The following is a 56,455-nucleotide window of genomic DNA, read 5'->3' as shown; positions in this document are numbered from 1 at the left end:
GACATCTGGCTGCGCAGCGGCTTGAGCAATTCAAACCGCGCATCGACCACCATCAGTGCTACCGAAAAGACGGCCACTGCCAACAGGCGCACGCCCAGGGACGGGCCTTTTGCGAAGAGCGGTTTAATAGGCTCCTCCCGGGCATGCATCCGATGGGTTGAGCTGTACGTGGCTGTGCTTATTCATGCGGCATTGGACCGGCCAGGACAGTAGAGAAGGTGAGCGCCAGATTTCGGCGCCAGCGCAAAGCATACAGGTAGCACAAAGCGCTACCTGTATTCAAAGGCTGCCATGAAGTGTTTTTCCGGCGATCACTCGCTGGAAAGCAGATCCATGGTGTGCTTGTCCATCATCTCCAGGGCACGACCACCACCACGAGCCACGCAGGTCAGCGGGTCTTCGGCGACGATCACCGGCAGGCCGGTTTCCTGAGCCAGCAGCTTGTCGAGGTCACGCAACAGGGCGCCACCACCGGTCAGCACCAGACCGCGCTCGGCGATGTCCGAAGCCAGTTCCGGAGGCGACTGCTCCAGCGCGCTTTTCACGGCCTGAACGATGGTTGCCAGGGATTCCTGCAACGCTTCCAGCACTTCGTTGGAGTTCAGGGTGAAGGCACGTGGTACGCCTTCGGCCAGGTTACGGCCGCGCACGTCCACTTCACGGACTTCGCCGCCCGGATAAGCGGTACCGATTTCCTGCTTGATGCGCTCGGCGGTGGATTCACCGATCAGGCTGCCGTAGTTGCGACGCACGTAAGTGATGATCGCTTCGTCGAAACGGTCGCCGCCCACACGTACGGATTCGGCATAGACCACACCATTGAGGGAGATCAGCGCGATTTCAGTGGTACCACCACCGATATCGACAACCATCGAACCGCGGGCTTCCTCGACCGGCAGGCCAGCGCCGATAGCAGCAGCCATTGGTTCTTCGATCAGGAATACTTCACGGGCGCCAGCACCCAGGGCCGACTCGCGAATGGCGCGGCGCTCAACCTGGGTGGATTTGCACGGTACGCAGATCAGCACCCGAGGGCTTGGCTGCAGGAAGCTGTTTTCGTGAACCTTGTTGATGAAGTATTGGAGCATCTTTTCACAGACGCTGAAGTCGGCGATGACGCCGTCTTTCATCGGGCGGATAGCAGCGATATTGCCCGGGGTACGGCCGAGCATGCGCTTGGCTTCCATCCCGACGGCGACGACACTCTTCTGGTTGCCATGGGTACGAATGGCTACAACCGAAGGTTCATTCAGAACAATACCGCGCTCACGCACGTAAATAAGGGTATTGGCAGTCCCCAGGTCGATAGACAAATCGCTGGAAAACATGCCACGCAGTTTCTTGAACATGGGAAATGGACCCTAGGGAGCGCGTGGGTAAAAAAGTGCGGCAAACTCTAACAACGACAGGGATTTTGGGCAAGGAGCCAATATGTTAAATTGGTGGTTTTCCGAGCACGACGCTAGACGTTCGCGGCCCTTTGACCGTAAAAACCCTGTCGTGTTCCGCAATCCGCCCCACGGACTGGATCCGTGCGCATTCCACAGGAGAACCCCATGGCGCTTGATCGCTCCGACGTGGAAAAAATCGCTCATCTGGCCCGACTTGGCCTGAATGACGCCGATATCCCGCGTACTACTGAAGCACTGAACAGCATTTTGGGCCTGATTGACCAGATGCAGGCCGTCGATACCAGCGGTATCGAACCCCTGGCCCACCCCCTGGAAGCCTCCCAGCGCCTGCGCGAGGACGCCGTAACCGAGCCCAATCGTCGCGATACGTATCAAGCCATCGCACCGGCGGTCGAAAGCGGCCTTTATCTGGTTCCGAAAGTCATCGAGTAAGGGATTGAGCCTTTTATGCATCAAATGACTCTGGCCGAGATCGCTCGCGGACTCGCCGAAAAAAAGTTTTCTTCTGAAGAACTGACCCGTGTTCTGCTGGCGCGCATTGCCCAGCTCGACCCTCAGCTCAACAGCTTTATCACCCGCACCGACGACCTGGCCATCGCCCAGGCCCAGGCTGCCGATGCCCGCCGCGCCAAGGGCGAGAACGGCGCCCTGCTGGGTGCCCCGCTGGCCCACAAAGACCTGTTCTGCACCCAGGGCGTACGCACCAGCTGCGGCTCGAAGATGCTCGACAACTTCACCTCGCCCTACGACGCCACCGTGGTCGCCAAACTGGCCGCTGCGGGCACCGTGACCCTGGGCAAGACCAACATGGACGAATTCGCCATGGGTTCGGCCAACGAATCCAGCCATTACGGCGCGGTTAAGAACCCGTGGAACCTGGAACACGTGCCAGGCGGCTCGTCCGGCGGCTCGGCGGCGGCTGTGGCTGCACGCCTGCTGCCTGCGGCCACCGGCACCGATACCGGCGGTTCGATTCGCCAGCCAGCGGCCCTGACCAACCTCACCGGCCTGAAACCGACCTACGGTCGTGTCTCGCGCTGGGGCATGATCGCCTACGCCTCCAGCCTCGATCAGGCCGGCCCCATGGCCCGCAGCGCTGAAGACTGCGCCTTGCTGCTGCAAGGCATGGCCGGTTTCGACCCACTGGACTCCACCAGCATCGACGAACCGGTACCGGATTACTCCGTCAACCTGAACGCCTCGCTGCAGGGCCTGCGCATCGGCATTCCAAAAGAGTACTTCAGTGCCGGTCTCGACCCGCGCATCGCTGACCTGGTCATGGCCAGTGTCGAAGAATTGAAGAAACTCGGTGCCGTAATCAAGGAAATCAGCCTGCCGAACCTGCAACACGCGATCCCGGCCTACTACGTCATCGCCCCGGCAGAAGCCTCGTCCAACCTGTCGCGCTTCGACGGCGTGCGTTTCGGCTATCGCTGCGAAGACCCGAAAGACCTGACCGACCTGTACAAGCGCTCGCGCGCCGAAGGCTTCGGCCCGGAAGTGCAGCGCCGCATTCTGGTGGGCGCCTACGCGCTGTCGGCCGGTTACTACGACGCCTACTACCTGCAGGCACAGAAGATCCGTCGCCTGATCAAGAACGACTTCATGAATGCCTTTACTGACGTCGACGTCATTCTCGGCCCGACCACGCCTAACCCGGCCTGGAAAATCGGCGCCAAGACCAACGACCCGATCGCCGAGTATCTGGAAGACTTCTACACCATCACCGCCAACCTCGCGGGTCTGCCGGGCTTGTCCATGCCAGCAGGCTTTGCCGGTGGACTGCCGGTCGGCGTGCAATTGCTCGCCCCGTATTTCCAGGAAGGCCGTCTGCTCAACGTCGCGCACCAGTATCAGCAAGTTACTGACTGGCACACCCGCGCACCTGAAGGCTTCTGAGGAGAAACACACATGCAATGGGAAGTCGTCATCGGGCTGGAGATTCACACCCAGCTCTCGACCCAATCGAAAATTTTCTCCGGCAGCGCCACCACGTTCGGCTCCGAGCCCAACACCCAGGCCAGCCTGGTTGACCTGGGCATGCCCGGTGTCCTGCCGGTGCTGAACAAGGAAGCCGTGCGCATGGCCGTCAAGTTCGGCCTGGCTATCGACGCCGAAATCGGCCAGCACAACGTCTTTGCGCGCAAGAACTACTTCTACCCGGACCTGCCCAAGGGCTACCAGATCAGTCAGATGGAGCTGCCGATCGTCGGCAAGGGCCACCTGGACATCACCCTGGAAGACGGCACCGTCAAGCGCGTCGGCATCACCCGTGCTCACCTGGAAGAAGATGCTGGCAAAAGCCTGCATGAAGACTTCAGCGGCATGACAGGTATCGACCTGAACCGCGCCGGCACACCACTGCTGGAAATCGTTTCCGAGCCGGACATGCGTTCGGCCAAGGAAGCCGTGGCCTATGTCAAAGCCATGCACGCGCTGGTCCGCTACCTGGACATCTGTGACGGCAACATGGCCGAAGGCTCGCTGCGTTGCGACTGCAACGTTTCGGTCAGGCCTAAAGGCCAGGTCGAGTTCGGCACCCGCTGCGAGATCAAGAACGTCAACTCGTTCCGCTTCATCGAGAAGGCGATCAACAGCGAGATCCAGCGCCAGATCGACCTGATCGAAGACGGCGGCAAGGTCATCCAGCAGACCCGCCTGTACGACCCGAACAAGGACGAAACCCGCGCCATGCGCAGCAAGGAGGAAGCCAACGACTACCGTTACTTCCCCGATCCGGACCTGTTGCCGGTGGTCATCGAGGATTCCTTCCTCGAAGAAACCCGCGCCACCTTGCCGGAACTGCCGCCGCAGAAACGCGAGCGCTTCCAGAGCCAGTTCGGTCTGTCGGCCTACGACGCCAGCGTGCTGGCCTCCAGTCGCGAGCAGGCGGACTACTTCGAACAGGTCGTGGCCATCAGCGGCGACGCCAAACTGGCCGCCAACTGGGTCATGGTCGAACTGGGCAGCCTGCTGAACAAACTAGGCGTAGATATCGAGCAGTCGCCGGTTAGCGCCGAGCAACTGGGCGGCATGCTCAAGCGCATCACCGACAACACCATCTCCGGCAAAATCGCCAAGATGGTCTTCGAGGCGATGGCCAATGGTGAAGGCAGTGCCGACGAAGTCATCGAGAAAAAGGGCCTGAAACAGGTCACCGACAGCGGTGCCATCGAAGCCATGCTCGACGAGATGCTCGCCGCCAACGCCGAACAGGTCGAACAATACCGCGCCGCAGACGAAGCCAAGCGCGGCAAGATGTTCGGCTTCTTCGTCGGCCAGGCGATGAAAGTCTCCAAAGGCAAGGCCAACCCGCAGCAGGTCAATGAACTGCTCAAGAGCAAGCTGGAAGGCTGATAGGGCAAGTAAAAGACTCAGGGTAGCAAAATGATTGTAGGAGCGAGGCTTGCCCGCGAAGAGGCCGGTACATCCGGTGGATTTACCAAATATGAACATCGCCTTCGCGGGCAATCCTCGCTCCAACGATCCCGGACTTTCCCGGGCTCAAGGAGCAACACACCATGCTACGGCTTCTCGGCGCCTCTTCCCTGCTTCTGCTGCTGGCCGGCTGTGCCAGTGATCGCGAGATCGATCCCCACGGTTACGATGAAACCGGCAGTGCCTCGTACTACGGTTCGCAACATCAAGGCAAACGCACCGCCAGCGGCGAGCGTTTCGACCAGAATTCCCTGACCGCCGCCCACCGCCAGTTGCCTTTCGGCACACGGGTGAAGGTCACCAACCTCGACAATGACCAAAGCGTCGTGGTGCGTATCAATGATCGCGGGCCCCATACCCGTGGCCGCCTGATCGACGTTTCAAGGTCGGCCGCCGAACAGTTGGGTATGCTGCGCAGCGGCACCGCCAAAGTGCGCGTGCAGGATCTGGAAGACTGACTCTTCTTACACACTTAGGGACCTCACCATTCTCCAATTATCGAACCTGCCCCTGCCCGTCGTCCTGCAATTCCTCAGCGGCCTGGTGCTGCTGGTCGCAGGCGCGGAGCTGTCGGTGCGTGGCGCGGTACGTCTGGCCGCCCTGCTGCGGGTGCGCCCGCTGATCATCGGCCTGACCGTGGTCGCCTTTGGCAGCAGCGCGCCGCAAATGGCCGTCAGCCTGCAATCGGCGTTTTCCGATAACACGGATATCGGCGTCGGCAGCGTCATCGGCGGCAACATTTTCAATGTGCTGGTGACCCTCGGCCTGTCCGCCCTGATCATCCCCCTGCGCGTTGCCCGGGAACTGGTGCGCATCGATATCCCGCTGATGATCGGCGCCAGCCTGCTGGTCTGCCTGCTGGCCTGGGATCATCAACTGGGGCCGTTTGAAGGGATGATTCTGCTGATCGGCCTGCTGGCCTACCTGCTGATCGTGCTGCGCCAGTCCGGCTACGGCGCCCGTCATGGCAAAGTGATCAATGATCCACGCCCCCGGCAGACCGCCCTGCTGCTGATGCGCCTGGCCGCCATGGCCGTTGGCCTGGCCTTGCTGATCAGCGGCAGTCATCTGCTGGTCAACAGCACCGTGGTCCTGGCCGCAGACCTGGGTCTGTCCGAGCGGATCATCGGCCTCACCGTGATTGCCGTCAGCACCTCCCTGCCCGCCCTCGTCACCTCGCTGATCGCCGCCATTCGCGGTGAGCGGCATATCGCCGTCGGCAACGTAGTCGGCAGTAACCTGTTCAACCTCTGCGGCGTACTCGGCCTGACCGCCCTGATCGCGCCACAGCCGCTGTCAGTGTCGCCCAATGCCCTGACCTTCGATCTGCCCATCATGCTCGGCGTCGCCGTGCTGTGCCTGCCGCTGATGCTCTCTGCCTACCGCATCACCCGCGCCGAAGGCCTGCTGCTGCTCGCCCTGTATGCAGCCTACGGCCTGCATCTGGTGGCCCTGAGTACCGGCATGGCCCTGGCCGAGCGCCTGGAGCAGGTGGTGATTTGGTATGTGTTGCCGGTGTTGGCGGTTTTCATCGTGTACACCGCACTTAAGGCTTGGCGACATTAATCAGACCAACCCCGTTGGAGCGAGGCTTGCCCGCGAATGATTCACTGTGGTGTACCTGAAACTGCGGGTCGCCTGGTTCGCGGGCAAGCCTCGCTCCAACGATCTGCACTCAGTTGTAGTTAATAGTGTTCTTCAGGAGCAAATAGCATGAGCGAAGCAAAATCGAACGGTGAACAACTGCGTCGTCAGGTCATGGGCGATGTCTTCGTCGACCGTGCCCTGGGCAATGCCACGGACTTCACCCAGCCGCTGCAGGACTTCGTCAACGAGCACGCCTGGGGCAGTGTCTGGGGCCGTGAGGGTCTGCCGTTGAAAACCCGCAGCCTGATCACCCTGGCCGCGCTGACCGCCTTGAAATGCCCGCAGGAACTCAAGGGCCACGTGCGTGGCGCGCTGAACAACGGCTGCACCGTCGACGAAATCCGCGAAGCGCTGCTGCACTGCGCGGTGTATGCCGGCGTGCCGGCGGCCATTGATGCGTTCCGCGCCGCCCAGGAAGTGATCGACAGCTACGAGAAGCCCGCTTAAATCCAGCCGCCCCATTGCAGGATGAAAATGCCGATATTGGTCGTCACCGCCGCTGCCAGGGTGGTGATGACAATGATCGCGGCCGCCAGCTCATGATTGCCATTGGCCGCACGCGCCATGACGAAGCTGACGGCGGCGGTCGGGCTGCCGAAGTACAGGAATAGAATCCCCAGCTCCGCATGGCGGAAGCCCACCAGCCAGGCGCCGAAGGTGCATATCACTGGCAGCCAGATCATCTTGACCATACTGGCACTGATCGCCAGCTTGCCGCTTTTGCGCAGCGAGGCCAGAGACAGGGTGCCGCCGATGCAGATCAACGCCAGGGGCAAGGTCATCTGCGCCAGATAGCTACCGGAGGTTTCCAGCCACTTGGGCAGGCCGATGCTGAAGTAGGCAAACGGCGCGGCAGCAAGCACGCTGATAATCAGCGGGTTGGCCAGGATGCTCTTGAAGATGCTCCACGGGTCAGACTTGATCACCGGGCTGTACACCGCCAGCACGATGGTCGACAGGGTGTTGTAAAACAGGATGATCAGCGCCGCGAGGATCGCCCCCAGGGAAATCCCGTAGTCGCCGTACATGCTCGCCGCCAGGGCCAGGCCGATCACGCCGTTATTGCCGCGAAACGCGCCCTGCACAAAAATCCCCCGATCGATCAGCGGCGCCCGCCAGATCGCATAGCCCCAGGCAAAGGCAAAACCGGCCAGGGTCGCCACGGTGAAATAGATCAGCAGTTTGGGCTGCAAGGCCGCGTGCAGGTCGGCGTGGATGATGCCGAGAAACAGCAGCGCCGGCATGGTCGCGTTGAACACCAGGGCCGAGGCGGTGATGATAAAACCGTCGTTGATCCAGCCAATGCGCTTGAGCAGCACGCCAAGAAACAGCATGGCGAATACCGGGGCCGTGATATTCACGGTTTCAAGAAAAATACCCAGCATGCCGCGATTCCCTGCCCAGTCGTTAGTTGCCTAATGATAAGTCACTAACGACCGGGTTGTTACAGAGAATTTCAGCGGTCAGGCCTTGGCAGGCTGCAATTTCTGCTCGAATACCGCCACACCATCCAGATCGCGCAGGGTCACGGTCAACTCCGCGCTCTGGCCGTCGATATTCACCTCACCGAAAAACTGAAAACCGGCAAAAGGCGACGTGTTCTGCGCCGGTGGCGCCTTCTGGAACACCAGTTCCGGGCCAAAGGTCTTGTCCAGGGGATTGGGCCCGAAGCTGCCCGCATTCAGCGGCCCGGCGACGAACTCCCAGAACGGGTCGAAGTCCTGGAAGGTCGCCAGCTCCGGCTGATAGTGGTGGGCGGCGCAGTAATGCACATCGGCGGTCAGCCACACACAATCGCGGATCTTCTGCGCGCGCAGGAAGGTCAGCAGCTCGGCGGTCTCCAGCTCGCGGCCCTTGGCCGGGCCGTTGTCACCGTTGGCAATCGCCTCCCAGCGCCCCACACCGGGGCTGACTTCGCCGTCAGGCACACCCAGGCCGATGGGCATATCGGCCGCAATCACCTTCCACTGCGCCGTCGAGCCTTGCAATTCGCGCTTGAGCCACTCCAATTGCTCGCGACCCAGGAACGCCGTTTGCGCGCTGGCCTGCTCGGACAGGTTGGCATCGTTGCCGCCGCGATAACTGCGCATGTCCAGTACAAACACATCCAGCAGCGGCCCGTAACCGAGCTTGCGGTAGATGCGCCCGCCCTTGTCCGCCTGTTGCAGGCGCATCGGCGCGTATTCGAGGTAGGCCTGGCGCGCGCGGGTCACCAGCAACTGGATATCGCGGGTCTTGTAACGCTCGTCCAGTTGCTTGCTCGGCGACCAGTTATTGATCACCTCATGGTCGTCCCACTGCCAGATCTGCGGCACCTCGGCATTGAAGCGACGCAGGTTGTCGTCCATCAGGTTGTAGCGGTAATTGCCGCGATACTCATCAAGGGTTTCGGCGACCTTGCTCTTGGCCTCGGTGGTGATATTGCGCCAGATCCGCCCACCCTCGGTGACCACCTCGGCCGGCACCGGGCCATCGGCGTAAATGGTGTCGCCGCTGTGGATAAAGAAATCCGGCAAGCGCAGGCGCATGGCTTCGTAGATGCGCATGCCGCCGATCTCCGGGTTGATGCCAAAGCCCTGGCCGACGGTGTCGCCGCTCCAGACAAAGCGGATATCGCGGCGCTGCTGCGGCGCACTGCGCAAGTGGCCGAACCAGGGTTCGCTGGGGGTGCCGGTCTGGGCATCTTCGAAATGCACGCGATAGAAAATCGCCTGATCGGTGGGCAGGCCGCTCAGCTCGACCCGCGCCGTGAAGTCGGTGCGTTGATCGGCCAGTAACGACACTGAGCGGCGCGGGTTAGTGAACATGCTGCGGGTGTCCCACTCCACCACCATGCGCGAGGGCCGGTCGCTGCGGCTCCAGACCATCGCCCGGTCACCGAGCAGGTCGCCGGACTGCACGCCATCGGTCATCTTCGGCCGGTCCTTGACCGACGCCAGCACCGCAGGCGCCAGGCCCGGCAGCAACAGGCCCGCGCCCACCGCCTGGATTACCCGACGACGCTTCAGATCGAATTCGCTCACGGCCATTCCCTCGCATAAAGGTCAAAGGCATACGCTAGCAGGGGTTTGTGGGGTGAATATGACAGCGGCGACCTTATCCAACCTGACAATCTGATTTCCTGTGGGAGCGAATTCATTCGCGAAGAGGCCAGTACATCCGACAAATTTCTATCGCCTTCAACCCCCTTTCGCGAATGAATTCGCTCCCACAGCTTTCAGCCAGTGGCGGCGTTACATTTGTGTGCTTGCCTCGGGAAAAACCGGGAACTAACCTCCCGGCCTGCTGAATTTTCAGCACTGGATTTGGCGATCCGGGTAGAGGTAGCGCAGATCATAACGGTGCTGGTGCATAATTATGTACCACCCGCTTTATGGCGGCTGTGCGTGGGAGACCTTCGGGTCTGCCGGATACCTCTACCGGTTCGCCAACCCGCGTACAGCTGCCACCCTTTTGTTTGGCGACGAATGAGTGGCAGATCTTCAAATTAGAGGACTTCACTCATGCCGATATATGAACAAACTTGCCACACCCCCACCCGCTTCACCCGCCATCACCTCCACCTTCACGCCCTGCTACTGGAAGGCCAGGTGTGGTTCTGCGCCCATAATCTGGGCCGGTTGATGGGTTATCGCCTGGAAGAGCGCAGCATCCGCAAGCTCGACCCGGATCAGCACCGCCTGCTCAACGTACGCGAACTGGGCGAGGTGCTGATGATCAGCGAGTCCGGCGCCTACGCCCTGCTGATCTACCATTCAGCGCCCCACACCCGGCAACTGCGCGAATGGCTGACCCTGCACGTCGCCCCGACCCTGCGCGACGCCAATGACCTGGGCCACAGCGAACGCCCGACCCAGGGCCTGCTGGACTGGGCCGGCGCCTCGCTGAACCTGCTGCACTGGCAAAACGAGCCGTGGATCCGCCTGCGGGATATGCCGAACGTGCTGCTCCACGAAACCCGTGAAAGCCTTGGCCAGACACAGCCATGGTGGAAGCGCGCGACGCAGTTTCTGGCGATGTAAACCCGATCGCTCCTTGCAGGCTCACTGATGGGGAGCGAATTCTATGGGAGCGAATTGTGGGAGCGAAGAGGCCGTTACATCCGATGCATCTTTACCGCCTGGAACAACGCTTTCGCGAATGAATTCGCTCCCACAGAAGCCCAGGCAACACGGAAAAAAGGCACAACCCAAAACCTGTGGGAGCGGATTCATCCGCGAAGGGGCCGGGACAGACAACACATGTTCAGCGCCTAAAACACTGCTTTCGCGAATGAATTCGCTCCCACAGAATTTACTCTCAAAACGATCAGGCGACCGCTGGCGCAATATCCATCTCCACCCCTTCCGGCCGTTTGAGCACGGCGTACAGCACGCCGGTGACGACGCTGCCGATCACGATCGCCAGCAGATACAGCAGCGCATGGTTGATGGCATTGGGGATAAGCAGCACAAACAGGCCGCCGTGGGGCGCCATGAGTTTGCAGCCGAACAGCATCGACAGGGCACCGGTGAGGGCGCCGCCGATGATGCTGGACGGGATCACCCGCAGCGGGTCTTTGGCGGCGAAGGGGATCGCGCCCTCGGAGATAAAGCACAGGCCCAGCACGAACGCAGCCTTGCCCGCTTCGCGCTCGCTCTGGGCGAACTTGCGTCGGGCGATAAGGGTGGCGATGCCCATGCCGATCGGTGGCACCATGCCCGCCGCCATCGCGGCGGCCATCGGCGCGTAGCTCTGGGACGCCAGCAGGCCCACGGAGAAGGCATAGGACGCCTTGTTGATCGGCCCGCCGAGGTCGACGCACATCATCGCGCCGAGGACGATACCCAGCAGAATGGCGTTGGTGGTGCCCATGCTGTCGAGGAACTGGGTCAGGCTTTCCAGCATGCTCGCCACCGGCTTGCCGACCACGTAGATCATCACCATCCCGGTGATCAGGCTGGCGAGCAGCGGGATGATCAGGATCGGCTTGAGCGCTTCGACGCTGGCTGGCAGACGCACATAGTGGTTGATCGCCTTGGCGCAGTAACCGGCGATGAACCCGGCGACGATACCGCCGATAAAACCGGCGCCCAGGGTACTGGCGAGCAAGCCGCCGATCATCCCCGGTGCCAGGCCCGGACGGTCAGCGATGGAGTAAGCGATATATCCCGCCAGCAATGGCACCATCAGCTTGAACGCCGCTTCGCCACCGATCTGCATCAAGGCCGCCGCCAGGGTGCCCGGCTCCTTGAACGCGGTAATGCCAAAGACAAAGGACAAGGCGATCAGCAAACCACCGGCCACCACCATCGGCAGCATGTACGACACCCCGGTCAGCAGGTGCTTGTAGACGCCGGTTTTCTCTTGCTTGGCCGGGCCGCTCGCGGCGGCATCGGTGCTTTCTACCTTAGCCTCGGCCAAGGCCTTTTTCAGGGTCGCTTCCGATTGTTTCAGGGCAATGCCGGTGCCGCAGCGGTAGATGCGCTTGCCGGCAAAACGCGCGGTATTGACCTCGATATCGGCGGCCAGCAGCACCACATCGGCCTGGGCAATGACTTCGGCGCTCAATGGATTGCGCGCGCCGACCGAGCCCTGGGTCTCGACCTGCAACTCGTAGTCCAGACGCTTGGCGGCCTGTTGAATGGCTTCGGCGGCCATAAAGGTATGAGCGACACCGGTCGGGCAGGCGGTAATGGCGACAATGCGCGGTTTGTGGCTCGGCGCGGCAACCGGGGCCACGGCTTCGGTGCTGGCTTCACGCAGCCGGGCCTGATCGGCGGCACGATGAAGGAAGCCGTCGACGTCTTGCAGGGCATGGGCCGGGGTGTCCTGAAACACGCGCTTGCCAACGAAACGCGACAGGTCCAGCACGCCGGTATTGACCACCAGCACCCAGTCCACTTCGGCGATGGTCTCAGCCGACAGTGCGCGCTCGGGGTGATGGGGGTCATGAATCTCGACAACGGTGCTCCAGCCCAGACGCTTGGCGGCAGCGTCCAGCAGGCGCGCGCTGAGTACGCTGCTGACCTGGCCGTTGGGGCAGGCGGTAATAATGGCTAGTTTCATCACAATCCCTCTGTTCTTATTCGGTAGGGGGCGAATTCTGTGGGAGTGAGTTGTCGCAGCGATTTTTGTGGGAGCGAATTCATTCGCGAATAGGCCGGTACATCCGACGCATCTTTACCGCCTGAAACAGCGCTTTCGCGAATGAATTCGCTCCCACAATTGCTCACACAACTATTCCCATAAACTTGATTCCCACAACCCCCAAAAGATTTGCCACCTCAACCTCGCGGCAAGCCGGGGCTACTTATTGTTCTGCCAGATTGCGCAGGCTGACGCCCTGTTCCAGCTTTTTGAGCTGCACGACGTCGCTGATGCCGAAGCCGATCTGGGTCACGGCCATGGCGGCGATGGCGGTGGCGGTGCGCAGGGTCTGTTGCGGTGTGTGACCACTGATCAGGCCGTGGACCATGCCCGCCAGCAGCGAATCCCCGGCGCCGACGGTACTGGCCACGGTGACGCTCGGCGGCAGGGACTGCCAGGCGAAGCCGTCCGCGAACCAGTGCACGCCTTCCGAGCCCTGAGAAATCACCACATGTTCGATACCCTGTTGCTGCAAGCGCGCGGCGGCGTCGGCCTGGGCCTCAATGGAAATGATCGGCGCGTCGAGGGCGTCGGCCAGTTCTTCGGTATTGGGTTTGATCAGCCACGGCCCGGCCTGCAGCCCGGCGCGCAGGGCTTCGCCACTGGTGTCCAGGGCGACTTTCAGGCCCAGCTCCTTGAGGCGCAGCAACAGGCTTTGCAGCCACTGAGCGCTGACGCCCTTGGGCAGGCTGCCGGCGACCACCACTACATCAAAACCGCTGGCGATCTGCTCGATACGGGTAAACAACGCCTGCTGCGCCTCAGCGCTGACCTGCGGCCCGCGACCGTTGATATCGGTGATGCGTCCGCTGCTTTCGGCCAACTTGATATTGCTGCGAGTCTCCCCCGGCACGCGGACGAACTCGTCGACAAAGCCGCGCTGGCCGAACAGGGTTTCAAACGGCAGTTGATTATCAACGCCCAGGAATCCGGCGACGGTCAGCTCATGGCCCAGATCGGCCAGCACTTGCGCAACGTTGAGGCCCTTGCCCGCCGCATGGCTGAGCATGGCGTCGCTGCGATTGACCTGGCCGACCTGCAACTGACCCAGTTGCACGGTCAGATCAAGGGCGGGGTTCATGGTCAGGGTCAGAATCCGGGACATTACACAGCCTCCACAAGGGCGCGGACATCCGGGGCGCTGCCCAGGGTCAACGCGGTCTGCGCCATGGCTTGCGCGGCACTCAGGTCCAGCTCGCGCACGCAGGCCTTGACCTCGCCAATGCTGCGCGGCGCGACGCTCAATTCATCCACGCCCAGGCCGACCAGAATCGGCACAGCCAAGGGGTCGGCGGCCAGTTCGCCGCACACGCCCACCCATTTGCCATGGGCATGGGCGGCGCGCACGGTGATATCGATCAGTTGCAGCACCGCCGGATGCAGGCCGTCTGCCTGGGCCGACAGGCTCGGGTGACCACGGTCGATGGCCAGGGTGTACTGGGTCAGGTCGTTGGTGCCGACGCTGAAGAAGTCCACCTCGCGGGCCAGTACCGGTGCCAGCAAAGCAGCTGACGGCACTTCGATCATGATGCCCAGTTGTAGATCAGCCACCGGAATCTCCACACGCAGGCGCTCGGTCATGTCCCGGGCCTGGCGCCACTCTTCAAGGGTGCCAACCATGGGGAACATGATCCGCAGCGGTCGCGAGCCCGCCGAGCGCAGCAAGGCGCGCAACTGGCTTTCCATCAGCTCGGGGCGTTGCAGGGTCAAACGAATGCCGCGCACGCCGAGGAAAGGGTTTTCTTCTTTGGCAATGGGCCAATACGGCAGCGGTTTGTCGCCGCCGACATCGAGGGTGCGTACGACCAACGGGCGACCGCCAAGATCATCAAGGACGCGACGGTATTCGGCTTCCTGGGTCGCTTCGTCCGGCGCCTGGGAGTGAGCCATGAACAGCAATTCAGTACGCAGCAGGCCGATGCCTTCGGCGCCCTGTTCGACGGCGGCTGGCGTGCCAGCGCTGTCGCCGATATTGGCGAAGACTTCCACGGCATGACCATCGCGGGTCACGGCGGGCTCCATGCGCAGGGCAGCAGCAGCGCGCAGACGTTGCTCGCGGTTGTCGCGATCTTCCAGGGCGCGCTGCAAAGTGGCGTCATCCGGTGCCACCACCAGACGACCGCGCTGGCCGTCGAGCAACAGGCGCGTGCCCGGCTTGATCAGCAGCACGCTTTCGCCTGCACCTACCAGTGCCGGAATACCCAGGGCCCGGGCGACAATGGCGCTGTGGGCCGTGGCGCCGCCGCGTGCGGTGAGAATCCCCGCCACTTGCATGGGGTCCAGGCGCGCCACATCAGACGGCCCGACTTCATCCATCACCAGAATGTAAGGCTCGTCCGGCGCGACCAGAGTTTCGATGCCGCAAATCTGCGCCAACACCCGGCGCCCGACATCGCGCAGATCGGCGGCGCGCTCGGCCAGCAGCGCGTCGTGCAGTTGCTCCTGCTGGCGTGCGGCGGCGTCGATCACGTTATTCCAGGCGGCAGCGGCGCTTTCGCCCAGTTGCAGACGCAGGGTGACTTCGCTGCTCAGCTCGGGGTCGTCGAGCATTTCCTGATGGGTGATGAAAATCTCGCGGATGGCCTTGGCCTTGCTGCGTTGCACCAGCCCTTCGATATCCTGGCGCACCTCGGCCAGGGCGCGGTTGAGGCGTTCGCGCTCGATCTCCACCGACTCACCCAAAAGCGGGTAGTCAAAGGCTTGCAGCACTTCAATATGCGCAGGGCCAATAGCAATGCCCGGCGACGCCGGCACGGCCTGAAGCTGGCTGCCGTCAACGGGCGCCGGGGTTTGCTTGACCACGACAACTTCGACCGGTGCGGGTGAGGTGGCGGTCGGCAGCGGCTCGACCTCTTCGCCCAACCCTTCCAGCACGGCGGCGAGCAGCGCGGGCAAGGCGTCGGCGGCGATGTTCGGTTCGGCGATAAATTCCAGCACTTGGCCGCGACGGGCACCGAGGCTCAGCAGTTTGCTCAGGCTTTTGGCCGACACCGCCGACTCGCCGGTATCCAACACGCGCACCCGCACTTCGCCTTCAAAACTTTTTGCCAGTTGCGCGAGGATTTTCGCCGGGCGCGCATGCAGGCCATGGGCATTAGCCAGCGCGATGCGTTGCGTCGGCCACTCATCCGGCACTTCACCGCCCAGAGCCTGCAAGACCGCGCGGCTGCTGGTGGCCTGGCCCAGTTCATGGCCGCGACCTTCAATCAACAGCGCACACAGGCGCTCAAGCAAAGCCTGATGGGCTTCACCGAGGCTGGCCAGGCAGAACAAGCCCTTGAGCGACTGGCCGAGATAGCGAATCGGTTTGTCCGGGGTAACAAACGCCAGGCCCGGGCGCTTGACCATCTGCTCGCTGTGCAGCCAATACAGGCCATCACCCAGGGGCAACGCTTCGACCTGTTGCAGCACGGCAGCAAAACCGTTGTTGACGCAATCGGCCTTGCGCAGCAGGCGGGCACCGCGCCAGACCAGTTCTTCGAAATCGTCCACCGACACGCCGAGACTGATCAGTTGCGCATCGAGGGCCAGTTCCTGGGGCGCGCCCTGCAACAGTTGCAGCAGCGCCTCGGGGCTTTCCGCCCGGCGCAGGGCTTCGCCCAAATCGGTCTCGCCCAGAGCGCGGGTCAACAGTTGCAGCAGGCGCAGGTGTTCGTCGGATTTGGCGGCAATGCCAATGGCCAGGTAGACCATTTGCCCGTCGCCCCAGTCCACCCCTTCAGGAAACTGCATCAGGCGCACGCCGGTGGTGAACACCAGTTCGCGGGTGTCGGGGGTGCCGTGGGGGATGGCGATGCCCTGGCCGAGAAAGGTCGAGCCTTGTTGCTCGCGGCATTGCAGGCCTAGCAGATAGCCCTCGGCAACCAAACCATCGGCGACCAGCAGATCGGCCAGCAGCACCAGCGCGGCGGACTTATCCACAGCCGTCTGTGCCATGGATATTTGCTCTACGGTGAGCTCGAGCATGCCTTTCTCCTCTAGAGCGCGATGTCGCGCCCAATTCTTGTTTTTAGATCGTAGGCCATCAAAGCAATATCTATGCGACAGCATCTGCATGTCGATTACAGCGACGAAAAGGCCAGCTGAATCGTTTAATCTAATTCAGCCCGGCACGTTACTCGATTATTTGATGCGGTTGAAGCCTGTCTTTGCCGATGGCATCCGGCACTGGTCGGATAGTTGGGAAAAATGCTGTGCACGTTGCTCGTCGCCAATGGTCTGCTGTGCATAAGGGCTACGATCGGTGAAAATCGCCCCACGACGATAAGGCGCCCGCGAAAATACGGGCATAACAAGAGGAATGTCGGCTTGAAACTCAGTGATATCGCGCGTCTGGCCGGTGTTTCCGTGACCACGGCCAGCTATGTAATCAACGGCAAGGCCGAGCAGCAGCGCATCAGCAATGCGACGGTCGAGCGGGTCCGCGCGGTGGTCGACGAGCATGGCTTTCGCCCCAACCCCCAGGCCGCCGGTTTGCGCAGCCGCCACACCCGCACCCTTGGCTTTATCCTGCCGGACCTGGAAAACCCCAGTTACGCGCGCATCGCCAAGCTGCTGGAACAAGGCGCCCGCGCCCGTGGCTATCAATTGCTGATCGCCAGTTCCGACGACGACCCCATCAGCGAGCTGCAACTCTTGCAGCTGTTTCGCGCCCGCCGCTGCGACGCGCTGTTCGTCGCCAGTTGCCTGCCCGCCAGCGACGACAGCTATCGGGATTTGCAGAGCAAGGGCCTGCCGATCATTGCCATCGACCGCGAGATGGATGCCAAACACTTTTGCTCGGTGGTCAGCGACGACCATGACGCCAGCCTGCAACTGACCCGCAGCCTGCTGAAAACCCGACCCGAACATATCGCCCTGATCGGCGCGCGGCCGGAGCTGAGCGTCAGCCGGGCGCGGGCCGGTGGCTTTACCGACGCCCTGGACGGTTTCAGTGGCGGCGTGACCCAGGTACATGGCGAGTCCTTCAGCCGCGCCGGTGGGCAGCGCTTGATGAATGAGATCCTGCAGAACCTCGGCCATTTACCTGATGCCTTGATTACTACGTCCTACGTATTGTTGCAGGGCGTTTTCGATGTGTTGCAGGAGCAGTCGCTGAACCCGGCGCAGCTGCACCTGGGCACTTTCGGCGACACCCAGCTGCTGGATTTCTTGCCGCTGCCGGTCAATGCCATGGCCCAGCAGCATCAGTTGATCGCCGAAAAAGCCCTGGCCCTGGCCCTCGCCGCCATTGAGCAGGACCAATACGAGCCGGGCGTGCAGGCCATCGTGCGGACCTTCAAGCAGCGTATTCACGAGGCCTGACATGCAACTGATCGACACCCATACCCACCTCGACTTCCCGGATTTCGAAGGGGACCGCGCGGCGATCATGGCCAACTGCAAACGCATGGGCGTGCAGCGCATGGTGGTATTGGGTGTCTATCAGCCGAATTGGCAGCGGCTGTGGGATTTGACTGAAGCAGACCAGACATTGCAGGCGGCCTTTGGCTTGCACCCGATCTACCTGGAGCAACACCGCCCCGAGCACCTGACCGAACTGGGCGATTGGCTGACCCGTCTCAAGGGCCATGCGCAGCTGTGTGCCGTGGGCGAGATTGGCCTGGATTACTTTGTCGAGCATCTGGATCGTGAACGCCAGCAGGAGATTTTCGAAGCGCAACTGCGCCTGGCCGCCGACTTCGACCTGCCCGCCCTGCTCCATGTACGACGCAGCCACGCGGCGGTGATCGCCACCCTCAAGCGTCACAAGCTCAAGCGCAGCGGGATCATTCATGCTTTCGCTGGCAGTCGCGAGGAAGCCCGGGAATATATCCGCCTGGGCTTCAAGCTCGGTCTGGGCGGCGCTCCGACCTGGCCTCAGGCGCTGCGCATGCACCGGGTTATCGCCGAACTGCCACTGGATAGCATCGTTCTGGAAACCGACTCGCCGGATATGGCCCCGGCCATGTACCCCAACATGCGCAACAGCCCCGAGCACCTGCCGGATATCTGCGCGGCGCTGGCGGGGTTGTTGGGGGTTGAGGCCGAGGAACTGGCGCGGGTCAGTACGCGCAATGCTTGTGAGGTGTTTGGCTGGGATCTAACGGGCGCCGCCTGATGGGTTTGTTGGAGCGAGGCTTGCCCGCGAAGGGGTCAACACGATATGCCTGAAACACCGCGTCGCATGGTTCGCGGGCAAGCCTCGCTCCAACGGTCCTCCCTAAGCACTTCAAACCCGGAACGCACTGATCAACTGCTGCAACTCCACCACCTGCGCCGATAGCTGGCGGCTGGCGTGTTCGGTCTGGCTGGCGCCGTCGGCGGTGCGCTCGCCGGCCAGGTTGATTTCGACGATGTTCTGATCAATGTCGTGGGCTACGGCGGTCTGTTGCTCTACGGCAGCGGCGATCTGTTGGTTCTGATCGACGATAAGGCCTACCGCGCCGAGGATATTTTCCAGCGCCTGTTGCACCTGCTCCGACTGGCCCACGGTGCCAGTGGCCATTTCATGGCTGACGCCCATGGCCTTGACCGCCGCACCGACGCCGGACTGCAGGCGCAGGATCATTGCGGCGATTTCCTCGGTGGACTGCTGCGTGCGCTGGGCCAGGGTGCGCACTTCATCGGCGACCACGGCAAAGCCCCTGCCCTGTTCACCGGCCCGAGCGGCTTCGATGGCGGCGTTGAGGGCCAACAGGTTGGTCTGCTCGGCCACGCTCTTGATCACGTCCAGCACCCGACTGATGGCGGCACTGTCCGTGGCCAGTTGGTTGATCACCTGCACCGACTGATCAATCTCACCGGCCAGACGGGCGATGCTGCCCTGCTGCGACTGCACCAGGCCGCGACCATTGACGGTCTCCTGATTGACACTCTGGGCGCTATGCACTGCTGCCGCAGCACTGCGTGCAACTTCGTGGGCGGTGGCGGACATCTGGTTCATGGCCGTGGCCACCTGCTCGATCTGGCTGCGTTGCCCGGCCACCGCCTGATTGCTCAAGGACGACACCGACTCCACCTGAGCGGACTGGCGCTCGACTTCGATCACGGTCTGGCCGACCTTCTCGATCAGGTCATGGATCTTCGCCACAGTACCGTTGAACACCCGGCCCAGCTCGCCCAGCTCATCACGGCTATGGGCGACAAACGTCGCAGTCATGTCCCCCGCAGCGACCTTGTCCATGATCAGCCCGAGGCGGCGCAAAGTGGTGCGGGTCGACACGTAGAAACCGCCATACAGATAGAAAATCAGCAGAAACACTGCCGCCAGGGCGCTGATCAGCAGGATCATTTGCTGACGGTTTTCACCCAGGCGCTGTTGCAGCTGCCGGTCCAGAAACGCCAGAGTCGCGTCGCTGAGTTGGTAGGTCTGGGCCATCAGGCCGGTGGTCTTGTCGTAAAAGCCCTGCCACGGCGCGTCGAGGGTTTCGGCGACCATGATCTGCTCTTCGAACAGCTCGCTGCCTTGCTTTAGGGTCGCCAGGCTGGCGCTGGCCAGGCCGTCGAGACTCTTGTGCACCTCGGGGCCGGCGGCCAGGGCGTCCTGCAACTTGAGGGCGTAGTCGGCCTGGAGTTTTTCCAGGCGCTGTAACAGGTCATCGAAATGGTTGCTGGTCGCAGAATTGAGCTGGCCCTGCCCCAAGGAATACGAGCCCATGGCCCGACCTTCACCGAGCGCCTGAGTCACCAATGGCGTAACACTGGTGAGCAGTTCGGTGAGCTGGCGGATATCACTGGTGGGGTCCTGACTCAGCCCGGCCTGACTGGCGATCACCTTGCTGAAGGTCAGGGTCTTGTTCAGCAGTTTCTCCAGCTGTGCGTTCTTGTTTTGTAAGCCCGACTCGGTCTGTTGCGTCTTGAAATCGGCAATCAGCTCATCGCGCTTGGCGTTGAACACACTGACCTGTTCTGGCACCAGAGTCACTGCGCTCAAGCCGTTGAGCTTGCCCAGCACAGTGCTTTCCAGGCTGCTGATACGGCTTTCCAGTTCCGCGACTTTGTTGGACTGACCGAGGACCAGATTGATCGCTGCCAGATGGCTGAGGGTCTCGACGTCACGGCGCAGGCTCAGGCTGTCACCGAACAACACCAGACTCTGCTGCTCGGTACGGGTCACCAGCAGCTCGCGATAGGCTTCGCGCACCAGATAGAAATTGGTGACCAGCATGGGCACGAAAAACAAGACGCTGATCAGGCTGAATTTCATGCCAAAGCTGAGGCGGTTCATCAGCGCGATAGCCGGAGACAAAAGGCTCTTCACAAGAACTCTCCCTTTTTCTTTTATTGTTTTGGGGTGCGGCAGTAGCTCAACGCAATTAGCGGGCGCCGAACCTGTATACCGGAAACCTGGGAGGGTTTTTGTAAGTAAAAGTAAATGCGGGAAGAAGAGATCAATGGGGACCAGATGTGGGACCGGCTTTAGCCGGGAAGGCCTATTCCCGGCTAAAGCCGGTCCCACAGAAGCTCAGACCAATAGAGTCCACAGGGCAAACCCGGCGTACCAGACAATCGCCGCACGAATCAGCAACTCCCACAGCACGTCGAGACTGGATACCCCTTCGGCACCCAACTCCGGCTCCGGAACTTCACTGGCCACGCAGCCGATATGGGCGATCAGTTGCGCCGAGCTGATATTCCAGTTGAGCAGTTCGTGCAGCATCACCCGGCTGACCGCCACGAAATTGCCGACCAGGGCGAAGCTGGCGGCAAGCAGACGGACCGGCACCCAGTCAAAGGCATGACGCAGTTGCCCGGCGCGCTCGATCAGGGCCGCGCTGCTGCCTTGCTCTGCCGCGAGCGCCAACAGGCGATAAGCCAATGCCGCCACCGGGCCGAGCAGGAAGTACCAGAAGATCACCACGAAGAAACTCTGGAATGCCTGCCACATCAGGTAGCGCTGCACGCCCGCAAGCAGTTGCTCGCCATTCTCGGCCTGCACGCCCATATCCCGCTCGGCGACCAAAGCTGCCGCTTCGACATCACCGCGCCGACAGGCATCGCGAAATGGCCCCAAGGCAGCAATCAGGTCGCCGCGCCCAAGGCTGTAGATCAGCACCAACAGGTGCAGCGGGAACACCAGCCAGCCATAGGCCACCGAGCCCAGCACAAACAGGATCAGGCCCAGAATCGACACCGGCAGCAACACAGTGAGCAGCAAAACCAGCCAGGGATGCGCGCCCAGACGCGGGCTCGCCTCCAGCCGCGCCAAGGTCCGCAGCCAGGGGCCGTCGCGCTGGACACGCTGGCGCAGTGCCGAGAATTTTTCGATCCAGACTGCCAGCAGCAACACCAGAAAGCTCATTACCTGTTCCTCAAATTCAGTCCTGCAACGCCGCCAAAAAGCGCGGCCACTCGAAAAACGGCCCGGGGTCGGTTTTGCGCCCCGGAGCAATATCACTGTGCCCACAAATGCGTTGCGTCGTGATGGCTGGAAACGCCGCCTGCAACTGCCGGGTCAAATCGATCAGCACGGCATACTGGATATCGGTGAACGGCTGATCATCGGTGCCTTCCAGTTCGATACCCACGGAAAAATCATTACAGGTTTCCCGCCCTTCGAAGCGCGACACACCGGCGTGCCATGCGCGCTCAAGACAAGAGACGAACTGCGTCACCTCGCCATCACGTTCAATCAGAAAATGTGCGGAAACCCGCAGGTCGGCAATGCTTGCGAAATAGGGGTGCTCGGCGGGGTCCAGGCGGTTCTGGAACAGCGCCTGAACCTTGCCGGTCTTGAACTGGGCGGGTGGCAGGCTGATGTTGTGAATCACCAGCAGAGAGATTTCGGCGTCCGGTCGTTCATTGAAATTGGCCGATGGGCAGTGCTGTATGCCTTGGCACCAGCCTGTTGCGCGGTCCAGCAGCATGAAGGCTCCTTGAGGGGCGGTCAGGGCTGTCAGTATGCCCGCGATTGCTTTGGCAGGGTAAACGCGATTGATTCGTTGGAGCCGGGCTTGCCCGCGAAACTCTCGACGCGGTGTGTCTGGCGGACCGTGTTGGCCAATTCGCGGGCAAGCCTCGCTCCCACAGTGGCCAGCAATGACAAAAGACATAGGTTGATCGCTCTGATGCCTTCCCGGCTAAAGCCGGTCCTACAGGGATCCTGAGTAGATCCTGGCAGGGCTAGGCCCCCTTACGCTTGCTCAGGCTGCCAATCACCGATTCCAGCGCCCGATCGAACAGCAGCGTGTCGTCGAGGACACGAATGGAGCCGCGACGGAATTCCACGGCCAGGCCCATTCGGGTCTTTTCCATGACTTTCATGCCAGTGCGGTTGACGAAGATGTAGCGCCCGCCCGGCTCGACGATGGCCGCCAGCTTGCAACGCAGCTTGTGATCTTCGTCTTCCTGCATCTCGACCCAACTGCCGAGCCGCAACTGGTCAACCTTGAGCAGCCCCTCATCATCGGCAGGCAGGCTCAGGGCCGGTTCGTTGAACAGTTGCTCGCCAGGCGCGATGAGGACAATTTCCTCGACCACGGCCATCATCGCCGGCGTCGGGTCCTGCTCGGCGGTCAGCGCGCCGCCGTCGACTTCCTGAATCCGCGCGAAATGCTGGAAAGCCTGGACGTGCAGCACTTCCAGCTGGCTGAAGAAGTCGCTGGTGGCGAAGGGGTCGAACGCCGCGCTGGTCAGACCGTCGCGCAAGGCCTTGAGCAGGCCCGGGACCAGCTCCAGCAGACGCTGACGCGCCTCGGGTTCCTCATGCAGCTCGACGCTCCAGACCAGATCGTCCATGGCGGCCAACCCGGCCTGCCACTCCGGCGACTCCTCGCCGTGCTTGAGGCAAGTCAGCAGCAGCACCTTGCTCCAGGCTTCCTGCAACAGGCGCACCACCACTTCCGGCAGGGTCTTGCCCAGCAAACGCTGGTTCAGTTCAAGCTGCACGCGCTGGCGGGCCAGTTCGGCGCGAGCGCGGCCTTCTTCGGCGTCGCGGGTGCGCTGTTCGAGCAGCTCGCTGCGGCGGCGTTCGTCGCTGGTGAAGGCGAGGAAATCCACCAACAGCTCGGAAAAGATCGCCGGGTCATCGACAAAATCATTGAGCAGGCGCTGCACAATCTGCTCGACCCGCACATATAAGGTATCGCGCTGATAGTCATCGCGACCGCCCCAACCCAAGGCCGCCGAGGCGATTTCATTGAGCAGGCGCCGTGCCGGATGGCTGCCGCGACTGAAGAAACTCTTGTCCAGCACTGCCACTTTGAGCATCGGAATCTGCAGGCGCCCAATCAGCGCGCGCAGCGAATGAGGGAGGTTGCGGTCGTCGAGAATGAATTCGAAGAGCATGGCGATCAAGTTGATCACGTCTTCGTCACCGGCGCCGACCACGCGGAACTTGCCACTCTTGACGCTGACCCGGGTCAGCAGTTGCTCCAGCTGGTTGCGCAGGTCGAAATCGTCGCGCATATCGGCGTGGGGCACGAACTGCTGCAAGTGCGACAGCAGGCGCAGCAGGTCATTACTGGAAATCGGTCGGGCTTCGGCGCCAGCGTCATGACGTGGCGCCAGATTGCCGCGCAGCTCGGAGACCAGCGCCTGCAGGGCGGAAAACACTTCCTGCACGCTCTTGTCGAGTTTGTCTGCGGCCTGAATCAATTCGGGATCGGCGATGCTGACAGTGCGCTTTTTTTCCGGCGCCCGGTCGCTGGCCCGGCGCGACGGCAAAGCCTTGAGTTCCGGGAGAATGCCGGTGGCGATGAGCAGGCGGTTGGCTTCGCTGTACAGGTGATCGACGTCGGCCAACACGTACTTTTCAAACAGCTTGAGGATGATCAGCTTGACCTTGATCTCCATGCCCAGGCTGCGCCCGGCCTGCAGGAAGAACTCACAGAGCTGGGCCGGGCCCATGGGGTTGGTCTGATCGGTGACCGGTTGCGGGATCAAGGCATTGAAACGCGTAGTCAGTTGGCTCAAAGCAATGCTGTCGCGGCTCATGACCCGGGCGACCATGGCATCCACGGCCACGGTGCGCTCCAGATCATCGTTGGCCACCAGAGCCAGTTTGTCGAACGGCACCGGCGCGGGGGTCAGCAACGGATCGCTGACCTGATAGTGCCCCAGACGCAAGACGGCTTCATAGAATTTGTCGAGAAAAGTGCGCTCGATGCTTTTGCGTTTCAGGCGCAAGTCGCGCATGGCTTCGAAGAACAGGTTCTGTTCACTGTTGCTCTTGGCGCGGTCGGCCATTTCGAAAAGGGTGTCGTCGGCGTTGTCGAATAGCGCCTGCAAAGCTTCCTTGAGCTGCTGGGCCGCCTTATCGCGCACCTGCAAGAGCACCACCGGCAGACGGGCGAGGGGAGACTGAGCCGCCATATCGGCAGTCGCCTTGTTCAACGGCACTACTTTTTCGTCGCCCTGCATCAAGCCCCCAGTCCGTAAAACACCCATGATCCCTATGCAAACCGGGCCTCTTGCCCTTGCCTGTGAAGTGAACCCCGCTGCCCGCAACCAACGTCAAAGTCATGACGTCAAATACAAGTCACCGCATTATCTGGCAAATCATTGCTATTGGCCAGTAGGGGGATCCCTGAAAGATTTCTGTAGCAGGCACAGTGCCTGCTCAGGGGTAGACCGTGAAAAAGCCGATCCATCGCAACTAACGGCGAAAACCCGACCAACAGCATCTATGTTGGGCAAACACAATGTCCGTTGGAGCGAGGCTTGCCCGCGACGGGTCCACCGAGGCGTATCAGCAACACCGCGCCGTCTGGTTCGCGGACAAGCCACGCTGCAATGATGGTCGGCGATGGCTAACGGCTGGGTTACGCCGATGCCGTGCCTTATACTCGGCCCACTTTGAAAGTGGAGCCCGCTATGCCGAATGTACGACTCGCCACCCTGACGGCCGAAATCGAAGCCAACGTGCGCCGCGCACTGCTGGAGGATGTCGGCAGCGGCGATATCACCGCCCAGCTCATCCCGGCCGAACGCCTGGCCAAGGCCACCATCATCAGCCGCGATGACGCGGTGATCGCTGGCGGCGCCTGGGTCGATGCGGTGTTTCGTCAGCTGGACCCGCGAGTCGCCGTGCACTGGCAGGTGGCCGATGGCGACCGGGTCACGCCTAATCAGGCGCTGTTCCACCTTGAGGGCCCGGCACGCTCACTGCTGACTGGCGAGCGCAGTGCGCTGAACTTCCTGCAGATGCTCTCGGGCGTGGCGACCCGGGCGCAATACTTCGCCGATATGGTGGCGGACACCCAGGTCAAACTGCTCGATACCCGCAAGACCCTGCCGGGCCTGCGTCAGGCGCAGAAATACGCAGTAACCTGCGGCGGCTGCCACAACCACCGCATCGGCCTGTTTGATGCTTTCCTGATCAAGGAAAACCATATCGCCGCCTGCGGTGGCATCGCCCAGGCGATCAGCGCCGCCCACAAGATCGCTCCCGGCAAGCCGGTTGAAGTGGAAGTGGAAAGCCTGGAAGAGTTGCAGGAAGCCCTCGACGCCGGCGCCGACATCATCATGCTCGACGAACTGAGCCTGGATGACATGCGCGAAGCCGTGCGCCGCACCGCTGGCCGCGCCAAGCTGGAAGCCAGCGGCGGTATTAATGAACAGACCCTGCGGGTGATTGCCGAGACGGGCGTGGATTACATCTCCATTGGCTCGATGACCAAGGATGTGAAAGCGGTGGATCTGTCGATGCGCTTGAGTCTCTGATCTGAGCGCCACGTCCGCCAACCCTTGATTTTCACCGACACGGCGGAACACATGGCGGTAGCGAATTCTGTGGGAGCGAATTCATTCGCGAAAAGGCCGGTACATGCGACGCATTTTCATCGCCTGGAACACCGCTTTCGCGAATAAATTCGCTCCCACACACGCTTTATATCCGCCTATGTCGATCGCGGTTACCGCGCTATTAGCAACATTCCCCGCCCCGCTGCACCATTGATGAATTCCCCTCATCAGCTCTTGCCAGCCAAGCCCTATAGTCTTCCCCCTGTCTGCTGGTTACCGTCGAGCCCTGTCAGCTCACGGGCGTTTGTTCGTGGGCGTCTTACTTTCCTGGCAACAGGAATCGGCCCGACCGAAAGCAGACGCAAGGAGTTTTCATGCATATCCATGCACTGAACACGATGGAAATTCGCCTCACCGACGCCCCCGATCCGGGGCTTGAGCAGCGCCTGCAGGGCGATCTGGCGCGCCTGCAAGCCATGACCGGCTGCCTGAGTTACGTGCTGACCCGCAGCCGCAATCAACCCGACTTGTGGATACTCAGCGGCTATTGGTCGGATGGAGAGGAGATGACCGCGCATTTCAACAGCCAGGCGATGGCGACACTGATCGACGCCTTGATCGAACTGGGCGCGCAGCTGAATTTCGCCACCTATGCGCCTATGTCGGCCGAGCGGAGGGCGGCGCAATGAAAAAACTGACAGCGGCAGCGGCACTTTCCCTGAGCATGCTCACCGGCGAAGCCGGAGCCCAGGAGGCCGAGCGGGTCACCGTCAACGCTAACGGCCTGGAGCCATCCACCCGCGGACCGGCTGACAACTTCACCGGGGCGGTGCGCGTCGACGGACGCTTCCAGGGCACCGGCCCGGCGCGGGTCAGCGGCGGCACGGTCACCTTCGAACCCGGCGCACGCACGGCATGGCACACCCACCCACTGGGGCAAACCCTGATTGTTACGGCGGGTGTCGGCCTGGTTCAACAATTGGGGCAGCCCATTCAGGTGATTCGCCCCGGCGATACCGTGTGGATTCCCGCCAACGTCAAACACTGGCATGGCGCCACGGCCAGCACCGGCATGACCCATATCGCCATTGCCGAGGTGCTGGATGGCAAGGTCGTCGACTGGATGGAGCAGGTCAGCGACGAGGACTATGCCAAGGTGCCCTGACTCGACAACTGCGCCCCGCTGCCGGTCAATCCGCCGCCACCGGCGGCGCAAGGGTTCGCGCAGGCAGCAGCCAGCGCGCACAAACCAGACTGCCGAGGCCAAAAGCGGCGATCACCATGGCCATGGGCCACGGTGTGCCATCGGCAAAGGCGCCAACCAGACCGGACCCGAGGATGCCGGTGCCATATTGCAGCGAGCCGACCAGTGCCGACATGGAACCGGCGACTTCGGGAAACTCGCCCATGGCCCCAACAATGGAATTGGCCACGATAAAGCCGGTAGCGCCAATAAATAGAAAAAGCGGGATCACCAACCCGGCCAGGCCACCCCAACCCGTCCAGGCATCCACCGCCAGAATCAGCGCCGACACTGCCGCCCCTAAAGTGCCCATGCGCAGCAGGCGGTCGCTGCCGTGGCGCATGACCCAACGCGAATTGAGCTGATTGGTCAGCATGATGCCAGCGATCCCCAGCGCAAACAGCGCGCCGTATTGCTGCGGGCTAACGTGGTAATAGCTGATGTAGGCAAAGGGCGTCCCGGCGATATAGGCGTACATGCCGCCATAGAAAAATCCGCCCGCGCCGATATAGCCCAGTACCCGTCCATGCTTTAGCAACTTGCCATAACGCCGAAACGCCCGGTTTAGCGGTTCGCCATTGCGCCGGTGCACGGGGAGGGTTTCCGGCAAGATAGACAGCAACCCCAAGGTGATCAGACCGACCAGCACCAGCGCCCAGAAGATCGCCCGCCAAGACGCCACCTTCAGGATCAGCCCACCGACACTGGGGCCGAGCAGCGGTGCAATGGCCATGACCGTCATCAGGGTTGAGAGCATCTGCGCGGCGCGATGCCCGGCGTACAAATCCCGGACCATGGCCCTTGCCAGCACCACACTGGCGCAGGCCCCCACCGCTTGCACGGCACGCCAGGCAATCATCACCACGGCGCTGTCCGACAACGCACAGCCGGCCGAGCCGAGGATAAACAGCACCAGGCCAATGGCGATCGGCAGTCGCCGACCATAGCGATCACCGATAGGCCCCCACACCAGTTGCCCGAGGCTGAAGCCGATCAGATAGCCGGAAATGGTCAACTCGACCTGTCCGGAACTGGCGTGGAGCGCATGTGCCATGACCGGCAGCGCAGGAAGGTAAACGTCCGTGGAGATCGAAGCAAAAGCCATCAGGGCACTGAGAATCGCCAGGGTCCACAGGCTCTGCCGATCGGAAGGCGATGCAGGATAAAAGTGCGACATGAGTAAGACCGTCTCGAAATAGCCAAGCCGCCGGACCTGCTTCAACAGGTGCCGACGGCTTTACGGGTTGCTTTCAGCGGCGCTTTAACGCGGTAGCGATCAGCGATCGACCCGTTGCTGCAAGTGCGCCGGATAGCGGTCGCCGACGACCTGAATGTTCGCCAGCGCCTGCTCGATCGCGGACAGGTCCAGCGCAGACAGCTCAACACTGGCCGCCCCGGTGTTTTCGTCCAGGCGACTGAGTTTGGTGGTGCCCGGAATCGGCACGATCCAGGGCTTGCGCGCCAGCAGCCAGGCAATGGCAATCTGTGCACGGCTGGCATCTTTGCTCGCGGCAATCTGGCCGAGCAACTCCACCAGCTGCGCATTGGCCTTGCGGTTTTCTTCGCTGAAGCGCGGCACAACGGTGCGGAAGTCATCGGCAGCAAACGTGGTCTGCTCGTTGATGGCCCCCGTCAAAAAGCCCTTGCCCAACGGGCTGAATGGCACGAAGCCGATGCCCAACTCTTCCAGCACCGGCAGGATGTCCTGCTCGGGCTCACGCCACCACAGCGAGTATTCGCTCTGCAACGCCGCCACCGGCTGCACCGCATGGGCACGACGGATCGACTGCACACCGGCCTCGGACAGGCCGAAATGCTTGACCTTACCTTCGGCAATCAGCTCCTTGACGGTACCTGCGACCTCTTCGATGGGCACATTGGGATCGACGCGATGCTGATAGAACAAGTCGATGCGATCGGTCTTCAGGCGCTTGAGAGAGGCTTCGGCCACGGCACGAATGTTCTCCGGGCGACTATCGAGGCCTTGAGCCACGTCGCCGTTCTTGAAGCCAAACTTGGTGGCGATCACGATCTGATCACGAAATGGCGCCAGGGCTTCGCCCAGCAGCGTTTCGTTGGTGAACGGGCCATAGGCTTCGGCCGTATCAAAAAAAGTCACGCCACGCTCGAAGGCGGCGTGAATCAAGTGGATAGCGGCGGATTTCTCCATCGCCGGGCCGTAGGCAAAGCAGATGCCCATGCAACCCAGACCGATGGCAGAAACCTCAAGACCGCTGTTGCCTAACTGACGCTTTTGCATTTTTCCGGCTCCTCTTGTAGGGTCCGGTCTACCTTATATATCTGTAATCCGCTCAACAATACGGCCACTTCCGCATGAGCTACTGAGGAGTTTTCATCAATGCTGCGCGCCGACCTGCCCGAACTGACCGCCTTTATCACCATTGCCGAACACCGCAGCTTTAGCGGCGCGGCCCGGGTGCTTGGCGTATCCGCGTCAGCCTTGAGCCACTCAATGCGCAACCTTGAAGCCCGTCTGGAAATGCGCCTGCTCAACCGCACCACCCGTTCGGTGGCCCTGACCGAAGCTGGCGAGCAACTGCTGCTGGGCGTGCGTCCGCTGCTCGCCGACCTGGCCAACGTGGTCAACGAAGTCACCTCGGCGCGCAATACCCCCTCCGGCTCGATCCGCATCAGCGCTTCGGAATCCTCGCTGCGCGAACTGATCCGCCATGTTGTACCCGACTTCGCCAACCGCTATCCGCAGATCCATATCGAATTCGTGGTCGACAGCAAACTGCAGGACATCGTCGGCGACGGCTTCGACGCCGGCGTCCGCCTCTACGACGACGTGCCCAAAGACATGATCGCCGTGCGCTTTGGCAGCGACCTGATCTTCGCCGCCGTCGCCTCGCCACAGTACCTGGCCGACCACCCCGCCCCGCAACAGCCCCAGGACCTCAAGCACCACCGCTGCATCCGCTTTCGCTTCACCAGCGGCGGCCTGTTTCGCTGGGACCTCACCCACGACCAGCACAACAGCAGCCTCGACGTCGACGGCCCGCTGACCCTGGACAACGTCAACCTGATGGTCGAAGCCGCCCTTGCCGGCATCGGCATCGCCTGGGTGCCCCTGGGGCAAGTCGCCGAACATCTGCAAAGCGGGCGACTGGTGCATCTGCTGCCGCAGAGCAGCCCCAATTATTCCGGGCTGTGCCTGTACTACCCGGCGAACCGGCATCCACCGATGGCGTTGCGGTTGTTTGCGCAGGCGGTGAGGGAGTGGGCGAGTGGGGAGTCCGACCTGACTACCCCTTAGCAGATTTTGGCATTACGGGGTGGTGCACCGTCACTACCTTTACCGGATTGATTCGCCTTATAAATGCGACTAAAGTTAGTCGCATCCGGGAAGATCACATGTCCAGGCAAGAAAAGCTGCTCACTCAGTTGCTGAGCCATCAGACGAGGTTCACATGGCCAGAGTTGGTCAGCTTGCTCAACGGTTTGGGATACCGCCTGATCAAGGGCGACGGCAGCAGGGTGAAATTTGATAATGGCGATCCGCGCGCCATGATCAACCTGCACAAGCCCCATCCAGGTAATGAAATAAAGACATACGCCAGAAAACAGGTGATCGAGCACCTGAAGGCAGGAGAATTGATCTGATGAGCACCTTACTCAATCATCGAGGCTATTACGGCTCGATTGAAGCCAGCCCTGAAGATAACTGCCTGTTCGGCAAACTCCAGTTCATTCGTGCGTTGGTTAACTACGAGGGAGAGACGGTTGCCGAGTTGGCTCAGGCATTCCGCGATGCGGTAGATGACTATCTCACCACCTGTACGTCACTGGCTCAGGAACCGGAAATACCCTGCAAAGGCTCATTTAACGTCAGAGTGGGACATGAACTGCACCTGGCCGCGAGCGTTGCCGCGACGCGGCAGAGTATTTCCTTGAATGACCTGACCCGGAAGGCGCTTAGCGCATATCTGAGGCATCAGGGCTAGGCGCTCGGTACTACTGCGCAATTCTGGCTGAACCTGCAAGCCACCTATGATTTGCGCAAGGCTGAAATTGAAAGCGGCGACAGGATCAGCCGCGAGGTGCATTTGCTTGCATGTTGCGCCTAGGTGCAGTCGACGGTTTTTGGCAGGAACCAGTCGCTCCTGCCCCGCCCGGGTTTCAGCGTGATTTCACTGCTTGCCCGGCCACTGCAGGTCTGGCGGTGTGAATCGGCAGGTTCTCTCAAATTTGACTGTGTCCGGCCAGGGCATGCCTGCATCATGCATAAGGGTCAGCGCCCCTTCCATGTAGGCTTGTTGGCTATAGGTATGACCGCACGGCATTACCAGAGTATAAACTCGGGAATCATGGCCATTGTCAAAGTGGGTCATAGACACTAAAACCTTATAACCCTCACCAAATTGCTGCTCCAGGACTTTATCCATTCCTTTGGTCTTCTCAAGTAGCACCTGATCAGCGCGAACCCGCTGGTAAACGTCATACATTCTAAAGGGCAAGCCCCAATCAACGCTTATCCATAATGCAAATACGCTGACAACAACCAATATCCCTACCAGTACCCGGGTTCTGCGCGGCATCATCGATTCCTTGATCAGCCATTATCTTTTCAACGTCAGTGTTACGCGCTCAGCGTCGCCATCTCTTGCCGCCGCTCTTCACGCAACCGCTCAAGCTCCGCAGGAGACCGGGCGATCAGCATCAGGGCGTAGTCCTGGGGCGTGGTGCGGCGTTCTTCGGCGGCGCGGACGAATGCGGCGTGGGCGTGGTCTTCCTTGCGCTGCTGAATGAACAGACCGCCCGGATGGATATGGAAATTGGCCAATTCCCAGCGCAGGTTTTCATTGCGGCTGATAAAGATTTCGAGGGCGGTGGTCATTAGCTGCGAACTGCGGAACATGTGCGTCTCTCCTTGAGTGTGGCGGCATCGATATCGGCCGTCTCGCACATTCCTGTATGCAGTTCGTCGCCATTCCCTCAGAGCGGCGTGCGTTGAGCGATGGACGGGATCACATCCGGCGCAGTCGCCAAACTCTCGGCCACCCGGCGCAACTCACTGATGGAAGACCCCAATCCCTGCACCTGTCCCAGCACCTCAACGGCATCGCGCTGATGGATCGTGTGCCGCAGATACTCGAAATGCCCCGCCATCGCAATCTTGACCCGCTCCAGATCCAGGGCGGTGAGCTGCAGGTCATCGCGGATGGTATTCAGCTCGTAGGGCAAAGGTTTTCTCCCTGGTTTTTTTTGTGGAGCTTTGGCTGTGGGCGTGAATCGGGTTATTGGGCCATCAAGGTTGATCACGGTCTTTGACGGTGGTCATGGGTGAGGCTTTTTTGACCCGCAAAGCAAAAGCCCCGGAGGCATTGGGTGCCTTCCGGGGCTTTTGGTGCTGCGTTGCTGGTGCCGAAAACAGGAATCGAACCTGCGACCTTCGCGTTACGAGTGCGCTGCTCTACCGGGCTGAGCTATTTCGGCGCACTTTTAACGTTAGCAGTACTTCACGACAAAAGCGTTTGAAACCCAACACAAAACTAATTAAAAAGCCCGAACTCGTTCGGGCTTTTTATAAAACGATCATGTTAAATTTTAACATAACCGTTGGTGACGCAAGCACCACTGTATGCCCAACTGATCTTGCTATCAACACCAGTAGGGGTCAATGTGCAAGTATCTGTATCTACGATACCTTTAAAGTTGTTCGGCTTCGCAACAATTGCCGCAGTACCTGAGGTGATAGTAATAGTGTTGACAGCGCCACTAGTAATGCCACTAGGCAGCGTAACACCTACTACAGTTGCGGTATCGCAACCTGTAATAGCGTTGCTGGTGTTTTGAGCTGCGCAAACCGAGATCGCAGTTTTAACCGAACCCATTGCCGCCAGCACTTCGCTGTAAGCAGCTTTTTTGATGTAGTTCTGATAAGCCGGCAATGCCACTGCTGCCAGGATACCTACGATTGCCACCACGATCATCAGTTCGATAAGCGTGAAGCCCTTTTGCAGGGATTTCGATGCGTTTTTCATTTACTTCTTCTCCAGGCGTCAAATGGGTGTTGCCCTGATCCGACAGAAGCACAGGCTGTGCCAATTCCTGTTTTTGTGACGAGGGTTACATTTTTCACGCATTTCGCTCGCTTAACCATTCCCTCAGCCAGCACAAACTGACAATTTATGTCACTTGCTGCGTCATGATTTGGCAGCAAGGTCCGACTGCGCTATAAACCTCACACTGTCTGTGTCTGGTGGTTTTATGACTGATGTCGTCCTCACGGGTTTGGCCAAACAATTGGTTGTGGCCGAGCTTCTCAACGAAAAAACTGCCCAGCAGGCTTATCAAGAAGCGCGGCGCAACAAGAGCTCCTTCGTCAGTTACCTGGTACAGAACAAGCTGGTCAAAAGCCTGACATTGGCCGAGATGGCCTCTGAACAGTTCGGCCTGCCGTTTCTCGACCTTAATACCATCGATAAAGAATCCCAGCCTCAGGGTTTGGTCAGCGAAAAGCTGATTCGCCAACATCATGCCCTGCCTTTATGGCGACGCGGCAACAAGCTGTTTGTTGGCGTCTCCGACCCGGCCAACCATCAGGCTATTACTGATATCCAGTTCAGTACCGGGCTGAATACAGAAGCCATTTTGGTAGAGGACGACAAACTCACCATCGCCATTGACCGCTTTTTTGACGGTGGCAGCGGCATGGGCGACCTTGGTGATCTCGACCTGGGTGTCGAATTCGAATCCAGCCAGGACGACATTAAAGAAACCTCAATCAGCGCCAAGGACGACTCGGAAGATGCGCCGGTGGTGCGCTTCGTCAATAAGATGCTAATGGACGCCATTCGTATGGGTTCGTCTGACTTGCACTTTGAACCCTATGAGAAGAGCTTTCGCGTACGCCTGCGCACGGACGGCATTCTTCATGAAGTAGCCAAGCCGCCCATCAATCTGGCGGGGCGTATCGCCGCGCGCCTAAAGGTCATGGCCGGGCTGGATATTTCCGAACGCCGTAAACCTCAGGATGGCCGGGTCAAACTGCGGATATCGAAGAACAGATCCATCGATTTCCGTATGAACACCCTACCGACGTTGTGGGGTGAAAAGGTCGTGATGCGGATCCTAGACCCTACCAGCGCGCAAATGGGCATTGACGCCTTGGGCTATGAGGCCGACCAGAAAGAGCTGTATCTCGAAGCGCTCAAGCAGCCCCAGGGGATGATTCTCGTTACCGGCCCTACAGGCTCGGGTAAAACCGTTTCTCTTTATACCGGGCTGAATATCCTTAATACCGTGGATATCAATATTTCCACCGCCGAAGACCCGGTAGAGATAAACCTGGAGGGGATCAACCAGGTTAACGTCAATCCGCGTCAAGGAATGGACTTTGCTCAGGCCCTGCGTGCTTTCTTGCGTCAAGACCCTGACGTAATCATGGTCGGTGAGATTCGTGATCTGGAAACCGCAGAAATCGCGATCAAGGCGTCCCAGACCGGGCATATGGTGATGTCGACCCTGCACACCAATAGCGCTGCTGAGACCCTGACTCGATTGCATCATATGGGCGTGGCGGCTTTTAACATCGCAACAGCCATCAACCTGATTATCGCCCAGCGTCTGGCGCGCAAGCTGTGTCAGTACTGCAAAAAAGAGGTGGATCTGCCACGGGAAACCCTGATTAAGGAAGGTTTCCCGGAAGCGGAAATAGGTAAGTTCAAGATCTATGCGCCCGTGGGCTGCGATCAATGCAATGGCGGCTATAAAGGCCGCGTCGGGATTTATGAAGTAGTCAAGAAAACTGCCGCGCTTGAACGGGTGATTATGGAAGAAGGCAATGCTCTGGAGATCGCCTCGCAAATGCGCAAGGACGGTTTCCCTGATCTGCGCACCTCGGCCCTGCGCAAAGCAATGCAAGGCGTTACCAGTCTCGAAGAAGTCAACCGCGTGACCAAGGATTAAGCAATGGCGAGCAAAGAAGTTAAAGTCAGTGTTTACACTTGGGAAGGCAAAGACCGTAAAGGCGCAACCGTCAACGGCGAACTCAGCGGGCATAATATTCCGCTGATCAAGGCACAGTTGCGTAAACAGGGAATCAACCCGCTGAAAGTGCGGAAAAAACCTGTATCCCTCTTTAGCAAGGGCAAAAAAATCAAGCCCTTGGATATCGCATTTTTCGCCCGGCAAATGGCGACCATGATGAAGGCCGGTGTCCCGCTGCTGCAGTCGTTCGATATTATTGGCGAGGGCGCGGAAAACCCGAATATGCGCAAGATGGTCGACGACATCAAGCAGCACGTTGCGGCCGGCAACAGCTTTGCTTCTGCGCTGAGAAGCAAACCGGAATATTTCGATGATCTGTTCTGCAACCTGGTGGACGCGGGTGAGCAATCCGGTGCTTTGGAGTCGCTGCTCGATCGAGTCGCAACCTATAAAGAGAAAACAGAGGCCCTGAAGGCCAAGATCAAGAAAGCCATGACCTACCCGATTGCGGTCATGGTAGTGGCATTTATCGTAACCGGGATTCTGTTGCTCAAGGTGGTTCCGCAATTCCAGAGTATTTTTGCTGGTTTTGGTGCTGAGCTACCTGCGTTTACGCTGATGGTTGTCGGTCTGTCCCAGATCGTTCAGGACTATTGGCTGATGATTCTTATCGGGATGGTCGGTGCGTTTTTTATGTTCAAACGTGCCTACAAACAATCCGAAGCGTTCCGTGACTGGTTGGACAGAAATCTGCTGAAGATGCCGGTAATCGGGCCGCTGATCTATAAATCATCGGTTGCGCGATATGCACGTACCTTGGCAACGACTTTTGCAGCAGGCGTTCCCTTGGTTGAGGCTCTGGACTCGGTGGCAGGGGCTACAGGCAATATCGTTTTCAAGAATGCCGTACACCGCGTCAAACAAGATGTTTCCACAGGCATGCAACTGAACTTCTCCATGCGCTCAGTCGGCGTCTTCCCCAGCCTCGCCATCCAGATGACGGCCATCGGCGAAGAGTCTGGCGCCCTGGACTCGATGCTGGACAAAGTCGCCACCTACTACGAAGGCGAAGTCGACAATATGGTCGATAGCCTGACCAGTCTGATGGAGCCCATGATTATGGCGGTCCTTGGTGTGATTGTCGGCGGCCTGGTTATCGCGATGTATCTGCCTATCTTTAAACTCGGAAACGTCGTCTGACCATGCCCTTCTCCGATTTCTTCACCAGCTTCCCCCTGGCCTTCACCCTCGCCATTCTGGTCCTGGGCCTGCTGATCGGCAGCTTCCTCAACGTCCTGATCTACCGCCTCCCCGTCATGATGGAACGCGACTGGCGCGCTCAGGCCCGGGACATGCTCGCCCTGCCCGCCGAGGATAAAACCGAGACCTTCAACCTGTTCCTGCCCCACTCCCGCTGCCCCCATTGCGCCCACAAAATCCGCGCCTGGGAAAACCTGCCGGTCATCAGCTACCTGTTCCTCGGCGGCAAATGCTCGGCGTGCAAGGCGCCGATCAGCAAGCGCTACCCGCTGATCGAGCTGGCCTGTGGGCTGTTGTCGGCATTCATTGCCTGGCATTTCGGTTTTGGCTGGCAGGCGGGGGCGGTGTTGTTGTTGAGTTGGGGGCTGCTGGCGATGAGTGTGATCGATATGGATCACCAGTTGCTGCCGGACTCGCTGGTGCTGCCGTTGCTATGGCTGGGGCTGATCGCCAATACCTTCGGGCTGTTTACCACTCTGCACGATGCCTTGTGGGGCGCGGTGCTGGGGTATATGAGCCTGTGGTCGGTGTTCTGGATCTTCAAGCTGCTCACCGGCAAGGAAGGCATGGGTCAGGGTGACTTCAAGCTGCTGGCGCTGTTTGGCGCCTGGGGTGGCTGGCAGATTGTGCCGTTGACCATTCTGGTGTCTTCGGCGGTAGGCGCGGTGTTGGGCCTGATTATTCTGCGCCTGCGCAATGCCGAGACGAGCACGCCGATCCCCTTCGGTCCTTATCTGGCCATTGCAGGCTGGATCGCGCTGCTCTGGGGTGGTCAAATAACCGACTCATATTTGCAGTTTGCCGGTTTCAAATGACCAACCCTGTTAACAAACCCTGGATTCTCGGCCTTACCGGCGGGATCGGCAGTGGCAAAAGCGCGGCCGCCCAGCACTTTATCGACCTCGGTGTGCACCTGGTGGACGCCGATAACGCCGCCCGCTGGGTGGTGGAACCGGGGCGTCCGGCGCTGGCGCGGATTGTCGAGCACTTTGGCGACAGCGTGCTGCAGGTCGATGGCAGCCTCAATCGCGGCGCTCTGCGTGGGCTGATTTTTCAGGATGCCGAGCAACGGCGCTGGCTGGAAGCCTTGCTGCATCCGTTGATTGGTGAGGAAATCGCCAGCTACCTGGCTCGCGCGCAATCGCCCTACGCCATTTTGGTATCGCCGCTACTGGTCGAGTCGGGCCAATCGCGCATGACTCAGCGCATTCTGGTGATCGACGTGCCGGAGGCTCTGCAGATCCAGCGCACCATGCAGCGTGACGGCTCCAGTGCCGAACAGGTGCAGGCGATTCTCAAGGCGCAAGCTGATCGCGAAGAGCGTTTGCGTCATGCCGACGATGTATTGGTCAACGACCGCGATCACGCCTGGCTGCAACAGGAAGTCGAGCGGCTGCATCACTTTTATCTGACTTTACGTGGAGGCCAATCATGAGCCCGACAACCGTGCAATGCCCGACCTGCGGCGCCCCTGTTGAGTGGAGCGCGGCAAGCACCGCGCGGCCGTTCTGCTCCGACCGCTGCAAGCTGATCGACCTGGGTGCCTGGGCGTCCGAAGAACATGCCATTGCGGGCAGCCCGGATGCTGAAGATGAATTGTTTTCCGGGGATTTGCCGCCTCGGGAGCATTGATTCAAACAACATCCACTCCAGTTACTGTGGAAGCGAATTGTGGAAGACGCCGCGCTGTCACGCCGCAAACACTAACCGAGGCAGGGCGCAAATCTTGTGGGAGCGAATTCATTCGCGAATAGGCCGGTACATTCGAAGCATCTTCATCACCTGGATACCGCTTTCGCGAATGAATTCGCTCCCACGGAGTCCTTGTGATTTAGTAAATTGCGCGTTGTTTGACGAGAGCGAATTTATTCGCGAATGAAGGCATTACAGACGATAAAAATGTAGCGAATGTACCGGCCTCTTCGCGGATAAGTCCGCTCCCACAGGTCTATAGGTGCTCTCGCTACGTATCAAGTACGCAGGCCATAAGGTGCCCGACGTTCACTCACCCTCCTTCCACGGCGCCGACAGGTAGCGCGTGCGGTTGAAGGTCTCCAGCCACTCGGGGGCGAAGACCACCAGGGCGCTGATGATCATTCCGTTGATAAAGGCTTCGGGGAAAATGATCAGCCACAGGTAGCCGATAAAATCCTCCAGCCATTCCGGCATCGCGAATAATCCCTCGAACCACAACAGTCCCAGCGCCAGCAGCAGGCAGAGCAAGGCCGACAGCGCTGCGGCGAAGAATCCTGAGCAGAAGATGTAGACGAAGGGGCTCTTGGGCTGCGCCCGCTCGACGCAGATCGCGCAGATTTCCGTGACCAGCACCGGCAGCGCCACGAACAGCAGGCCGTTGACGCCCAGGGCGGCCCAGTCCTGTCGCCCGATTAACGCCAAGCCCAGTTGCGCGACGCAGCCGCCGAGCAATGCCAGGGGCCAGTCCAGCAGCAGGGTCACGGCGGTCATGCCGAGGAAGTGGTAGGACACGCCAGTATCAAAATCCCGGCGCATCAGCCACAGCAAAAACAGGCCGAAGATGGTGGCGAACAGCAAATGCTGGCGGCGGCTGTCGGTAAACAGCTCAACCCAGGGCGAGCGCCAGAGCGCCCAGCATAAGAGCGGCGTGTAGAGCAGCCAGCCAACCAGCAGGGTCGGCGTGGTCAGCACCTCGCTGCCAATCATGGCCGTTCGAGGGCGGCGCGCAACTCATCGCTACTGCTGAATTGCTGTTGTTTGACCAATCGCCCGTTCTGCACCTGCAACCACAACACCTTGTCGATATCGCCGTCATAACGCGGTACCACCCGGGCGTCGCGGTCGAGCATGATCCGGTAGGAATAGGCGCGCATGCCCGGCACGGCGAACATCTTGCTGATCAGCGCGGGCATCTTGTGGATGTCGGCGACAAACACCGTCTTGCGCGCCTCCAGGAAGCCCTCGGGCTTGTCTTGCAGGGCGCCGTTGACCAGTTTGGCCGCGTCCATGCTGCGCGCCACCAGCAGGGTCTGGGTCTGTTCGTTGAAGGTATAGGGTTTGTCGAATTGATCGAGCAGGGTCCAGGGCGCCAGGCGCTCGCCGACTTCCAGGGCTTGGGCGGCGCACGGCACGAGAATCAGCAACAGTAAAGGCCAGAGTTTCAAGACGGGGTCCTCAATCGCTTCATCGGTGAAATTTCGCTCAATAGTCTACAGCGCAGGCTTTCGTACTTTCAGTTGTAGTGATTACAACGTTAAGCTTGGGCCATGGATGACTCAGACTTTCTGCGCCTGCTTACTATCCAGGCCGAACAAGCCAACTCGTTCCTGTCCAACGCGCGCAAGTGGGAGCGCGAACGATGGGTGTGCGAGCGGCTGCTCCAGGGTCTGAATATCCGCCATCGCGACGAAGACTTCACTGCCGCCGGTCAAGAACCGCCCGATGTGCTGTTTCGCAACGCCTGTTTCGAGGTGTTTTTTGTGCTCGATGAAGGCCGTCGCCTCAACGATGAATGGCGCGAAGAACTGGAACGGCGGCGCAGTGCCGATTCTCTCAGTGAACTGGTGCGCCGCCAGGCCAAGCCCAAGCGCATCCCTGCCGCCGATCTGCTGGAACGCCTCGGGCCGACCTTGCGCAAGAAGGCCGGCAACTACCGTGAACGCGACCTGGACCTGAGCAAGCTGGATCTTATCGCCTTCGTCAGCCTCAAGCGCGAAGTGCTCGACCTCAATAGCCACTTCCCGCCTCCGACCGAATACCTGCGCCAGGGCTGGCGCTCGCTGTCCCTGGTCGGGCCGACCTTTGCCAGGGTGCTGTTCGCTCATCCCGAGGCGCCGGATTTCCTGCGGACCAATCTGGGTCGCAGCGTGATTTTCGACGTGGGTATCAGCCTGTAGGCCGCGCATGTCGATGGCGTAATTACCCCGTCAATGTTACAAATGGCAATCATTCCTACGGATTTTACTGCGTCATGCAGTATTCCCAGAGGCCGACATGTCCAGCCGCCTGAACCCTGACGACCAGCAACGGGTCGAACAGTACCTGCAAGCGCCCCAGCATCGAGTCGAGCGCCGGCCTTTTCGGCCATGGCTGCTCCTTGTGCTGGTGGTCGCGGTCGTGGTCGGTCTGGGTCTGCTGAGCCGCCTGCTGGCCTGGATTGCGCTATGAGCTGCTTCGCGCTCGCGCCCCCGGCCCTGCCGCTGCCCCCGAATTCCTTAAACCTTATGAGATATCCCTATGACTCATCGCATCGTGATCGTTGGCGGAGGCGCAGGCGGTCTGGAGCTGGCTACACGCCTGGGCAAGACCCTGGGCAAACGCGGCACGGCCAGTGTCACACTGGTCGACGCCAACCTCACCCATATCTGGAAGCCGCTGCTGCATGAAGTGGCCGCTGGCTCGCTGAACTCCTACGAGGACGAGCTGAACTACGTGGCCCAGGCCAAGTGGAATCATTTCCAGTTCCAGCTCGGGCGCATGACCGGCCTGAACCGTGAGACCAAACAGATCCACCTGGCCGCCACCGCCGATGAGAATGGCGCCGAGCTGGTCCCGGCGCGCAGCCTGGATTACGACTCGCTGGTGATTGCCGTGGGCAGTACCACCAATGATTTCGGCACCCAGGGCGCAGCGGAGCATTGCCTGTTTCTGGATACGCGCAAGCAGGCCGAGCGCTTCCACCAGCAGTTGCTCAATCACTATTTGCGTGCCCACGCCGGGCAGGACGAGAGCCCGACGCAGATCAACGTGGCCATCGTCGGCGCCGGGGCGACCGGGGTCGAGCTGGCCGCCGAGCTGCATAACGCCGCCCATGAACTGGCCGCCTACGGCCTGGGCCGGATCAAGCCGGAGAACCTGCGCATCACGGTGATCGAGGCCGGGCCGCGGGTCCTGCCTGCCTTGCCGGAGCGTATTGGCGGGCCGGTACACAAGACGCTGGAAAAACTCGGCGTCACCGTGCTGACCAATTCGGCGGTCAGTGAAGTCACCGCCGAAGGCCTGCACACCGCGAACGGGCAGTTTATTTCGGCGACGCTCAAGGTCTGGGCCGCCGGCATCCGCGCACCGGGCTTCCTGCATGAACTGGACGGTCTGGAAAGCAATCGCATCAATCAACTGCAAGTGCGCCCTACCCTGCAAACCACCCGCGACGACAATATCTTCGCCTTCGGCGACTGCGCGGCCTGCCCGCAGAAAGGCACCGACCGCAACGTCCCCCCGCGCGCCCAGGCGGCGCATCAGCAAGCGTCGATGCTAGTAAAATCCCTGAAGGCACGTATCGAAGGCCAGGTATTGCCGGAATACAAATATCAGGATTACGGCTCGCTGATTTCCCTGTCGAGTTTCTCGGCGGTGGGCAATCTGATGGGGAACCTGATGGGCAGCGTGATGCTCGAGGGCTGGCTGGCGCGGATGTTCTATATCTCGCTGTACCGCATGCACCAGGTGGCGCTGTACGGGATGTTCCGCACCCTGATGCTGATGCTCGGCAGCCGGATTGGCCGAGGGACTGAGCCGCGGATGAAGTTGCATTGATGCGCGGTAGCTGACACCGCGCAGGCTTGCGCCTGAAAAACTCTGTAGAAGAGAATCCTGTGGGAGCGAATTCATTCGCGAAATCGGTACTTCAGACGATGAAGATCCGTCGGATGTACCGTCCTCTTCGCGAATGAATTCGCTCCCACATTATTAGCTTCCACACCTAGCCCATCTCCAGGGTATGGGTTACATACCGCCCGCGCCCCATTTTCTTGGCCTGGTACATCACCCGGTCAGCCGCCAGCAGCAGTTCGTCCGAGGTATTGGCGCCGTCACTGATGGCGATGCCGATGGATACGCCGAGCCGGCAGTGCTTGTTGAACAGGCAAAACGGCTGCTCCAGTGACGCAATGCAGCGTGCGGCGACGGTGCCAGCCACCAGTTCGGCGTTGCTTCCAAGGCCGCTGAGCAGCAGGATGAACTCGTCGCCGCCGATCCGCGCCAGGGTGTCCGCCTCGCGCACGGCATCGTTGAAACGGGCCGCCACTTCGCGCAGCACCTCATCACCGGCTTCGTGGCCCATGCTGTCGTTGATGTCCTTGAAACCATCCAGATCCATGAACAGCAGGCCGACCTGGCTGCCATTCTCGCGCGCCTGTGCCAGCAAGTACGGCAGGCGCTCGGAGAGGTGCACGCGGTTGGGCAGGCCGGTCAAGGTATCGGTGTGGGCCAGGCGTTTGAGTTCGTCCTGGTTCTCGTCCAGCTTGAGCAGCAAGCGATTGAATGCCGAGATCAGGTGACCAACTTCGTCTTCACGATGAACCGGCAACGGCTCCAGAGGTATCTCGCCCCGGCTCATGCGATCGGCGCACTCCGCAGCGCGGAACAGGTGGCCAAGGACAAAATACAAACCCGCACAGGCCAGCAACATGAAGAAAGAGGTCGCGATAGTGGCGTTCTTGATCAGGAAATGTTGCAGTCGGCCGATGGTGGCAAAGGCAATGCTGGTCGGCATGCGTGACACCACCAGCCAGCCTGCACTGGGCACCGAGACCATGGCCGAAACCTGCTCCACGCCCTGGTCATCCATGGCAATCCCCACACCCCGAAAACCCTTCATGGCCTGATCAAGCATCGGGTCGGCGCCCGGCGTGGTCAGGGGTGAGAGCATCGACTGAGTTTGCGAGGAGGCGACGAACAACTGGTCTCTCGGCGAAACCAGCATGAAGCCCGTCGCGACATTGTCGCCACGACTTTGCAGCAGGGAATCGAGAAAGCCATGCCCGGATAGAATCGTACTGCCCACCAGCACGGCCATGACATCGCCGTTGGCGTTTTTGATCGGCACGGCTATGGGCAGAATCGGCACTTTGGCGTAGATGCCGACCCGTGGCCGACCAATATAGCTGGAGCCGCTCAAGGCAATTTTGAAGTAGTCGCGCTGGGAAAAATCGGTACGCTCGCGCTCGGGATAGATCGGATAGTCCGCGAGGTTCTTGCCATCCATGCCGATGACATACAGCCCCGAAGAAAACAGAGTCTGATAAACAAAGCGCTCCTTGAGCCAGGCCCGCAGAGCTTCGGGTTGGCTCAGCAGATTCAGCGGCAGGGAAGCGGCAATACGATCCAGCAATACCTGGCGGCTGATGATTTTTCCGTCGATATCCCGCGCAACATAAGTCGCCAGTGCCAGTTGCTGTTGTTCGGCAACGGATCCCAGGTCCTGTCGCAAAAAATCACTCAAGACGTAATAACGCAAAAAGGAGCCGAGAATTACAATGCCCAGCGCAACGCACAATAGCCGTGTGATCACGCTATTAAAAATGCGCGGCAGAGGCTTCTGTGCGAGGTATTTATTCGGCATTCATCGAGTGTACCCGAAACAAATGCCGTCGATGATATCGTTACTGGCGTTTTGCCTTGAATTGCTGCACCAAGCCATACAGTCTGCCGGTCAGTTGCATGACTTCGCTGGCACTCCTGCGATTGTTTTCGCCCGTTAGCACATTGCGCTGCGCCGCGTCGCGAATCCTGCCGATCGAGCAGTTGATGTCCTCACTGACGACCCCCTGCTGCTCCACCGCTGCGGCAATCTGCGTATTCATTTGCGCGATATCGGTGACCCGCTGACCAATCCCGACCAACGCCGCTGCGGCCTGGCGGGAATGCTCGACCGATGACTGAGCCTGTTCACGACTCTCATCCATCACGCTGACCGCTGACAACGCGCCCTGCTGCAGCCCGGCGATCATGTGGTGGATATCCATGGTCGACTGCTGGGTGCGCGCGGCCAGGCTGCGCACTTCATCGGCCACCACCGCGAAGCCGCGGCCCTGCTCACCGGCACGCGCCGCTTCAATGGCTGCATTGAGCGCCAGCAGGTTGGTCTGCTCGGCAATACCGCCAATGACGTCCAGCACCTGGGAGATTTCACTGCTACGCCCCTCCAGCTCATGCACGACCTGAACGGCCTGCTGGATCTTGCGCTCGAGCTCGCTGATCGACTCGCTGGTCAGGGCCACCAAGTCCTGACCGGCCAGGGTCTCCTCACCGGCAAGCCGCGCGGCATCGGCGGCGTTCTGGGCGTTGCGCGCGACGTCCTGGATGCTGGAGACGACTTCATTGACCGACAGGGCGATCTGATCCGTGGCCACCTGCTGCTGCACGCTGAGCGTGTTGCTTGCATCGATCTCGCCCAACAGGTTCTGGGTATGGCGATCCAGACGGCTTGACGCATCGGCGATCCGGCCAATGACCGCGCCGGTCTCGGCCTGCACCATGCGCAAGGCAAAGTCGATTTGCCCGAGTTCGTCACTGCGCCCGGTGTACAGCACCTGACTCAGCGGGTTATCGGCAATCTGCCGAGCCCGTTCGACCAACTCACGCAACGGTGCCAGCAGCCACCACACAGCGGCGCCGCTCAGTACGGCACTGGCCCCGGCGAGCAGCATGTCATCCGTAACGGGCAGGCTTAGAAGACCGGCGCAGCCGCCTACACCGAAAGCCACGACTGCCGCGACCAACATCGCGGATTTGCTGCGCAAGCCAAGACTGCGCGGCGATTTACTTCCGTTTTTGATGCGCTCATAGAGTGCTTCGGCGGCTGCAAGTTGTTCAGGCTGGGGCCGGGTGCGCACTGACTGATATTCAACGATATCGCCGTTCTGTCTGATGGGTGTGACATACGCACTGACCCAATAATAATCACCGTTCTTGCAGCGGTTTTTAACCAGGCCCATCCACGAATGGCCAGCTTTCAATGTGGCCCACATATGGTCAAACGCCTTTGCCGGCATATCCGGGTGGCGAACAATATTATGCAACTGGCCTATTAACTCGCCCTCGGAATAACCGCTGATGGAAACGAAATCCGCATTGACATAGTTGATGCAACTTTGCGTATTGGTCGTCGACAATATATTGGCGTCAATCGGAAGTTCAATCTGGCGCCCACTGGATAACGTCTTGCGGTACATCGCACTATCCTCGAAATGGAATTTCAGACCCCAGTGCGGCCTGACAGCCTCGGGGATACCTGCCGTGGAATAGGCTCAGGCAAGTTTCGACTGTTCTACGCGCTCCGTAGTTAACAGCGTTTGATCGGGATCAAGGGTCGTATCTGTTCGTGGACGTTGTCGCCATCAAGGCAGAATGAGAATTGGGAACAGATATATGGGAGCAGGGCCTGTGGGCGCTAATGTTGTGGGAGCGAATTCATTCGCGAAAGCGGGGTTACAGGCAATATAACCGCGTCGGATTTACGGGCCCCTTCGCGAATGAATTCGCTCCCACATTAAAAATATGAGTGGCCAGAAAGTCGCTGCGCTGCCTATTCGATAGGGCACGTTTTTCAGGCAAAAAAAAACGTCCCGAAGGACGTTTTCTCGATTCATGCACTGAGCAGTGCATGGATCCTGTTTCTTACTCAGATACAGCTTGAGCAAAAATGGTCGGGGTAAGGGGATTCGAACTCCTGACATCCTGCTCCCAAAGCAGGCGCGCTACCGGACTGCGCTATACCCCGGTTGAAGCTTTACAAGGCAGCTCTGAGACAAGCTCTCTGCCTGCGATCTGGCGCACAAGGCATCAGATCTATAAGATTCGGCCCCAACATTGCTGTTGAGGCCAAAAATGGTGGGTCGTGTGGGATTCGAACCTACGACCAATTGGTTAAAAGATGATTGGCCGTTCAGCACCGACACATGCGGAAAAATGTTATCTGATTCAATCGTTTAACAACGGCTAAAGCAGCCTCTAATGTCCCCATTAGAGGCTTTGTTCCATGAAAATGAAAAGAACCGCGGTCATCTCGACCAAAGGCGGTGTCGGCAAAACGACAGTTGCCGTCAATCTGGGCGCGCTCTGCGCCGATGCGGGTCTGCGAACCCTCCTCATCGACCTCGATCCAGCTCAACCCTCTGCATCATCCTACTACCCCTTGGTACACGAGGCGGAAGGCGGCATCTACGATCTGATTGCGCTGAACATCACTGATCCGGCGCGCGTGATCTCTACCACCAGTGTTCCCAACCTCTCGCTGATTCTGTCAAACGACCCGAATAACCAGCTGATTAACCTGCTTTTACAAGCTCCCGACGGACGGCTTCGACTGGCTCAGTTACTTCAAGCCTTCGAGGGGCAATTTGACCTGGTGATCATCGATACGCAGGGGGCTCGTAGCGTTCTGCTTGAGATGGTGCTCCTGGCTTCTGACCTCGCGGTCTCCCCTCTACCACCCAATATGTTGTCAGCCAGGGAGTTCAGCCGGGGGCTGTTGCAAACGCTGGATGGCCTTCAGACCTACAAGCTCCTAGGTTTGAACATCCCGCTCGTAAAGGTGGTGATCAATAGTCTGGACCAGACCAATGATGCCCGAGCCATACACGAGTCGATTCGCTGCGCATTCCAAGACAGCGATCAAATCGAAGTGCTGCGCAGCACCATCCCCGTCTCGGTGAAGTTCCGGGAAGCTTCGACACACGGCATCCCAATCCATCACCGGGAATACCGTAAGCCGTCGAATAAGCAAGGCGAGAGCGCTTTATCCGTATTCCGCGAACTCGCCATCGAGCTCTTTCCCGAATGGCTGGATCGATTCGAAGCCCTAACCGAGGAGGCCGTGAAGCAATTGGTCAAGGCAGGATTTCGGCCATGAATGCAAACGCCTCTATCGACGAGCCCCTTCCACTGGAGCAGATGTTTGGAAGTGCCCATCAGCTTCGGGTATATAAAACAAAGCTTACGAGGACAGCAGTTGTCCTGGCTGACCTGGCGAACCCCCAAGGAGGTTTGGGTCAGCTCTTGAAAGCAGATGAACATGCAGTGCTGAACCAATCAATTGCCGTCATTCAGAGTTTCAGTCAGCGCATTGAGAAGGCCAAGGAATGCAAGCTACAGGATGAGAAAGCCCTGGAGCAGGCATTCAACGCACGTCAGGCTCAGAGCTGGAAGCTGACGAAAGCATATTTCCCCCTCATGCATGAAACACAGGAGCAGCAGGTCAACGGGCTGTGCATGGCCATGAGTCTGAACCAGCTCGGCCTGCTCAAACCGAATAAAACCGCCTCGCTCTTCAAGGCTGGTTTGCTGAAACAGGCAGAGGCTCTCGGTCGGAATTACGGAAGCGAATATTTCTTCCACGAGCTTTTCAGCGATTGCCAATCGGCGATTCAGGAACATATTGCTGCCCCCTCTACTGGGACAGCTCAACATTCGCTTGATGAACTGCACTCGCGAGTGACTGAAATCTCACAGGGTCTGCGTCAAAGTGAAAAGGCCCTCCTGCTGCTTCTAACCAAAACATATCCCTCTCAAATCGCTGAGAGGGCCTGCTGATGGATCGCCAACGAATCATCGAAAAAGTTGCCAAATGCTTTGCACTGGCCAACGCCAAAGGCGCGACCGCGAATGAAGCCGCAACGGCTTTGAGGCAAGGTCGTTGGTTGATGGAGCAATACAACCTACTGGAAGAGGAGCTTCAAGCGTACCAGGTCAACGACGCCAGCGTGCTGACAGGCACCCTGCGACCGCCGGCAAGTTGGCTCTATAGCCTAGCCCGCACCTGTGCAAAAGCATTTGATTGCGACTACTTGGCGTACCACCGTGCGGGGACCACGGGTTACTCCTTCAAATTCATCGGAACCGGCGTATCACCCGAGGGGGCAGCCTACGCCTATTCAGCCCTGCATCAGCAATTGTTAGCCGCTCGGCGCCAGCATGTGTCGGAGCAGAAGCGGTGCAAGCTGTCGACTAAGCGTCGGCGCGGCCAATTGTTCGCTGAAGCATGGATCAGTGCCGTTGAAAACACCGTAGAACGCTTTGCTGGTTCTCAATCGCCGCAGACGAAACAGGCGATCACAGCATACCTCGCGATCCACCACCCCAACTTGCAGGCAACAAAGCCCAAAGAAACACCCGTCCGGGGTCACGACTCACGCTCACTGGAGAAAGGATGGGTACAGGGCTCAGCAGCGTACCTGCACCAGGGCGTAAACCGATCTGCGCAAGCACAATTGCCCGGTGGGGGTGGAAAATGACTCTCACCGAATTTACTCCCCCACATTCGATCGAGGCTGAGCAGGCCATCCTCGGCGGCCTGATGCTAGACAACCAAAGCTGGGATCTAATTGCCGATGTGGTCAAAACGGAAGACTTTTTTCGCCGAGATCACAAGGTCATCTTCCAGAGCATCGAGCAGTTGGCTCAGCTGAACAGCCCGTTTGATGTTGTGACGGTCGCGAATGCAACCAAGAACATTGATGAGGCCGGAGGTCTGGCCTATCTCGCTGTACTGGCAAAAGACACGCCGTCAGTTGCCAACATTGTGTCATACGCGAAGATTGTCAGTGACCGTGCCCATTTACGCCGGCTGATCTCCCTCGGCCATCAGCTGACTCGTGATGCGTCGGAGGAGCGAGCCAGTGCAACTGCCGTACAAGAATCAATTGAGCAGCGGTTATTTGCGATGGGTGAGAACCATCAGAAAGCAGAGTTCGTCGACGTCCTCAATACGCTGGGAAAAATCGTCGACCAGATCGACGAGCGCTTCAACAGTGGAAACCCCATAAGAGGGCTGCCAACTGGACTTAATGACTTTGACAAGCTGACAGGGGGATTGCAGGACGCAGACCTAATCATTCTGGCTGCCAGGCCCTCAATGGGGAAAACCAGCCTGGCGCTCAACTTCGTCGACGCGGCGCTACAAAAATTTCCGGACAGTTCAGTACAGATCTACAGCTTAGAGATGCCGGCAGATGCCCTTCTCTATCGTCTGATTGCTGTCCTTGGGCGCCTGGACCTTTCAAAGCTGATGTCAGGACAGCTCGATGATGAGGACTGGCCAAAGCTCTCATATGCCTTGAACCGCATCCAGTCGTACGGAACCCGCTTGGTAATCGATGACACTTCAGGGCTGTCGCCTACAGACCTGCGAGCGCGCTCGAGAAGGGGAGCGAGGCAGTTTGGCAAACCTGTGTTGATCATGGTGGATTACCTGCAGCTGATGCGGTGTCCCGGAAGTGAGAATCGGGTCAATGAGATCTCAGAAATTTCTCGCTCGCTTAAAGCCCTGGCCAAAGAGATGGCCTGCCCCGTTGTCGCTCTCTCCCAGCTCAACCGCTCCCTGGAGCATCGCCCAAACAAACGTCCTGTGAACGCCGACTTACGAGAGTCAGGCGCCTTGGAACAGGACGCCGACCTGATTGTGTTCGTCTACCGGGATGAGGTCTACCACCCAGAGACCGAACACAAAGGCATCGCAGAATTGATCCTGGGGAAACATCGCAATGGTCCAATAGGGACAGTGCGAACTGCTTTCATCGCCAGCCAAACCCGCTTCGAAAATCTCTCGGCCACCTATTGGCAAGGAGCAGGCGCATGAGAGCTAACCCCCTCGGATCGCTGGCTTCAGTAGCCACTGATGCGTTTTTGCAGCGTCTTTTCAATCCTGGCGTTCAGAGAGCGTTGTATTCACGCCCGGTGATCGAGTTTGTCGTCGCTTATGGAAAAGTAACGGAGGCCGCCCTACCAATTTTTCAAGCGGCCTCGAAGCAATGCTACGACGACAAGATAAATCAAGGTGCCACCGTTGAAGAGGCAAAGCACGCTGCTTTTGGAGCTTATCTCAATGAGCTCGTGAAGATCCCGTTCCCGCCATTTCCCGGCTGTGTAGCGCCTCCATCAAGCATTTCAGAGGCTCCTTGTAACCCTCCATCACAAGAGGATTTTGACTCAGCTCTCCAAAACGCTCAGGAACAGCCGCAATGAGTACATCAAATGACTGTTTCAAGAGTGCGGCCGCTGGCTTATCTCCTGCCAGAACAATCCCGATGATTCTCAATGCATCGCAAATTCCTGCCTGCATTGCCGACGAGTACAACACTTCAGGTGGAAGCGGGTCTTCTTGCTTTTTCATGCTGGACCTCCAGAGGTCAAAAGTTTGTGTCCTAGAACCCCAAACTCTACCACTGGATGCGTCCGGCACCCTTTCAAGCCCAATGGATCTTCCATTGAGTCAAAAAATCCCATCGGCCAAAGCCTTTCGTTCGTCCAGCTACATGGTCAGGACTAGGAGCACGCGCATGAACTCGCCCGCAAGAAATCTGCAAATCACACATGAGTGCCTGGGTTGCCGTCAGCACCATCCAGCGCATCTTGTCGCTGCCGGTTCGTGCCCGCGCTGCGGTGGCGAACACATAGCAGAACTACAGTACGCAGCTGCATCTCGCGACCTACCCCGCTTCCATGCCAAACAAGAATTCCAGAACTCGGCGTTCACCTATGCCCATGAACACGGGATCGATGGCAACGAACTGGATGGCATCGCCCAGGCCGTACAGCGATTGGCCAAACACAGCAGCACCATCATTACAAAGCACCAGGCACGAGCCCTTGTCGGCATGAAAGACCTTGGCTACGTGACGTTATCCGACACTGCTCAAGGAACTGTTGAGATCGAGCTGCTGGCACCAGGTGCGCTGTTATCCAGCTACTTCTGGTCCGTTTGGGTACCACAATTCCTACAAGCTCGCGGCTACCAGACATTGGTCATGCCCTACCTGGCCCCAGACCAGGATGTCCAGCATTGCACCGTCGCCTTTCAAATCACAGGATCCCGCGAGGCTACTCGCTTGTTCCTGGCCGACATTGCTGAACGGTTCAATGACGTGCGTGAAGCAGAAATCACCCACATTCAAGCCGGCAATCTATTCGAGCAGATCGACAGCGCGAGGTGCTCGTGATGGAGCTTATCCATGCCGTTGAAAACGATCCTCCAACCCCAAGCGCGCGGCAAATCGAACAAGAGCGGATCGACCGAGCGGTGGCCGACTTCCTGGCCCGGGGTCGCCAGATCGAAGCGGTAGCCGAGCCCAAACTCGCGACTCACTCGATCATCGATGACGCGAATCTGGCCAAGCTGTTGGTAGGCCATGCGTCGAATGCAAAGACGCTCGCCGAGGCCGCCAAGCTTCTGAATGAGCCGGAGTCGCGCTGTCGGCGGTTAGCTGTCGAGTATCGAATCCCCTTCCGTAGCAAATCATTCCTCCAAAAGAGAGCAGCGAAATGAGCCTTAACCAATCCGCTCAGCCAACGGCTACAGCCATGAACTTCATTCACGCGAACAGTCACGCTCCCACCGTCACGCATGACCATCAGCAGTCGTTCATGAACCGCAGTGTGCTTCCCGCTCGCCAGAACGACGAAAAGTTTGTTGTCCGTTTTCCCGAAGGCATGCGCGATGAAATCGCTGGCAAGGCCAAAACATGCCTTCGCTCGATGAATGCTGAAATCGTTCACCGCATGCGCGTGACCACAGAACTGGAGGACGAAATCACTCGCCTCAAAGCGATCATCGATGTCCTGCTATCCGGCCGCATCCCTGTTGGCCAGATGGCTGCCGCCAAGGAGGCGTGAAATGTCCAACAAGCCCCTTTCACCCGAAGCGCTGACCGGAAAGCTCTTTCAGGGCTCCTTTGCGCGCTCCGGACCGACCGTTGATAAACTATCGGACCCCATCGCGCCGACAGCAATGGTGTTGTGCATCGAGGACATGATTCCTTACGAGAATAACCCTCGCAAAATCACCAACTCCAAATACCAGGAACTGAAAGCATCGATCCTGGCACGCGGTCTGGATCAACCACCGCCAGTCACTCGCCGCCCTGGGCATTCCAAGTACGTCATCAGAAACGGCGGGAATACCCGTCTGACGATATTGAAAGAGCTATACGCCGAGACCAAGGAGGAGCGCTTTTACAAGATTCCGGTTCTGTTTCGTCCCTGGGACGAAGCCCGCGGAGAAATCATTGCATTAACCGGCCACCTTGCAGAAAACGACCTGCAAGGTCAGTTGATGTTTATTGAACGCGCTATGGGCATCGAAGAAGCGCGCAAGATGTATGAGCTAGAAGTGGGCGAACCTGTTTCTCAGCGTGAACTAGCTCGACGATTGGCGGCGGACGGATACCCTGTTTCTCAGTCTCATATCAGCCGTATGCAGGATGCAGTTCGGTGCTTATTACCCGCCATCCCCAACACTCTCTACTCAGGCCTGGGAAAACACCAGGTTGAACGCTTGTTGTCACTGCGAAAATGCGCGGCCCTAACTTGGGAAAACTTACCAAAGAGCGAGGCTCGTTCTCCTGATTTTGAATTTCTGTTCCTCGAAGTGTTGTCTCAGTTCGACGTGGACGCGGCCGAGTTTGTCTACGAGCGTTTCCAGGATGAACTAATTGGCAACATGAAGGAAGGAACAGGGAAGACCTATGAACAGGTGCTCTTGGACATTAATGAGCATCAGGGTCGGGCCAGGCGAACGACCCCAATGGAAAACCTGCCGTATTACCCACCGGCATCCATCAATGCCCAATATTCTGGGCAGGACACGTTAAATCAGGCCTCGTCCAATGGTGATGAAAGTCTGAAGGGTGGAAGCCCGCAGCAGCCTCCTGCGCCGAATGCGTCCGGTCTCCCCTCTCCAGCGGGCCAATCCAAGCAGCCGCAGAAACCCACTGATCAGCCCAAACAACAGACAGACGCAACACCGCCGCCTCAGCCGCCGCTTACCGACGAGGAGCGCGAAGCGAGAATCGCTGGCCATATTGTTACACCGGTAGCTACGACACAGCGAGTGCGGGACATCAAGCAAAAGATCGCCGCCATGGATGGCGAAATTTTGCCGGACTTCAATGCCAATGCGCTGGTGTCGATCCCCGTGCAGGCCGGAGGTCTGTTTCCAATCTCCGACGTTTGGTACATCGAACGAGAATTGGACTTTCCAAAAGACTTGCGCCAGGTCGCTGCGCAACTCGCCCGTGAGATCGCCGAAATGTCAGGCCTGGGTGGCCGCTATGTGATCGACGTTCAAGCAGGCGCCGGTTTCATCTGTAATGAACCCGCAGAAGATGTGGAACTGACCGACAAGTCGGCACATACGTTGACACTGCTTCAAGCACTCAGTGGTGTCTTTGCCATCGCCCTTGAACAGCAAACCACCGAACAACCGCTTGAACTCGCCGAATTCAAATTCACAGCCGCGCTGGGTGAGTTGTTGTTTGGACAAATGTCCCTCCCAAGCCAACCACCGTCTACCAGTACGCGATTGGATGATGCGGCCATCGTGAAACTGTTTCGTTTGATCCGCCTCGGACGGCGCCTTGTTGAGCTTGAAATTCAACAATGTGGAGACGCACACCCATGACCGCCAAGAAGCCAAGACCTGGGGAGGCCCCTCATGGGCAAAAAACATAATCCCCTCAATGAAGCCATTATCCATCAGATCCTTCACCTGCTGCGTAATGGTGAAGTTCGTAGATGTCTTGATATGGGACTGGATCCTGAGATTTTAAGCGTCCTGCAGAGCCCAAGTGCGCTCAGCGTGCTTTTGAATTCATCGGCCCTCTGGTGCCAAATCCTAGTCGATCAAGACATGGTTAAACGCCTGCTATCGACCAAGGATCGAAGTGATGAAGAGACTCGGATGGTCCAACGAGCCCTGCGACTGGGGGCAACTACGCCGATGCTCCAACAGTTTTTTGGCATGTCGCCACAGGACGTTGCCCTTCAACGTGTCATCGTGGGGGTTCCCGGCAAGCCCGGCCGCAACAGGGATGTTCCAGATGACACCCCTTTGTGGCACAGATTCGTCCATCTCATGGACGAGTTCGGAGCTGACTACCAGGATCCGATGGCCCTGCTAGACATTGCGATGTTGATAACGGAAGAAGTCAATATTCCACTCGATCAGGAGGCCGGTGACGCCACTGGTAGAGTCACTCTCGGACTGATATGGCACAAAATCCAACAGTGGATTAGCGAAGGTCTGTATCCGGCCGGCACCGCTCGCAAGCCTGCCAGTCTCATTTTGCTAACCCCAAACCCTTCCCGGAAAAGAGACCGATCAAACGATACGGCATCAGGACAACTCGCACGCGATGAAAACCTCGGTCAGGTAGAAGGCGAACGCATGTGATAAGACTGTCGAAGCGGCTCTCACTGGGATCCGTTATTAATGCTGCTGCCGGGACTCTGCAGCAAGCAGCAGCGTTCCAGGTGAAAGTCTCGAATACCCGCACTACTGGCGCCACTGGTAGCGATCAAGAGGACGACACAGCGCACGATCAGTACGCCGGCATCGTATTCAGCGGCAATCCGCATGAAACAGTACCGCGTCGTCTTCTTCTGGATGATCGCTTGTCTCCTCTCGAACGCAATGCCTGGCAGGTCTTTCGTCTGTTGATCAATAGCGACGGTTTGACCGCATTCCCCACCTACGAGGAACTACGACCCTATCTCGGGTCGACACCTGGCAAACCGGCATCGAGGGAAACGATCGCTAAAACGCTCACTCACCTTCGCCTGACGCGTTGGCTCAGCCTGGGTCGTCGAGTGCGCGATGCAGTGAGCGGGCGCATGCAAGGCAATGTGTACATCCTGCATGACGAGCCCATCGGCTGCGCAGAAGCCATGGAGATCGATCGCGACTTCATGCTGTTGATTGGCCAATCACTTGATCATGCCAACAAGGCGATACGTCTGATGGCCGAACGCGCGTTCAATGACGTGACGGCCGATCTGCATGTAGCTGATAAATCGCTTCCAACTCGTCTCGACGTGATGGCAGAACGTTTGGGTGCTGGTGAACTGCACGATGAATTCACCTCGGCTGCACCTGTTCTGACTGAGTTCGGAATCCGAACTCCGGCAACGAGCCCCCCTGAAACACCGAGTTCGGATTCCGAAATCAGTGGAATAGAGCGTGATAGCCGTGTCCAACCACCGAGTTCGGAATCCGAACTCATGCAACAATTGGCTACTTTGGCCTCAGTTCGGAATCCGAACTCATATAGTACGTATACAAATACTAATACCTCTGTATCTAAAAGCTTTGTACTGCACGAGTCCCAGACCAGCGCAGACATCACAGAGTCACTGAAACGTCTGACCCCAGATCAGCGCCAGAAAGCGCTGGCCGCCATCAGCCTGGTCGACCCTGCTGTTCGACAGGCGCTTTTGAACCAATGGCACCACCGCATCCTCTCCGGCGGCGTAAAAAACCCGTTGGCTTACCTGCTCAGTTGCGTCCAAAAGGCGAACAAAGGTGAGTTCAATGCGCTCTGGCAAGCACCCTCAGAGCCCAACCGCACGCCAGTAACCCCGGTACAGCAACCGAAACCGCAGCCTGAGTTGGTATCGCATAGCCCTATCCAACAAACGGCATCCCCGCCAGCGCCACGTGACGAAATCGCCGTGGCTAGGGGCAGAGACCAGATGCGCGCTATTCGCCAAGAGCTGGGATTCTGAGCCGTGGACAGCGCGCTGACGAGCGTGGGCTTCGCCCCTAGCAACGTTTCGAACTTAGTGCCGACCTATGCCCCGGGCATAGATCAAGGCCAGGATCTGGATGTTGCCCCGGACAACACGCCGAATTCGGAATCGACCTATTCCCCGGGAATAGCTATCGACCCGGCACTGGTTGCTCAGGGCATCACTTCGGACACCGACCAGGGTGATGCCCCGGGCATCACCTCAACCACCGACCAGGGTGATTTCCCGCGAATCACTTCGGACACAGCTCCAGGTGATGCCACTGGCATCAGTTCGAACACCGATCAGGGTGATGCCCCGGGCATCACTTCGAGCGCCGACCAAGGTGATGCCCAGGGCATCACCTCAACCACCGACCAGGGTGATTTCCCGCGAATCACTTCGGACACAGCTCCAGGTGATGCCACTGGCATCAGTTCGAACACCGATC

At 59.3% G+C, this 56,455-nt stretch carries 55 protein-coding genes, 2 tRNA genes and 3 pseudogenes (1 of these 60 cut by a window edge); 35 read left to right on the top strand and 25 right to left on the bottom strand.

Features of this window, described 5'->3' with window-relative positions:
- A protein-coding gene (gene mreC / locus M2401_RS00290) for a rod shape-determining protein MreC (protein WP_409033858.1) crosses the window boundary here: on the bottom strand, positions 1–92 show its 5' portion. 1,009 nt of this gene lie to the left of the window's left edge; only the first 92 of its 1,101 coding nucleotides appear in the window; it begins with the start codon at positions 90–92; its stop codon lies beyond the left edge, outside the window.
- Positions 93–311: 219 nt separating this feature from the next.
- Positions 312–1,349 carry a rod shape-determining protein MreB gene (mreB, locus tag M2401_RS00285; RefSeq protein WP_020292894.1) on the bottom strand — a complete coding sequence of 346 codons (1,038 nt, stop codon included), beginning with the start codon at positions 1,347–1,349 and terminating at the stop codon, positions 312–314.
- 207 nt (positions 1,350–1,556) lie between these two features.
- On the opposite strand from mreB, the gene gatC reads away from it, so the two are divergent.
- The 6 genes from gatC (at position 1,557) to M2401_RS00255 (ending at position 6,944) form a co-directional block, all read left to right on the top strand.
- Complete coding sequence (gene gatC / locus M2401_RS00280) at positions 1,557–1,844, top strand: Asp-tRNA(Asn)/Glu-tRNA(Gln) amidotransferase subunit GatC (RefSeq protein ID WP_259098265.1); 288 nt, start codon at positions 1,557–1,559, stop codon at positions 1,842–1,844.
- Positions 1,845–1,859: 15 nt separating this feature from the next.
- Positions 1,860–3,311, top strand: coding sequence for an Asp-tRNA(Asn)/Glu-tRNA(Gln) amidotransferase subunit GatA (gene gatA / locus M2401_RS00275; protein WP_259098264.1), 1,452 nt, complete (start codon positions 1,860–1,862; stop codon positions 3,309–3,311).
- A 12-nt stretch (positions 3,312–3,323) separates the two neighbouring features.
- The gene (gene gatB / locus M2401_RS00270) at positions 3,324–4,769 is read left to right on the top strand and encodes an Asp-tRNA(Asn)/Glu-tRNA(Gln) amidotransferase subunit GatB (RefSeq protein WP_259098262.1); all 1,446 of its coding nucleotides are present in this window, start codon (positions 3,324–3,326) and stop codon (positions 4,767–4,769) included.
- Between the two features lie 164 nt (positions 4,770–4,933).
- Positions 4,934–5,308 carry a septal ring lytic transglycosylase RlpA family protein gene (locus M2401_RS00265; RefSeq protein WP_259098260.1) on the top strand — a complete coding sequence of 125 codons (375 nt, stop codon included), beginning with the start codon at positions 4,934–4,936 and terminating at the stop codon, positions 5,306–5,308.
- A gap of 64 nt (positions 5,309–5,372) precedes the next feature.
- Positions 5,373–6,416 (top strand): calcium/sodium antiporter, encoded by a 1,044-nt coding sequence (locus M2401_RS00260; RefSeq protein ID WP_259099818.1) that lies wholly within the window; start codon positions 5,373–5,375, stop codon positions 6,414–6,416.
- 147 nt (positions 6,417–6,563) lie between these two features.
- A complete protein-coding gene (locus M2401_RS00255; protein WP_259098259.1) occupies positions 6,564–6,944 on the top strand; it encodes a carboxymuconolactone decarboxylase family protein in 381 nt (126 codons plus the stop codon).
- Here the strand turns inward: M2401_RS00255 and M2401_RS00250 are convergent.
- Complete coding sequence (locus M2401_RS00250; RefSeq protein ID WP_259098257.1) at positions 6,941–7,882, bottom strand: AEC family transporter; 942 nt, start codon at positions 7,880–7,882, stop codon at positions 6,941–6,943. The genes M2401_RS00255 and M2401_RS00250 overlap by 4 nt on opposite strands.
- A 78-nt stretch (positions 7,883–7,960) precedes the next feature.
- On the bottom strand, positions 7,961–9,520 hold the full coding sequence (locus tag M2401_RS00245) for an alkaline phosphatase (RefSeq protein WP_259098256.1): 1,560 nt from the start codon (positions 9,518–9,520) through the stop codon (positions 7,961–7,963).
- Positions 9,521–10,000: 480 nt separating this feature from the next.
- On the opposite strand from M2401_RS00245, the gene M2401_RS00240 reads away from it, so the two are divergent.
- Positions 10,001–10,519, top strand: a complete 519-nt coding sequence (locus M2401_RS00240; protein WP_259098253.1) for a Bro-N domain-containing protein — start codon at positions 10,001–10,003, stop codon at positions 10,517–10,519.
- A 286-nt stretch (positions 10,520–10,805) separates the two neighbouring features.
- Here M2401_RS00240 and M2401_RS00235 read toward each other — a convergent pair whose 3' ends face one another.
- The 3 genes from M2401_RS00235 to ptsP form a co-directional block, all read right to left on the bottom strand.
- The gene (locus M2401_RS00235) at positions 10,806–12,545 is read right to left on the bottom strand and encodes a PTS fructose-like transporter subunit IIB (RefSeq protein WP_259098251.1); all 1,740 of its coding nucleotides are present in this window, start codon (positions 12,543–12,545) and stop codon (positions 10,806–10,808) included.
- Between the two features lie 244 nt (positions 12,546–12,789).
- Positions 12,790–13,731, bottom strand: coding sequence for a 1-phosphofructokinase (gene pfkB, locus M2401_RS00230; protein WP_259098249.1), 942 nt, complete (start codon positions 13,729–13,731; stop codon positions 12,790–12,792).
- Positions 13,731–16,592: a phosphoenolpyruvate--protein phosphotransferase gene (gene ptsP, locus M2401_RS00225; RefSeq protein WP_259098247.1), complete on the bottom strand. Its 2,862-nt coding sequence runs from the start codon at positions 16,590–16,592 to the stop codon at positions 13,731–13,733. Before ptsP ends, pfkB begins: the two co-directional genes overlap by 1 nt.
- 342 nt (positions 16,593–16,934) lie before the next feature.
- Here ptsP and cra point away from each other — a divergent pair, with 342 nt between their 5' ends.
- Together cra and M2401_RS00215 are read left to right on the top strand one after the other, a co-directional pair.
- Positions 16,935–17,930, top strand: a complete 996-nt coding sequence (cra, locus tag M2401_RS00220; RefSeq protein WP_259098245.1) for a catabolite repressor/activator — start codon at positions 16,935–16,937, stop codon at positions 17,928–17,930.
- A 1-nt stretch (position 17,931) separates the two neighbouring features.
- Positions 17,932–18,726, top strand: coding sequence for a TatD family hydrolase (locus M2401_RS00215; RefSeq protein ID WP_259098244.1), 795 nt, complete (start codon positions 17,932–17,934; stop codon positions 18,724–18,726).
- Positions 18,727–18,837: 111 nt separating this feature from the next.
- On the opposite strand, the gene M2401_RS34395 is transcribed toward M2401_RS00215, so the two are convergent.
- From M2401_RS34395 to M2401_RS00195, 5 genes and pseudogenes are all read right to left on the bottom strand, one after another.
- On the bottom strand, positions 18,838–19,542 hold the full coding sequence (locus M2401_RS34395; RefSeq protein WP_409033869.1) for a methyl-accepting chemotaxis protein: 705 nt from the start codon (positions 19,540–19,542) through the stop codon (positions 18,838–18,840).
- Positions 19,543–19,695: 153 nt separating this feature from the next.
- A pseudogene (locus M2401_RS34390) lies at positions 19,696–19,899 on the bottom strand (HAMP domain-containing protein); the annotation flags it as partial.
- A 1,173-nt stretch (positions 19,900–21,072) separates the two neighbouring features.
- Positions 21,073–21,909, bottom strand: coding sequence for a regulatory signaling modulator protein AmpE (gene ampE / locus M2401_RS00205; RefSeq protein ID WP_259098241.1), 837 nt, complete (start codon positions 21,907–21,909; stop codon positions 21,073–21,075).
- A gap of 16 nt (positions 21,910–21,925) precedes the next feature.
- Entirely contained in the window at positions 21,926–22,474 is a 549-nt protein-coding gene (ampD, locus tag M2401_RS00200; RefSeq protein WP_259098239.1) for a 1,6-anhydro-N-acetylmuramyl-L-alanine amidase AmpD, read from the bottom strand.
- A 256-nt stretch (positions 22,475–22,730) separates the two neighbouring features.
- The gene (locus M2401_RS00195; protein ID WP_259098237.1) at positions 22,731–24,968 is read right to left on the bottom strand and encodes a DUF1631 domain-containing protein; all 2,238 of its coding nucleotides are present in this window, start codon (positions 24,966–24,968) and stop codon (positions 22,731–22,733) included.
- Positions 24,969–25,421: 453 nt separating this feature from the next.
- Here M2401_RS00195 and nadC point away from each other — a divergent pair, with 453 nt between their 5' ends.
- The 3 genes from nadC (at position 25,422) to M2401_RS00180 (ending at position 27,456) form a co-directional block, all read left to right on the top strand.
- Entirely contained in the window at positions 25,422–26,270 is an 849-nt protein-coding gene (gene nadC, locus M2401_RS00190) for a carboxylating nicotinate-nucleotide diphosphorylase (RefSeq protein WP_259098235.1), read from the top strand.
- A 395-nt stretch (positions 26,271–26,665) separates the two neighbouring features.
- On the top strand, positions 26,666–26,980 hold the full coding sequence (locus M2401_RS00185) for an antibiotic biosynthesis monooxygenase family protein (RefSeq protein WP_259098234.1): 315 nt from the start codon (positions 26,666–26,668) through the stop codon (positions 26,978–26,980).
- A gap of 35 nt (positions 26,981–27,015) precedes the next feature.
- On the top strand, positions 27,016–27,456 hold the full coding sequence (locus M2401_RS00180; protein ID WP_409033868.1) for a cupin domain-containing protein: 441 nt from the start codon (positions 27,016–27,018) through the stop codon (positions 27,454–27,456).
- 25 nt (positions 27,457–27,481) lie between these two features.
- Here the strand turns inward: M2401_RS00180 and M2401_RS00175 are convergent, their stop codons facing one another.
- Together M2401_RS00175 and M2401_RS00170 are read right to left on the bottom strand one after the other, a co-directional pair.
- Entirely contained in the window at positions 27,482–28,711 is a 1,230-nt protein-coding gene (locus M2401_RS00175; protein ID WP_259098230.1) for a multidrug effflux MFS transporter, read from the bottom strand.
- Between the two features lie 99 nt (positions 28,712–28,810).
- Positions 28,811–29,794, bottom strand: a complete 984-nt coding sequence (locus tag M2401_RS00170) for an aldo/keto reductase (RefSeq protein WP_259098228.1) — start codon at positions 29,792–29,794, stop codon at positions 28,811–28,813.
- A gap of 99 nt (positions 29,795–29,893) precedes the next feature.
- Here M2401_RS00170 and M2401_RS00165 point away from each other — a divergent pair, with 99 nt between their 5' ends.
- The 4 genes and pseudogenes from M2401_RS00165 to M2401_RS34385 form a co-directional block, all read left to right on the top strand.
- Complete coding sequence (locus M2401_RS00165; protein ID WP_259098226.1) at positions 29,894–30,811, top strand: LysR family transcriptional regulator; 918 nt, start codon at positions 29,894–29,896, stop codon at positions 30,809–30,811.
- Between the two features lie 98 nt (positions 30,812–30,909).
- Complete coding sequence (locus tag M2401_RS00160; RefSeq protein WP_259098225.1) at positions 30,910–31,158, top strand: type II toxin-antitoxin system HicA family toxin; 249 nt, start codon at positions 30,910–30,912, stop codon at positions 31,156–31,158.
- The gene (locus M2401_RS00155) at positions 31,158–31,499 is read left to right on the top strand and encodes a type II toxin-antitoxin system HicB family antitoxin (RefSeq protein ID WP_259098223.1); all 342 of its coding nucleotides are present in this window, start codon (positions 31,158–31,160) and stop codon (positions 31,497–31,499) included. Before M2401_RS00160 ends, M2401_RS00155 begins: the two co-directional genes overlap by 1 nt.
- 3 nt (positions 31,500–31,502) lie before the next feature.
- Positions 31,503–31,622, top strand: a pseudogene (locus M2401_RS34385) (transcriptional regulator); the annotation flags it as partial.
- Positions 31,623–31,685: 63 nt separating this feature from the next.
- Here M2401_RS34385 and M2401_RS00150 read toward each other — a convergent pair.
- The 5 genes from M2401_RS00150 to M2401_RS00130 form a co-directional block, all read right to left on the bottom strand.
- A complete protein-coding gene (locus tag M2401_RS00150; protein ID WP_259098221.1) occupies positions 31,686–32,093 on the bottom strand; it encodes a hypothetical protein in 408 nt (135 codons plus the stop codon).
- 41 nt (positions 32,094–32,134) lie between these two features.
- Positions 32,135–32,413, bottom strand: coding sequence for a DUF6388 family protein (locus M2401_RS00145; RefSeq protein ID WP_259098218.1), 279 nt, complete (start codon positions 32,411–32,413; stop codon positions 32,135–32,137).
- A gap of 77 nt (positions 32,414–32,490) precedes the next feature.
- Positions 32,491–32,739 carry a hypothetical protein gene (locus M2401_RS00140; protein WP_259098216.1) on the bottom strand — a complete coding sequence of 83 codons (249 nt, stop codon included), beginning with the start codon at positions 32,737–32,739 and terminating at the stop codon, positions 32,491–32,493.
- 175 nt (positions 32,740–32,914) lie between these two features.
- Positions 32,915–32,991: transfer RNA gene (locus M2401_RS00135), tRNA-Thr, on the bottom strand.
- 104 nt (positions 32,992–33,095) lie between these two features.
- Positions 33,096–33,539 (bottom strand): prepilin-type N-terminal cleavage/methylation domain-containing protein, encoded by a 444-nt coding sequence (locus tag M2401_RS00130; protein WP_259098214.1) that lies wholly within the window; start codon positions 33,537–33,539, stop codon positions 33,096–33,098.
- Positions 33,540–33,765: 226 nt separating this feature from the next.
- Between M2401_RS00130 and pilB the strand changes: the two genes are divergently transcribed.
- The 5 genes from pilB to yacG are packed head-to-tail and all read left to right on the top strand — an operon-like array spanning position 33,766 to position 38,379.
- Positions 33,766–35,466 carry a type IV-A pilus assembly ATPase PilB gene (gene pilB / locus M2401_RS00125; RefSeq protein WP_259099816.1) on the top strand — a complete coding sequence of 567 codons (1,701 nt, stop codon included), beginning with the start codon at positions 33,766–33,768 and terminating at the stop codon, positions 35,464–35,466.
- Between the two features lie 3 nt (positions 35,467–35,469).
- Positions 35,470–36,687, top strand: coding sequence for a type II secretion system F family protein (locus tag M2401_RS00120; protein ID WP_259098213.1), 1,218 nt, complete (start codon positions 35,470–35,472; stop codon positions 36,685–36,687).
- A 2-nt stretch (positions 36,688–36,689) separates the two neighbouring features.
- Entirely contained in the window at positions 36,690–37,562 is an 873-nt protein-coding gene (locus M2401_RS00115) for an A24 family peptidase (protein ID WP_259098211.1), read from the top strand.
- Complete coding sequence (coaE, locus tag M2401_RS00110; protein ID WP_259098209.1) at positions 37,559–38,182, top strand: dephospho-CoA kinase; 624 nt, start codon at positions 37,559–37,561, stop codon at positions 38,180–38,182. Before M2401_RS00115 ends, coaE begins: the two co-directional genes overlap by 4 nt.
- A complete protein-coding gene (gene yacG / locus M2401_RS00105; protein WP_259099814.1) occupies positions 38,176–38,379 on the top strand; it encodes a DNA gyrase inhibitor YacG in 204 nt (67 codons plus the stop codon). The genes coaE and yacG overlap by 7 nt, the downstream gene beginning before the upstream one ends.
- A gap of 369 nt (positions 38,380–38,748) precedes the next feature.
- Here the strand turns inward: yacG and M2401_RS00100 are convergent, their stop codons facing one another.
- Entirely contained in the window at positions 38,749–39,429 is a 681-nt protein-coding gene (locus tag M2401_RS00100) for an energy-coupling factor ABC transporter permease (RefSeq protein ID WP_259098207.1), read from the bottom strand.
- Positions 39,426–39,887, bottom strand: a complete 462-nt coding sequence (locus M2401_RS00095) for a hypothetical protein (protein WP_259098205.1) — start codon at positions 39,885–39,887, stop codon at positions 39,426–39,428. The genes M2401_RS00100 and M2401_RS00095 overlap by 4 nt, the downstream gene beginning before the upstream one ends.
- Positions 39,888–39,989: 102 nt before the next feature.
- On the opposite strand from M2401_RS00095, the gene M2401_RS00090 reads away from it, so the two are divergent.
- The 3 genes from M2401_RS00090 (at position 39,990) to M2401_RS00080 (ending at position 42,258) form a co-directional block, all read left to right on the top strand.
- Positions 39,990–40,619, top strand: coding sequence for a DUF1780 domain-containing protein (locus tag M2401_RS00090; RefSeq protein ID WP_259098203.1), 630 nt, complete (start codon positions 39,990–39,992; stop codon positions 40,617–40,619).
- 97 nt (positions 40,620–40,716) lie between these two features.
- Entirely contained in the window at positions 40,717–40,890 is a 174-nt protein-coding gene (locus tag M2401_RS00085; protein ID WP_259098202.1) for a DUF3094 domain-containing protein, read from the top strand.
- Positions 40,891–40,959: 69 nt separating this feature from the next.
- A complete protein-coding gene (locus tag M2401_RS00080) occupies positions 40,960–42,258 on the top strand; it encodes an NAD(P)/FAD-dependent oxidoreductase (RefSeq protein WP_259098199.1) in 1,299 nt (432 codons plus the stop codon).
- A gap of 166 nt (positions 42,259–42,424) precedes the next feature.
- Here the strand turns inward: M2401_RS00080 and M2401_RS00075 are convergent, their stop codons facing one another.
- The 3 genes from M2401_RS00075 to M2401_RS00065 all read right to left on the bottom strand — a co-directional run bounded on the left by M2401_RS00075 (position 42,425) and on the right by M2401_RS00065 (position 46,225).
- The gene (locus tag M2401_RS00075; RefSeq protein ID WP_259098197.1) at positions 42,425–43,933 is read right to left on the bottom strand and encodes a diguanylate cyclase domain-containing protein; all 1,509 of its coding nucleotides are present in this window, start codon (positions 43,931–43,933) and stop codon (positions 42,425–42,427) included.
- 172 nt (positions 43,934–44,105) lie between these two features.
- A complete protein-coding gene (locus M2401_RS00070; protein ID WP_259098195.1) occupies positions 44,106–45,677 on the bottom strand; it encodes a PAS domain-containing methyl-accepting chemotaxis protein in 1,572 nt (523 codons plus the stop codon).
- A 471-nt stretch (positions 45,678–46,148) separates the two neighbouring features.
- Positions 46,149–46,225 (bottom strand) — tRNA-Pro (locus M2401_RS00065).
- Between the two features lie 264 nt (positions 46,226–46,489).
- Between M2401_RS00065 and M2401_RS00060 the strand changes: the two genes are divergently transcribed.
- Genes M2401_RS00060 through dnaB form a run of 4 tightly spaced genes read left to right on the top strand, consistent with a single transcriptional unit; the run spans position 46,490 to position 50,080 of the window.
- Positions 46,490–47,356 carry a ParA family protein gene (locus M2401_RS00060; protein ID WP_259099812.1) on the top strand — a complete coding sequence of 289 codons (867 nt, stop codon included), beginning with the start codon at positions 46,490–46,492 and terminating at the stop codon, positions 47,354–47,356.
- Complete coding sequence (locus tag M2401_RS00055; RefSeq protein ID WP_259098194.1) at positions 47,353–48,036, top strand: hypothetical protein; 684 nt, start codon at positions 47,353–47,355, stop codon at positions 48,034–48,036. The genes M2401_RS00060 and M2401_RS00055 overlap by 4 nt, the downstream gene beginning before the upstream one ends.
- On the top strand, positions 48,036–48,737 hold the full coding sequence (locus M2401_RS00050) for a DUF2786 domain-containing protein (RefSeq protein WP_409033857.1): 702 nt from the start codon (positions 48,036–48,038) through the stop codon (positions 48,735–48,737). The genes M2401_RS00055 and M2401_RS00050 overlap by 1 nt, the downstream gene beginning before the upstream one ends.
- On the top strand, positions 48,734–50,080 hold the full coding sequence (gene dnaB, locus M2401_RS00045; protein WP_259098192.1) for a replicative DNA helicase: 1,347 nt from the start codon (positions 48,734–48,736) through the stop codon (positions 50,078–50,080). Before M2401_RS00050 ends, dnaB begins: the two co-directional genes overlap by 4 nt.
- Positions 50,081–50,323: 243 nt before the next feature.
- Here the strand turns inward: dnaB and M2401_RS00040 are convergent, their stop codons facing one another.
- Positions 50,324–50,614: a hypothetical protein gene (locus tag M2401_RS00040; RefSeq protein WP_259098190.1), complete on the bottom strand. Its 291-nt coding sequence runs from the start codon at positions 50,612–50,614 to the stop codon at positions 50,324–50,326.
- Between the two features lie 166 nt (positions 50,615–50,780).
- Here M2401_RS00040 and M2401_RS00035 point away from each other — a divergent pair, with 166 nt between their 5' ends.
- The 7 genes and pseudogenes from M2401_RS00035 to M2401_RS00005 all read left to right on the top strand — a co-directional run.
- Positions 50,781–51,440, top strand: a complete 660-nt coding sequence (locus tag M2401_RS00035) for a hypothetical protein (RefSeq protein ID WP_259098189.1) — start codon at positions 50,781–50,783, stop codon at positions 51,438–51,440.
- The gene (locus M2401_RS00030; protein WP_259098187.1) at positions 51,440–51,766 is read left to right on the top strand and encodes a hypothetical protein; all 327 of its coding nucleotides are present in this window, start codon (positions 51,440–51,442) and stop codon (positions 51,764–51,766) included. Before M2401_RS00035 ends, M2401_RS00030 begins: the two co-directional genes overlap by 1 nt.
- Entirely contained in the window at positions 51,763–52,113 is a 351-nt protein-coding gene (locus M2401_RS00025; RefSeq protein ID WP_310504103.1) for an Arc family DNA-binding protein, read from the top strand. The genes M2401_RS00030 and M2401_RS00025 overlap by 4 nt, the downstream gene beginning before the upstream one ends.
- Position 52,114: 1 nt before the next feature.
- Entirely contained in the window at positions 52,115–53,899 is a 1,785-nt protein-coding gene (locus tag M2401_RS00020) for a ParB family protein (RefSeq protein WP_259098185.1), read from the top strand.
- 33 nt (positions 53,900–53,932) lie between these two features.
- Positions 53,933–54,670, top strand: a complete 738-nt coding sequence (locus tag M2401_RS00015; protein WP_259098184.1) for a DUF2857 domain-containing protein — start codon at positions 53,933–53,935, stop codon at positions 54,668–54,670.
- Positions 54,667–56,001, top strand: a complete 1,335-nt coding sequence (locus M2401_RS00010) for an STY4528 family pathogenicity island replication protein (RefSeq protein WP_259098182.1) — start codon at positions 54,667–54,669, stop codon at positions 55,999–56,001. Before M2401_RS00015 ends, M2401_RS00010 begins: the two co-directional genes overlap by 4 nt.
- Before the next feature lie 57 nt (positions 56,002–56,058).
- Positions 56,059–56,455 (top strand): annotated as a pseudogene (locus tag M2401_RS00005) (hypothetical protein); the annotation flags it as partial.

This window comes from Pseudomonas sp. JUb42, from assembly GCF_024807945.1.
Taxonomy (GTDB): domain Bacteria; phylum Pseudomonadota; class Gammaproteobacteria; order Pseudomonadales; family Pseudomonadaceae; genus Aquipseudomonas.
Note: the sequence above shows the minus strand (reverse complement) of the source record. Positions and strands in the feature narration are given on the sequence as shown.

What these genes read in the sequence shown, in the direction of transcription:
- M2401_RS00050 (WP_409033857.1), top strand. Translation starts at nt 48,036, where the DNA reads ATGGATCGCCAACGAATCATCGAAAAAGTTGCCAAATGCTTTGCACTG.
- M2401_RS00165 (WP_259098226.1), top strand. Translation starts at nt 29,894, where the DNA reads ATGCTGCGCGCCGACCTGCCCGAACTGACCGCCTTTATCACCATTGCC.
- M2401_RS00150 (WP_259098221.1), bottom strand. Translation starts at nt 32,093, where the DNA reads ATGCCGCGCAGAACCCGGGTACTGGTAGGGATATTGGTTGTTGTCAGC.
- M2401_RS00240 (WP_259098253.1), top strand. Translation starts at nt 10,001, where the DNA reads ATGCCGATATATGAACAAACTTGCCACACCCCCACCCGCTTCACCCGC.
- M2401_RS00120 (WP_259098213.1), top strand. Translation starts at nt 35,470, where the DNA reads ATGGCGAGCAAAGAAGTTAAAGTCAGTGTTTACACTTGGGAAGGCAAA.
- M2401_RS00040 (WP_259098190.1), bottom strand. Translation starts at nt 50,614, where the DNA reads ATGAAAAAGCAAGAAGACCCGCTTCCACCTGAAGTGTTGTACTCGTCG.
- M2401_RS00195 (WP_259098237.1), bottom strand. Translation starts at nt 24,968, where the DNA reads ATGCAGGGCGACGAAAAAGTAGTGCCGTTGAACAAGGCGACTGCCGAT.
- M2401_RS00070 (WP_259098195.1), bottom strand. Translation starts at nt 45,677, where the DNA reads ATGTACCGCAAGACGTTATCCAGTGGGCGCCAGATTGAACTTCCGATT.
- M2401_RS00030 (WP_259098187.1), top strand. Translation starts at nt 51,440, where the DNA reads ATGGAGCTTATCCATGCCGTTGAAAACGATCCTCCAACCCCAAGCGCG.
- M2401_RS00060 (WP_259099812.1), top strand. Translation starts at nt 46,490, where the DNA reads ATGAAAAGAACCGCGGTCATCTCGACCAAAGGCGGTGTCGGCAAAACG.
- pfkB (WP_259098249.1), bottom strand. Translation starts at nt 13,731, where the DNA reads ATGTCCCGGATTCTGACCCTGACCATGAACCCCGCCCTTGATCTGACC.
- M2401_RS00035 (WP_259098189.1), top strand. Translation starts at nt 50,781, where the DNA reads ATGAACTCGCCCGCAAGAAATCTGCAAATCACACATGAGTGCCTGGGT.
- M2401_RS00155 (WP_259098223.1), top strand. Translation starts at nt 31,158, where the DNA reads ATGAGCACCTTACTCAATCATCGAGGCTATTACGGCTCGATTGAAGCC.
- gatC (WP_259098265.1), top strand. Translation starts at nt 1,557, where the DNA reads ATGGCGCTTGATCGCTCCGACGTGGAAAAAATCGCTCATCTGGCCCGA.
- M2401_RS00015 (WP_259098184.1), top strand. Translation starts at nt 53,933, where the DNA reads ATGGGCAAAAAACATAATCCCCTCAATGAAGCCATTATCCATCAGATC.
- ptsP (WP_259098247.1), bottom strand. Translation starts at nt 16,592, where the DNA reads ATGCTCGAGCTCACCGTAGAGCAAATATCCATGGCACAGACGGCTGTG.
- nadC (WP_259098235.1), top strand. Translation starts at nt 25,422, where the DNA reads ATGCCGAATGTACGACTCGCCACCCTGACGGCCGAAATCGAAGCCAAC.
- gatB (WP_259098262.1), top strand. Translation starts at nt 3,324, where the DNA reads ATGCAATGGGAAGTCGTCATCGGGCTGGAGATTCACACCCAGCTCTCG.
- M2401_RS00175 (WP_259098230.1), bottom strand. Translation starts at nt 28,711, where the DNA reads ATGTCGCACTTTTATCCTGCATCGCCTTCCGATCGGCAGAGCCTGTGG.
- M2401_RS00250 (WP_259098257.1), bottom strand. Translation starts at nt 7,882, where the DNA reads ATGCTGGGTATTTTTCTTGAAACCGTGAATATCACGGCCCCGGTATTC.
- pilB (WP_259099816.1), top strand. Translation starts at nt 33,766, where the DNA reads ATGACTGATGTCGTCCTCACGGGTTTGGCCAAACAATTGGTTGTGGCC.
- M2401_RS00055 (WP_259098194.1), top strand. Translation starts at nt 47,353, where the DNA reads ATGAATGCAAACGCCTCTATCGACGAGCCCCTTCCACTGGAGCAGATG.
- gatA (WP_259098264.1), top strand. Translation starts at nt 1,860, where the DNA reads ATGCATCAAATGACTCTGGCCGAGATCGCTCGCGGACTCGCCGAAAAA.
- M2401_RS00130 (WP_259098214.1), bottom strand. Translation starts at nt 33,539, where the DNA reads ATGAAAAACGCATCGAAATCCCTGCAAAAGGGCTTCACGCTTATCGAA.
- M2401_RS00090 (WP_259098203.1), top strand. Translation starts at nt 39,990, where the DNA reads ATGGATGACTCAGACTTTCTGCGCCTGCTTACTATCCAGGCCGAACAA.
- M2401_RS00080 (WP_259098199.1), top strand. Translation starts at nt 40,960, where the DNA reads ATGACTCATCGCATCGTGATCGTTGGCGGAGGCGCAGGCGGTCTGGAG.
- dnaB (WP_259098192.1), top strand. Translation starts at nt 48,734, where the DNA reads ATGACTCTCACCGAATTTACTCCCCCACATTCGATCGAGGCTGAGCAG.
- M2401_RS00145 (WP_259098218.1), bottom strand. Translation starts at nt 32,413, where the DNA reads ATGTTCCGCAGTTCGCAGCTAATGACCACCGCCCTCGAAATCTTTATC.
- M2401_RS00100 (WP_259098207.1), bottom strand. Translation starts at nt 39,429, where the DNA reads ATGATTGGCAGCGAGGTGCTGACCACGCCGACCCTGCTGGTTGGCTGG.
- M2401_RS00180 (WP_409033868.1), top strand. Translation starts at nt 27,016, where the DNA reads ATGCTCACCGGCGAAGCCGGAGCCCAGGAGGCCGAGCGGGTCACCGTC.
- ampD (WP_259098239.1), bottom strand. Translation starts at nt 22,474, where the DNA reads ATGCTGCTGGACCGCGCAACAGGCTGGTGCCAAGGCATACAGCACTGC.
- M2401_RS00255 (WP_259098259.1), top strand. Translation starts at nt 6,564, where the DNA reads ATGAGCGAAGCAAAATCGAACGGTGAACAACTGCGTCGTCAGGTCATG.
- M2401_RS00025 (WP_310504103.1), top strand. Translation starts at nt 51,763, where the DNA reads ATGAGCCTTAACCAATCCGCTCAGCCAACGGCTACAGCCATGAACTTC.
- ampE (WP_259098241.1), bottom strand. Translation starts at nt 21,909, where the DNA reads ATGAGCTTTCTGGTGTTGCTGCTGGCAGTCTGGATCGAAAAATTCTCG.
- M2401_RS00160 (WP_259098225.1), top strand. Translation starts at nt 30,910, where the DNA reads ATGTCCAGGCAAGAAAAGCTGCTCACTCAGTTGCTGAGCCATCAGACG.
- M2401_RS00170 (WP_259098228.1), bottom strand. Translation starts at nt 29,794, where the DNA reads ATGCAAAAGCGTCAGTTAGGCAACAGCGGTCTTGAGGTTTCTGCCATC.
- mreB (WP_020292894.1), bottom strand. Translation starts at nt 1,349, where the DNA reads ATGTTCAAGAAACTGCGTGGCATGTTTTCCAGCGATTTGTCTATCGAC.
- M2401_RS34395 (WP_409033869.1), bottom strand. Translation starts at nt 19,542, where the DNA reads ATGTCCGCCACCGCCCACGAAGTTGCACGCAGTGCTGCGGCAGCAGTG.
- M2401_RS00185 (WP_259098234.1), top strand. Translation starts at nt 26,666, where the DNA reads ATGCATATCCATGCACTGAACACGATGGAAATTCGCCTCACCGACGCC.
- M2401_RS00235 (WP_259098251.1), bottom strand. Translation starts at nt 12,545, where the DNA reads ATGAAACTAGCCATTATTACCGCCTGCCCCAACGGCCAGGTCAGCAGC.
- M2401_RS00020 (WP_259098185.1), top strand. Translation starts at nt 52,115, where the DNA reads ATGTCCAACAAGCCCCTTTCACCCGAAGCGCTGACCGGAAAGCTCTTT.
- M2401_RS00215 (WP_259098244.1), top strand. Translation starts at nt 17,932, where the DNA reads ATGCAACTGATCGACACCCATACCCACCTCGACTTCCCGGATTTCGAA.
- coaE (WP_259098209.1), top strand. Translation starts at nt 37,559, where the DNA reads ATGACCAACCCTGTTAACAAACCCTGGATTCTCGGCCTTACCGGCGGG.
- M2401_RS00085 (WP_259098202.1), top strand. Translation starts at nt 40,717, where the DNA reads ATGTCCAGCCGCCTGAACCCTGACGACCAGCAACGGGTCGAACAGTAC.
- M2401_RS00115 (WP_259098211.1), top strand. Translation starts at nt 36,690, where the DNA reads ATGCCCTTCTCCGATTTCTTCACCAGCTTCCCCCTGGCCTTCACCCTC.
- M2401_RS00265 (WP_259098260.1), top strand. Translation starts at nt 4,934, where the DNA reads ATGCTACGGCTTCTCGGCGCCTCTTCCCTGCTTCTGCTGCTGGCCGGC.